At 62.7% G+C, this 53,223-nt stretch carries 49 protein-coding genes, 1 tRNA gene and 2 pseudogenes; 33 read left to right on the forward strand and 19 right to left on the reverse strand.

Features of this window, described 5'->3' with window-relative positions; all coding sequences use genetic code 11:
- Positions 1 to 338 precede the first annotated feature (338 nt).
- The gene (locus HMPREF2635_RS08690; RefSeq protein WP_004601215.1) at positions 339 to 728 is read right to left on the reverse strand and encodes a heavy metal-responsive transcriptional regulator; all 390 of its coding nucleotides are present in this window, start codon (positions 726 to 728) and stop codon (positions 339 to 341) included.
- 108 nt (positions 729 to 836) lie between these two features.
- Between HMPREF2635_RS08690 and merA the strand changes: the two genes are divergently transcribed.
- From merA to HMPREF2635_RS08705, 3 genes and pseudogenes are all read left to right on the forward strand, one after another.
- Entirely contained in the window at positions 837 to 2,261 is a 1,425-nt protein-coding gene (merA, locus tag HMPREF2635_RS08695) for a mercury(II) reductase (RefSeq protein WP_046648249.1), read from the forward strand.
- 228 nt (positions 2,262 to 2,489) lie between these two features.
- Positions 2,490 to 2,972 (forward strand): TlpA family protein disulfide reductase, encoded by a 483-nt coding sequence (locus HMPREF2635_RS08700; protein ID WP_083311901.1) that lies wholly within the window; start codon positions 2,490 to 2,492, stop codon positions 2,970 to 2,972.
- Positions 2,969 to 3,922: pseudogene (locus HMPREF2635_RS08705) on the forward strand (cytochrome c biogenesis CcdA family protein); the annotation flags it as partial. The gene HMPREF2635_RS08700 and the pseudogene HMPREF2635_RS08705, both read left to right, overlap by 4 nt.
- A 249-nt stretch (positions 3,923 to 4,171) precedes the next feature.
- Here HMPREF2635_RS08705 and HMPREF2635_RS08710 read toward each other — a convergent pair.
- The 3 genes from HMPREF2635_RS08710 to HMPREF2635_RS08720 form a co-directional block, all read right to left on the reverse strand.
- The gene (locus tag HMPREF2635_RS08710) at positions 4,172 to 5,458 is read right to left on the reverse strand and encodes an MFS transporter (protein ID WP_046648253.1); all 1,287 of its coding nucleotides are present in this window, start codon (positions 5,456 to 5,458) and stop codon (positions 4,172 to 4,174) included.
- A 46-nt stretch (positions 5,459 to 5,504) separates the two neighbouring features.
- Complete coding sequence (locus tag HMPREF2635_RS08715; protein WP_070821597.1) at positions 5,505 to 6,857, reverse strand: dicarboxylate/amino acid:cation symporter; 1,353 nt, start codon at positions 6,855 to 6,857, stop codon at positions 5,505 to 5,507.
- A 117-nt stretch (positions 6,858 to 6,974) separates the two neighbouring features.
- Positions 6,975 to 8,045 carry a lipoate--protein ligase family protein gene (locus HMPREF2635_RS08720; RefSeq protein ID WP_046648256.1) on the reverse strand — a complete coding sequence of 357 codons (1,071 nt, stop codon included), beginning with the start codon at positions 8,043 to 8,045 and terminating at the stop codon, positions 6,975 to 6,977.
- A 470-nt stretch (positions 8,046 to 8,515) separates the two neighbouring features.
- Here HMPREF2635_RS08720 and HMPREF2635_RS08725 point away from each other — a divergent pair, with 470 nt between their 5' ends.
- The 4 genes from HMPREF2635_RS08725 (at position 8,516) to nrfD (ending at position 14,892) form a co-directional block, all read left to right on the forward strand.
- Positions 8,516 to 9,349, forward strand: a complete 834-nt coding sequence (locus HMPREF2635_RS08725) for a PRC and DUF2382 domain-containing protein (protein WP_046648257.1) — start codon at positions 8,516 to 8,518, stop codon at positions 9,347 to 9,349.
- A 123-nt stretch (positions 9,350 to 9,472) separates the two neighbouring features.
- The gene (fdnG, locus tag HMPREF2635_RS08735; RefSeq protein WP_246824871.1) at positions 9,473 to 12,748 is read left to right on the forward strand and encodes a formate dehydrogenase-N subunit alpha; all 3,276 of its coding nucleotides are present in this window, start codon (positions 9,473 to 9,475) and stop codon (positions 12,746 to 12,748) included.
- 9 nt (positions 12,749 to 12,757) lie between these two features.
- Positions 12,758 to 13,801 carry a 4Fe-4S dicluster domain-containing protein gene (locus tag HMPREF2635_RS08740; RefSeq protein WP_070821599.1) on the forward strand — a complete coding sequence of 348 codons (1,044 nt, stop codon included), beginning with the start codon at positions 12,758 to 12,760 and terminating at the stop codon, positions 13,799 to 13,801.
- Positions 13,798 to 14,892: an NrfD/PsrC family molybdoenzyme membrane anchor subunit gene (gene nrfD, locus HMPREF2635_RS08745; RefSeq protein ID WP_070821600.1), complete on the forward strand. Its 1,095-nt coding sequence runs from the start codon at positions 13,798 to 13,800 to the stop codon at positions 14,890 to 14,892. Before HMPREF2635_RS08740 ends, nrfD begins: the two co-directional genes overlap by 4 nt.
- On the opposite strand, the gene selD is transcribed toward nrfD, so the two are convergent.
- Entirely contained in the window at positions 14,882 to 15,859 is a 978-nt protein-coding gene (gene selD, locus HMPREF2635_RS08750; protein WP_070516789.1) for a selenide, water dikinase SelD, read from the reverse strand. The two genes, nrfD and selD, sit on opposite strands and share 11 nt — an antisense overlap.
- A 35-nt stretch (positions 15,860 to 15,894) precedes the next feature.
- Here selD and HMPREF2635_RS08755 point away from each other — a divergent pair.
- From HMPREF2635_RS08755 to HMPREF2635_RS08770, 5 genes are all read left to right on the forward strand, one after another.
- A tRNA-Sec gene (locus HMPREF2635_RS08755) sits at positions 15,895 to 15,989 on the forward strand.
- Between the two features lie 24 nt (positions 15,990 to 16,013).
- Positions 16,014 to 17,297, forward strand: coding sequence for an L-seryl-tRNA(Sec) selenium transferase (selA, locus tag HMPREF2635_RS08760; RefSeq protein ID WP_070821601.1), 1,284 nt, complete (start codon positions 16,014 to 16,016; stop codon positions 17,295 to 17,297).
- A complete protein-coding gene (gene selB / locus HMPREF2635_RS08765; RefSeq protein WP_070821602.1) occupies positions 17,298 to 19,088 on the forward strand; it encodes a selenocysteine-specific translation elongation factor in 1,791 nt (596 codons plus the stop codon).
- Between the two features lie 245 nt (positions 19,089 to 19,333).
- Positions 19,334 to 19,552, forward strand: a complete 219-nt coding sequence (locus HMPREF2635_RS13045) for a type II toxin-antitoxin system RelE/ParE family toxin (RefSeq protein WP_246819861.1) — start codon at positions 19,334 to 19,336, stop codon at positions 19,550 to 19,552.
- Between the two features lie 8 nt (positions 19,553 to 19,560).
- Positions 19,561 to 19,860: a HigA family addiction module antitoxin gene (locus tag HMPREF2635_RS08770; RefSeq protein WP_070821603.1), complete on the forward strand. Its 300-nt coding sequence runs from the start codon at positions 19,561 to 19,563 to the stop codon at positions 19,858 to 19,860.
- 97 nt (positions 19,861 to 19,957) lie between these two features.
- On the opposite strand, the gene HMPREF2635_RS08775 is transcribed toward HMPREF2635_RS08770, so the two are convergent.
- Entirely contained in the window at positions 19,958 to 20,806 is an 849-nt protein-coding gene (locus HMPREF2635_RS08775) for a hypothetical protein (RefSeq protein WP_246824872.1), read from the reverse strand.
- Between the two features lie 79 nt (positions 20,807 to 20,885).
- On the opposite strand from HMPREF2635_RS08775, the pseudogene zupT reads away from it, so the two are divergent.
- Positions 20,886 to 21,682: pseudogene (gene zupT / locus HMPREF2635_RS08780) on the forward strand (zinc transporter ZupT).
- A 3-nt stretch (positions 21,683 to 21,685) separates the two neighbouring features.
- Here the strand turns inward: zupT and HMPREF2635_RS08785 are convergent.
- The 3 genes from HMPREF2635_RS08785 to HMPREF2635_RS08795 are packed head-to-tail and all read right to left on the reverse strand — an operon-like array spanning position 21,686 to position 23,904.
- Complete coding sequence (locus HMPREF2635_RS08785; protein ID WP_070821604.1) at positions 21,686 to 22,606, reverse strand: DUF808 domain-containing protein; 921 nt, start codon at positions 22,604 to 22,606, stop codon at positions 21,686 to 21,688.
- A 42-nt stretch (positions 22,607 to 22,648) separates the two neighbouring features.
- A complete protein-coding gene (locus tag HMPREF2635_RS08790; protein WP_070821605.1) occupies positions 22,649 to 23,185 on the reverse strand; it encodes a ribonuclease FAU-1 family protein in 537 nt (178 codons plus the stop codon).
- Entirely contained in the window at positions 23,185 to 23,904 is a 720-nt protein-coding gene (locus tag HMPREF2635_RS08795) for an Rv1157c family protein (RefSeq protein ID WP_070821606.1), read from the reverse strand. Before HMPREF2635_RS08795 ends, HMPREF2635_RS08790 begins: the two co-directional genes overlap by 1 nt.
- Before the next feature lie 281 nt (positions 23,905 to 24,185).
- Between HMPREF2635_RS08795 and typA the strand changes: the two genes are divergently transcribed.
- The 8 genes from typA to HMPREF2635_RS08835 all read left to right on the forward strand — a co-directional run bounded on the left by typA (position 24,186) and on the right by HMPREF2635_RS08835 (position 31,955).
- Positions 24,186 to 26,096: a translational GTPase TypA gene (gene typA / locus HMPREF2635_RS08800; RefSeq protein WP_046648270.1), complete on the forward strand. Its 1,911-nt coding sequence runs from the start codon at positions 24,186 to 24,188 to the stop codon at positions 26,094 to 26,096.
- A gap of 68 nt (positions 26,097 to 26,164) precedes the next feature.
- Complete coding sequence (locus tag HMPREF2635_RS08805; RefSeq protein ID WP_070821607.1) at positions 26,165 to 27,766, forward strand: ABC transporter family substrate-binding protein; 1,602 nt, start codon at positions 26,165 to 26,167, stop codon at positions 27,764 to 27,766.
- Positions 27,759 to 28,625, forward strand: a complete 867-nt coding sequence (locus tag HMPREF2635_RS08810) for a PIG-L family deacetylase (protein ID WP_070821608.1) — start codon at positions 27,759 to 27,761, stop codon at positions 28,623 to 28,625. Before HMPREF2635_RS08805 ends, HMPREF2635_RS08810 begins: the two co-directional genes overlap by 8 nt.
- On the forward strand, positions 28,622 to 29,014 hold the full coding sequence (locus HMPREF2635_RS08815; protein ID WP_049154368.1) for a hypothetical protein: 393 nt from the start codon (positions 28,622 to 28,624) through the stop codon (positions 29,012 to 29,014). The genes HMPREF2635_RS08810 and HMPREF2635_RS08815 overlap by 4 nt, the downstream gene beginning before the upstream one ends.
- A gap of 50 nt (positions 29,015 to 29,064) precedes the next feature.
- Positions 29,065 to 29,388, forward strand: coding sequence for a ferredoxin (fdxA, locus tag HMPREF2635_RS08820; protein ID WP_005327491.1), 324 nt, complete (start codon positions 29,065 to 29,067; stop codon positions 29,386 to 29,388).
- Positions 29,389 to 29,391: 3 nt separating this feature from the next.
- Entirely contained in the window at positions 29,392 to 30,477 is a 1,086-nt protein-coding gene (gene dapC / locus HMPREF2635_RS08825; RefSeq protein WP_070821609.1) for a succinyldiaminopimelate transaminase, read from the forward strand.
- Positions 30,478 to 31,284 carry a pseudouridine synthase gene (locus HMPREF2635_RS08830; protein ID WP_070821610.1) on the forward strand — a complete coding sequence of 269 codons (807 nt, stop codon included), beginning with the start codon at positions 30,478 to 30,480 and terminating at the stop codon, positions 31,282 to 31,284.
- 107 nt (positions 31,285 to 31,391) lie between these two features.
- Entirely contained in the window at positions 31,392 to 31,955 is a 564-nt protein-coding gene (locus HMPREF2635_RS08835) for a GtrA family protein (protein WP_049154373.1), read from the forward strand.
- Positions 31,956 to 32,378: 423 nt separating this feature from the next.
- Here HMPREF2635_RS08835 and HMPREF2635_RS08840 read toward each other — a convergent pair whose 3' ends face one another.
- The 6 genes from HMPREF2635_RS08840 to HMPREF2635_RS08865 form a co-directional block, all read right to left on the reverse strand.
- Positions 32,379 to 32,858 carry a SoxR reducing system RseC family protein gene (locus HMPREF2635_RS08840; RefSeq protein ID WP_232745310.1) on the reverse strand — a complete coding sequence of 160 codons (480 nt, stop codon included), beginning with the start codon at positions 32,856 to 32,858 and terminating at the stop codon, positions 32,379 to 32,381.
- Positions 32,842 to 33,051 carry a helix-turn-helix transcriptional regulator gene (locus HMPREF2635_RS13540; protein ID WP_046648286.1) on the reverse strand — a complete coding sequence of 70 codons (210 nt, stop codon included), beginning with the start codon at positions 33,049 to 33,051 and terminating at the stop codon, positions 32,842 to 32,844. Before HMPREF2635_RS13540 ends, HMPREF2635_RS08840 begins: the two co-directional genes overlap by 17 nt.
- A 54-nt stretch (positions 33,052 to 33,105) precedes the next feature.
- Entirely contained in the window at positions 33,106 to 33,966 is an 861-nt protein-coding gene (locus HMPREF2635_RS08850) for a DUF559 domain-containing protein (protein ID WP_070516808.1), read from the reverse strand.
- 458 nt (positions 33,967 to 34,424) lie between these two features.
- Positions 34,425 to 35,846 carry an amino acid permease gene (locus HMPREF2635_RS08855; RefSeq protein ID WP_210385910.1) on the reverse strand — a complete coding sequence of 474 codons (1,422 nt, stop codon included), beginning with the start codon at positions 35,844 to 35,846 and terminating at the stop codon, positions 34,425 to 34,427.
- A gap of 96 nt (positions 35,847 to 35,942) precedes the next feature.
- On the reverse strand, positions 35,943 to 36,914 hold the full coding sequence (dapD, locus tag HMPREF2635_RS08860) for a 2,3,4,5-tetrahydropyridine-2,6-dicarboxylate N-succinyltransferase (protein ID WP_070821612.1): 972 nt from the start codon (positions 36,912 to 36,914) through the stop codon (positions 35,943 to 35,945).
- 18 nt (positions 36,915 to 36,932) lie between these two features.
- Positions 36,933 to 38,291, reverse strand: coding sequence for an amino acid permease (locus tag HMPREF2635_RS08865; RefSeq protein ID WP_070821613.1), 1,359 nt, complete (start codon positions 38,289 to 38,291; stop codon positions 36,933 to 36,935).
- A 91-nt stretch (positions 38,292 to 38,382) separates the two neighbouring features.
- Here HMPREF2635_RS08865 and dapE point away from each other — a divergent pair, with 91 nt between their 5' ends.
- The 7 genes from dapE to HMPREF2635_RS08900 are packed head-to-tail and all read left to right on the forward strand — an operon-like array spanning position 38,383 to position 43,286.
- Positions 38,383 to 39,471, forward strand: a complete 1,089-nt coding sequence (gene dapE / locus HMPREF2635_RS08870) for a succinyl-diaminopimelate desuccinylase (RefSeq protein ID WP_070821614.1) — start codon at positions 38,383 to 38,385, stop codon at positions 39,469 to 39,471.
- A 7-nt stretch (positions 39,472 to 39,478) separates the two neighbouring features.
- Positions 39,479 to 40,249 (forward strand): LOG family protein, encoded by a 771-nt coding sequence (locus tag HMPREF2635_RS08875; RefSeq protein ID WP_070509630.1) that lies wholly within the window; start codon positions 39,479 to 39,481, stop codon positions 40,247 to 40,249.
- Between the two features lie 26 nt (positions 40,250 to 40,275).
- Positions 40,276 to 41,088: a dihydropteroate synthase gene (folP, locus tag HMPREF2635_RS08880; RefSeq protein ID WP_210401604.1), complete on the forward strand. Its 813-nt coding sequence runs from the start codon at positions 40,276 to 40,278 to the stop codon at positions 41,086 to 41,088.
- Between the two features lie 3 nt (positions 41,089 to 41,091).
- Entirely contained in the window at positions 41,092 to 41,829 is a 738-nt protein-coding gene (locus HMPREF2635_RS08885; protein WP_070821616.1) for a glucosyl-3-phosphoglycerate synthase, read from the forward strand.
- Positions 41,830 to 41,832: 3 nt separating this feature from the next.
- Entirely contained in the window at positions 41,833 to 42,186 is a 354-nt protein-coding gene (locus tag HMPREF2635_RS08890) for a DivIVA domain-containing protein (protein ID WP_049154387.1), read from the forward strand.
- 35 nt (positions 42,187 to 42,221) lie between these two features.
- Positions 42,222 to 42,389, forward strand: coding sequence for a DUF3117 domain-containing protein (locus HMPREF2635_RS08895; RefSeq protein WP_010187237.1), 168 nt, complete (start codon positions 42,222 to 42,224; stop codon positions 42,387 to 42,389).
- A gap of 9 nt (positions 42,390 to 42,398) precedes the next feature.
- Positions 42,399 to 43,286, forward strand: coding sequence for a methyltransferase domain-containing protein (locus tag HMPREF2635_RS08900; protein WP_046648297.1), 888 nt, complete (start codon positions 42,399 to 42,401; stop codon positions 43,284 to 43,286).
- A 414-nt stretch (positions 43,287 to 43,700) separates the two neighbouring features.
- On the opposite strand, the gene HMPREF2635_RS08905 is transcribed toward HMPREF2635_RS08900, so the two are convergent.
- Positions 43,701 to 45,158, reverse strand: a complete 1,458-nt coding sequence (locus tag HMPREF2635_RS08905) for a GH32 C-terminal domain-containing protein (protein WP_070821617.1) — start codon at positions 45,156 to 45,158, stop codon at positions 43,701 to 43,703.
- Positions 45,159 to 45,169: 11 nt separating this feature from the next.
- A complete protein-coding gene (gene glgA, locus HMPREF2635_RS08910; protein ID WP_070821618.1) occupies positions 45,170 to 46,324 on the reverse strand; it encodes a glycogen synthase in 1,155 nt (384 codons plus the stop codon).
- A 188-nt stretch (positions 46,325 to 46,512) separates the two neighbouring features.
- Between glgA and glgC the strand changes: the two genes are divergently transcribed.
- On the forward strand, positions 46,513 to 47,730 hold the full coding sequence (gene glgC / locus HMPREF2635_RS08915) for a glucose-1-phosphate adenylyltransferase (RefSeq protein WP_046648300.1): 1,218 nt from the start codon (positions 46,513 to 46,515) through the stop codon (positions 47,728 to 47,730).
- 492 nt (positions 47,731 to 48,222) lie between these two features.
- On the opposite strand, the gene HMPREF2635_RS08920 is transcribed toward glgC, so the two are convergent.
- A complete protein-coding gene (locus HMPREF2635_RS08920) occupies positions 48,223 to 48,870 on the reverse strand; it encodes an O-methyltransferase (RefSeq protein ID WP_046648301.1) in 648 nt (215 codons plus the stop codon).
- Positions 48,871 to 49,033: 163 nt separating this feature from the next.
- On the opposite strand from HMPREF2635_RS08920, the gene sigE reads away from it, so the two are divergent.
- The 3 genes from sigE (at position 49,034) to HMPREF2635_RS08935 (ending at position 50,872) form a co-directional block, all read left to right on the forward strand.
- A complete protein-coding gene (gene sigE, locus HMPREF2635_RS08925) occupies positions 49,034 to 49,699 on the forward strand; it encodes an RNA polymerase sigma factor SigE (protein ID WP_046648302.1) in 666 nt (221 codons plus the stop codon).
- An 83-nt stretch (positions 49,700 to 49,782) separates the two neighbouring features.
- A complete protein-coding gene (locus tag HMPREF2635_RS08930; protein WP_049154393.1) occupies positions 49,783 to 50,232 on the forward strand; it encodes an anti-sigma factor family protein in 450 nt (149 codons plus the stop codon).
- 67 nt (positions 50,233 to 50,299) lie between these two features.
- Complete coding sequence (locus tag HMPREF2635_RS08935) at positions 50,300 to 50,872, forward strand: twin-arginine translocase TatA/TatE family subunit (protein WP_070700806.1); 573 nt, start codon at positions 50,300 to 50,302, stop codon at positions 50,870 to 50,872.
- Between the two features lie 7 nt (positions 50,873 to 50,879).
- Here the strand turns inward: HMPREF2635_RS08935 and HMPREF2635_RS08940 are convergent, their stop codons facing one another.
- A complete protein-coding gene (locus HMPREF2635_RS08940; protein WP_210401603.1) occupies positions 50,880 to 52,019 on the reverse strand; it encodes an Mrp/NBP35 family ATP-binding protein in 1,140 nt (379 codons plus the stop codon).
- A gap of 159 nt (positions 52,020 to 52,178) precedes the next feature.
- Between HMPREF2635_RS08940 and HMPREF2635_RS08945 the strand changes: the two genes are divergently transcribed.
- Entirely contained in the window at positions 52,179 to 52,955 is a 777-nt protein-coding gene (locus HMPREF2635_RS08945; protein WP_070821620.1) for a hypothetical protein, read from the forward strand.
- Positions 52,956 to 53,223: the final 268 nt, after the last annotated feature.

The raw sequence follows: 53,223 nt of genomic DNA on the forward strand, positions 1-53,223 counted from the left end.
AAGGCGGGCCAACCCACCCGAAGAACCTGGTTTTCGCCTGTCGATCATGGTGGTGATGGTGCACAGAATTATGAACGCAAGGGCCCACCAACTACCTGCTCGCGAAGACTGTTCTTGTCCACCGGGAACTGTCTTATTTCCGTCTTCCCGTAGGGGACTATTTTTACTTTGGCTCAAAATGCACCAAAGGTATTATCCTCAACCGCCAAAATGTTACTTCCAGGTAAGAAATAGTCCCTATTTATAGATAGCTCCTGGCGGTTAATCCTGTCATCCTGGCTCTCGTCGAGCTGCAACTCTCGCATAGCGTGGTTGCTAAGGAGGTGTGCCCAATTGGATTACAAGTACCTACACACTTGATCGGTGCTGCACGTTTCAGGGTCCGGGTGTGCGGCGTCCTGTCTGAGGTCCGCGATAGTGTCGCGCAGCACGGAGAGCTGCGCGATCTGCTGCTCGATCTCAGCGAGGCGCACGTCAAGCAGGTCGCGCACGTGCTCGCAGGGCGCCTGGCCGCCGTCGCGGATGTCGAGGATCTGGCGGATCTGGGCGAGGGTCAGCCCGGCGGCCTGGCCCCGGTGGATGAACCCGACCCGACCCACGGCATCCTCGGCGTAGTCCCGATAGCCGGAGGCCAATCGCTCGGCCGGAGGGAGCAGCCCCGACTCCTCGTAGAACCGCAGGGTCTTGGTCGTGGTTCCGGTTGCTTCCGCAAGCTGTCCGATCCTCATGTTCGCCGATTCCCCTTCCAATGGCCACCACACTTGACCTTCCATTGTACTGGAAGGTTCACAATGGTTCCATAGGAACTTTTGAACCACAGGGAAGAGACATCTGGAATGACAAACGAAAAGTTCGATCTGGCGATTATTGGTTCCGGCGGCGGAGCGTTTGCGGCCGCGATCCGGGCCACCGGACTGGGCAAGCGCGTCGTGATGGTGGAGCGCGGCACCGTGGGCGGGACATGCGTGAACACGGGCTGCGTCCCGTCGAAGGCGCTCCTGGCTGCCGCGGAGGCCCGCCACGTGGCGTTGGATTCGGCCCGCTTCCCTGGGGTGGCGGCCTCGGCGGGCCCGGTGGACATGCCGGCCCTGATTCAGGGCAAGGCCGCGCTGGTTGAAAGCATGCGCACGGAGAAGTACGTCGATCTGGCCGCGGACTACGGGTGGACGATGATCTCGGGGGACGCGTCGTTCACCGGAACCCAGGACGCACCGCTGCTCCGGGTGATCTCCCCGGATGGTGCAGTGAGAACGATCGAGGCCGGGCACTACCTCGTGGCCACTGGCTCCGCACCCTACGTGCCGCCCGTTCCCGGACTGGCCGAGGCCGGGTACCTGACCTCGACGACGGCGATGGAACTGGACGAGGTGCCCGAATCAATGCTGATCCTGGGCGGAGGCTATGTTGCCCTGGAGATGGCACAGCTTTTCTCCCGGCTGGGCTCCCGGGTGACCATGCTGGTCCGTTCCCGGTTGGCCTCGCAGGAGGAACCGGAGGCATCCAAGGCGTTGGCGGGGGTGTTCGCCGACGAGGGGATCCGGGTGGTCCGGCGGGCCATGGCCGACTCCGTGGCCTCCGGCCCGGACGGGGTCTCGGTGACGGCAAACGTGGCCGGGGGCGAGGAGGTGTTCCGCGCTTCCCGCATCCTCGTGGCACTGGGCCGCCGCCCGGTGACCGAGGGACTGGACCTTGACGCCGTCGGGGTGAAGACCGGCGCATCCGGCGAGATCGTGGTCGATTCCCGCCTGGCCACGTCCAACCCGCGGGTTTGGGCCGCCGGGGACGCGACCGGCCATCGGGAGTTCGTTTACGTCGCAGCGGCCCACGGCGCCTTGGCCGTGGACAATGCGTTCACCGATGCCCTGGCCGAGGTCGACTACCGGCACCTGCCCCGGGTCACCTTCACCAGTCCCGCCATCGGGGCGGTCGGGATGACGGAAAAGGAAGCTGTCGCCGCCGGGATCAGCTGCGAGTGCCGGGTCCTCCCCCTGGAGTACGTGCCGCGAGCCGTGGTCAACCGCGACACCCGCGGCTTCATCAAGGTTGTCGCGGACCGCGACACCGGACGGATCCTGGGCCTCTCCGCGGTGGCCAAGGACGCCGGGGAAATCGCCGCCGCCGGCGTCTACATCCTCGAAGCGGGCATGACCACCGCGCAGGTCGCCGCCGCCTGGAGCCCCTACCTGACGATGGCCGAGGGCATCAGGATCGCCGCCAAGGCCTTCACCACCGACGTCTCCGAGCTCTCCTGCTGCGCCTGAGCTCCAAGCCCCCACTACCGAAGCAAAGGAATGCCCTGACCGCCACCGACCAGGCCCTCACCTATCTGTTGTCCCCGAGCACCACCGCACCGACCACGGTACCGCCTGAGTCCCCATCCCCATTCCTGGAAGGAACCACCAGACACTATGACATACCCGAGATCCCGCCGTTCTCTGTCCGTTCCCCGGCCCAGGCACCTCGCCTCCGCCCTGTTTCTGGCAGCGGTCATGGCACTGACAACCGCCTGCGCCAGCTCACCGAGCGGCCCGTCGGCCGCGCCAGGCGGTTCGTCGCCCGACGCGGCCGGTGCCGTTGCTGTTACGGTCTCCGACATTGACGGCACTACCCGGACCATCCCGGACGGTAAGCCCGCAGCACTGTTCTTCTTCTCTGCCGGATGCGGTGAGTGTGCGGAAGGGGCCGATTCCCTGAACAAGGCCTCCACGGCCCTGGGAAGCTCGGCCGACTACCTCCTGGTGGACGTGGACCCCCGAGAACCGAAGGAGACCATCAACGGATTCCGCGATTACATCAAGGCCCCTGAGCTCCCTGCCGTCATCGACACCGAGGCCACACTGACCACCCGGTACAAGGTCACCTCCATAAGCACCCTGGTGGTGGTCGACGCGAAGGGCGACGTTACCTTCCGGGCCACCGACCCGTCTGCGGAAAAGATCCAAGAAGAACTCACCAAGGCCGGTGCCCAATGACAGCCCTGCTTGCCCTGGCCTTCGCCGCTGGAATGATTGCCCCGGTCAATCCCTGCGGTTTCGCCCTCCTGCCCGCCTGGATAGCCCAGACCATCGGGGACGCCCGGACGCGCCCGCTCGCGCTGCGTCTGGCCCACGGGCTCCGGGCCGGACTCGCGCTCAGCCTCGGCTTCGCTGGGACCCTGGCAGCCTTCGGACTGATCGTCAGCGCGGGCGCCAGGACCCTGATCAGCGCAGCGCCCTGGCTGGGAATGGCCACCGGGGTGATCCTTCTCCTGCTGGGCCTGGCCATGCTCACCGGACTCACACCACGGCTCCGTCTGCCGGCCTGGGCCACGAAACCCCGCACACAAGAAGCCGCAGGGGCAGGTCACAAAACCGGGCGCATGGTGGCCTTCGGGATCGGATACGCCGCAGCATCCCTCGGCTGCACCCTCGGGGTGCTCCTGGCCGTGATCGCCCAAGCCCAGGCCGTCGCCAGCTACGCCGGGCTGCTCGCGGTCTTCGCCGCCTACGCCGCAGGCTCGGCCACTGTCCTGATGCTCGTTTCGGCAGGCACGGCCATCGCCGGGGCCGCCCTCGGGCGAAGAATCACCGGCCTGGCCAAGCACAGCAACCGCATCGCCGCCTTCATCCTCACCATAACCGGCGCCTACCTCAGCTGGTATTGGTATCCCGCCGCCACCGGCGGAACCGCACAGGCCAACAGCCTCGCCGTATGGTCAGCCGCCGCCAGCGCCTGGATCAGCGACAACAGCACCCTGATCGCAGCCCTCGCCGCAGCCGTGGTGCTCGCATCGGCATTGGCCGCCCTCAACCGGCGCAGGAGACTGCGCATCAGACAGGGAACGCCGCCCACAGGCGAGGGCCCCGGGCAAAGCGGGGAACCCGACTGCTGCACACCAACTCCGGACAATAACTCGACCGAGGACCGGCCAGGCACGATCCCGTGGCTGGCCGAGGACTCCCAAAAAGCAAGGGGGAGAGGGAACCTTGCCCATCTTCTGGCAAACGAGGCGCCCGCCTATCAGGACAGGTTGGTACAGCGGCATCAGGCCGGAAGTCAATTCGTGCGGCCCTGCTCGTCGTCTGAAACGACAATTCGGATCGCTAGCGGTCGGACGATTGACGCTGCCTGAAGCTCAAGTGTGGGTCGTTGATGGAAGTTACTACCAGGAGGGGGAGAGTGAGGCGGTGGGTTAGATCTCTTTTAGCCGATTCCGCTTGGAGGCGAAGAGAACGCCTCCGCCGGTGATAATCGCAGCGGCAACAAGGTAATACGCCGGGGCGAGTTGGTTGTCTGTTTTGTCAATAAGCCAGGTGGCGATCATGGGCGCTGTGCCGCCGAAGACAGCGTTAGCTGTGTTGAAGGTGAGTGCAAAGCCGGAAAGGCGAACATGGGTGGGGAACTGTTCGGAGAGGAAGGAGGGGAGGACGCCGTCGTTAAGCGCAAGCACGCCGCCCAGGCACACCTGGATGATGATGACCAGGAGAATCCCAGCGCCGTCTAGGAGCATGAAGGCAGGGACGATGAAGAGGCCCATGAAAAGTGCAGCACACAGCATGGTGGTGCGGCGTCCCAGGCGGTCCGAAAGCAGGCCGGTGAGAAGTGCGAAGCCGACATAGAACACGGAAGCGACGGAGGACGCTATGAAGGCAGGTGTCTCCGCCATGCCCAGCTCCTGGGAGAGGTAAGTGGGTAGATAGGTCAGGATGACGTAGAAGCCAATGGCGTTGAGAACCGCGCCCGAAAAGGCGATGGCCAGGGCCTTGGGGTATTTGATGACCTCGCGAAGAGGGGATTCTTCCGTGTCATCTTGATTCTCAAAGCGGGAAGACTCGTCGGCGTTGCGGCGAATCCACAGGCCATAAAGGCCCAGAGGTAGTGCGATGAGGAAGGGGACGCGCCAACCCCAAGAAATGAGAGCATCGTCGTCTAGTACGCCGGTGAGTAGTGCCGCGATGAGAGAACCCAGCAGCAGGCCTGATGCCGTGGCGGAAGGCACGATTGCGGCGTAGATACCCCGCTTATGCGTCGGAGCGATTTCCGCCAGGTGCGTGGCTGCGCCGGCATACTCGCCCGCTGCGGAGAAACCTTGGACCATACGCGAAAGCAGAAGCAGCAGAGTGGCGGCGAATCCGATGGTTTCATAGCTGGGCAGGAAGCCGATCACGGCTGTTGCCAGCGACATCATCGTGATCGATACCGTCAGGGTTTGAATTCGTCCATGTTTGTCACCAAAGTGTCCCCACACAATTCCCCCGAGCGGGCGGACGAGGAAGGAGAGTGCAAAGAGCGCGAATGTCATGATGAGCGCGCGGCGCCCTTCCATCTCCGGGAAGAAGACCCGGGAGATAATGGCCGACATATAAATGTAGGCCGCATAGTCGAACCATTCGATGAAGGTTCCTATGAAGGACGCCTTGATAGCGCTGCGGTGTTGTGTGGAATCGGGGTCTGGTGGTGCTTGGGTTGACGTGGACATAGCTTCCACCGTACAGAAACTATGTGTGTCCCACGTCACTTACTTTCTAAGCGTTCACGCTTTCCCGGTCGTTCTCGTCAGCGTTCATGATGTCATTGACGCCGCCTTCGGCAGCATCCCAGGTTGCCTGATCTTGGATGCCGGCGCGCTTGGCGACGATGGTGGCACACAGCGCCTGGCCGGTGACATTGACGGCGGTGCGGCCCATATCAATGATGGGTTCGATGGCAAGCAAGAGTCCGACGCCTGCCAGCGGGAGGCCCAGCGTGGAGAGGGTAAGCGTCAACATGACGGTGGCACCTGTCGTGCCTGCAGTAGCTGCGGAACCAATGACGGAAACGAAGATGATGAGGAGGTACTGGGTTGGGGAAAGGTCAATTCCGTAGAACTGAGCGATGAAGATGGCGGCGATGGCCGGGTAGACGGAAGCGCAGCCGTCCATCTTCGTGGTAGCGCCTAGCGGGATGGCGAAGGAGGCGTATTCGCGAGGCACGCCCATGGCCCTCTCCGTAAAGCGCTGAGTCACCGGCATAACGCCCATCGAGGAACGGGTGACGAAGCCGAGGGAGAAGACTGGCCATACGCGCTTGTAGAAGCCAATGACTGGAATTCGGTTGAAAGCCAGAACAGCAGGGTAGACCACGGCAATGACAAGGGCGAGTCCGACATACATCGCGAGGACGAACTTGCCCAAGGAGCTGAGCGCATCCCAGCCATAGGTGGCCACGGCTTTACCGATGAGGGCGGCGGTGCCAATCGGGGCGAGGCGGATGATCCACCACAGGACCACCTGGATGACCTTGAGGAAGGACTCGGTAAAGCGCAGGAAAGGATCGGCTGCCTTGCCGGCCTTGACCGCGGCGATGCCCAGGGCCAAGGAAATGACAAGGAGTTGAAGGGCGCCGAAGCTGAGGGAGACTTCGCCGTCGCTTAGCGAGGCCTTGAGTCCAAAGAAGTTGGAGGGGACGAGCTGCTGGAGGAAGGCGGTCCAGGAGCCAACGTTGGAAGGATCGGCGGCGGTGGAGGCGTCGACAGTCGTGCCTACGCCTGGCTTCATCACGAGGGCGACGAGAATGCCAGCCAAGACGGAGAAGAAGGCCGTGATGGCGAACCAAATAAGGGTGGAGATTGCCAGCGAGGCAGCGTTAGCCACCTTGCGCAGGTTAGCAACCGAGGTGACGACGGCCGCGAAGATGAGCGGCGGGACCATCACCTTGAGCAATTGGACGTACGCGCCGCCAACGCCGGACAGGGTATCGGAGAGCCACTCGGACTCCATGCCGGAGGCGATGAAGCCGAGGATCAGGCCGATGATGAGGCCGGCGATGACCTGGGCACCAAAGCCGGTGGCCCAAGAGGGCAGCGTGCGCGAGGATGCACGGGAGGAAGTGTCGGACACGAGATTTTCCTTCTAGACAGTGTTGTATAGAAATGGACCAAATGGTTCGGTAGATTTATACCGATCGGTTCACTAGAACTTATAACACCGTACGCTGCCCAGAAATTCCCCTGCAAATTATGGGATGCGCTTAGTCCACTCTTCGTTGAGGAATTTGGTGTCGACGAGGCGCCGGGCGGCGGCTAGGGAGTCGTCGGAAAGCTCAGCGTCGACGGCGCCGTAGCGGGTGGCGAACTCGCGTGCCATGGTGTCGATGATTTCCTCGCGGGGCACGCCGGTCTGGCGGCGCAGCGGGTCCACACGTTTCTTTGCGCTGGCCAGGCCCTTGGAGGAGACCTTGACCTTGCCGATGCGCAAGACTTCCATCATCTTGTCCGCATCGATGTCATAGCTCATCGTGGTGTGGTGGAGCACCGCACCTTTGCGGCGCTTTTGCGCGGCACCGCCAATCTTTCCGCCGTCCGAGGTGATGTCATTAATCGGCACGTACCAGGCGTTGACGCCAAGCTTGCCAAGTGCCGCGAGTACCCATTGGTCCAGGTACTCGTAGCTGGCCTCGTAGGAATAGCCGGCCACGAGCGAGTCCGGGGCGTACAGGGAATAGGTCACGCAGTTGCCGCCCTCCATGAACATCGCACCGCCACCGGAGATTCGGCGTATTGGAATGATGCCGTGCTTGTCGACGCCCTCCTGGTCCAACTCGTTGGCATAGGACTGGTAGGAACCGAAGACGACGGCGCGGTCCTCCCATTCCCAGAAGCGGAGCGTGGGCCCGCGCTTTCCTTCCGCGACTTCGTTGAGGAGGACTTCATCGAGGGCAACGTTTACTGGGGTAGGCAGAACTCCTGGGCGCAGAATCTCCCAGCTGTGGTCGGTGAAATCGGTGCCGCCTGACAGCGCGCGCTTGACCGTGACAGCTAGGTGGTGGGTGTCGAATCCGTGGAGAGCTACGGGTGAATCGATTCGCGCAAGCGCGGCATCGAGGCGGGATTGGATGTCCTCGGTGCTTGTGGCAGTAGTGATGCCGACCAGCGCTGGGGCTAGTGCCTCGTAGGCCTCTTCCGGTTCGAGGAAGAAATCGCCAGAGACCTTGGCTGCGGTAACGGTGCTGTCGGCGTCAATATCGAGATCGACGACGAGTAGTTTGCCGCCGGGGACTTTGAGCTCGAAGTGTTCAGTTTGGTTCATGGTGTTCAGGGTACTCAGGTATGGCGGTGTGACGATTGGGGGAGTAGACCATTTAATGAACTCGGAAACTGGGGCGGGGGTAGCTAACGTCTCTTGGCTGTGCCTTTGGGAATCGTAAGGGGTTGCGTAGAGAGTCGCTGTTGGGCGCTATGTTGCGGGCGCAAGTTAGCGCCTTAATGTTTCGTTCTAGGATATGGGGCGGGAGTGCAGAGTGGGGACTGGTGGGCGTTTGAGGTGCTCAAATAGTCTGTAATCTAATCGTTATAGCTAATATGACCTGCGGCTACGCGCGATTTTGACAAAAGAAGGGGATGCGGCGGTGGCGCATTGTAGTTTCGTCCGTATGGTGGGTGTCAATGCAAACGAAATAGCAAATCGTCCCCCAATCCCCTGGGATTTATGGGGGTAGAGATGAAAGCTATCGTTTGCCATCGAGATATAGACCAAATGTAGAAAGGTTTAGAGAAACAATGGGTAAGAACATCAAGGATCTGTTTAACGCAACCGCATACGACAAGGCCGGCGAGAAGCTGGGCTCCGTCAAGGAGGTCTTCGTCGACGAGCAGTCCGGTCAGCCGACTTTCGTTGAGGTCAACCACGGTCTGTTCGGTATGAGCTCCAGCTTGGTTCCGCTCCGTGGTCACGATTTCACCGGTGATGAGCTCAAGCTGGCTTTCTCTAAGGACCGCATCGAGAACGCGCCGGATTTTGACTCCGATAAGCCGCTGACTCCTGAGGCGCAGGCGGACATCTTCAAGCACTACGACCTCGAGAACGCACAGGACGTAACCACCTACCGTGACGAGCGTGATGAGCGCGCTGGCGTTGCCGGTGCTGGCGTAGCTGGCGCTGGTGTTGCCGGTGCTGGTGCAGGTGCACACGCTAAGGATGAGACTGCTGCTACCAGCAGCAACCTCACCAACAATGAGGGCGAGGTTATCCGCTCCGAGGAGCGCTTGGACGTCAACAAGGAGCGCGTGGCCACCGGCGAGGCGCGCCTGCGCAAGTACGTCGTGACCGATACCGAGACCGTCGAGGTTCCGGTTGAGCGCGAAGAGGTTCGCGTCGAGCGCACCCCGATTTCCGAGGCTGACGCTGCCAACTACACCGGCACCATCGGTGATAACGGCGCGGAGGAAGCTTCCGTCACCCTGCACGAAGAGCGCGTGAATGTAGAGAAGAAGACCGTCCCGGTGGAGAAGGTTAACCTTTCCAAGGAGACCATCAAGGACACCGAGACCCACACCGAGGATCTGCGCAAGGAGCAAATCGATACCGACGGCATCACCGAGACCCGCAAGTAATCTCGGTTAAGGGCTAAGAGGCTGGAGCTGCAAAGCTCCAGCTTTTCGCGTTTTGGGTTTGTTCAGTATTTTCTGGTCTTGAACAGGGTGGAAAACGCAAGGCCAAGCCAGTAGGTTTGAATCATGTCACGTTTTAGCCCACTGAATTGGCCCGTTGTGCGCCAAATCCGGAACAAGGATGCCTTCGGCCGCGACGTGTCCACGCAGTCGGCTAAGAGTGAAGACCTGCGCGGACGCACCGTTGACGCGGACCGCGTCGTCCAGTCGGTCTGCCCCTACTGCGCAGTGGGTTGTTCTCAGCGCGTTTATGTCAAGGATGACCGCGTCATCCAAATCGAGGGCGACCCAGATTCCCCGATTTCCCGCGGCCGCCTGTGTCCCAAGGGCTCTGCTTCTGAGCAGCTTATTAATTCCTCGACACGCATCACCACGATCAAGTACCGAGCGCCCTATGCCACCGAATGGCAGGAGCTCGACGAAGAAACCGCGATGGATATGATCGCGGACCGTTTCGTGGAGGCGCGCGCGAGGCACTGGGAGGACGTCGATAAGCACGGGCGTCGTCTCAACCGCACCATGGGCATTGCGGGCCTGGGTGGTGCGACGCTAGATAATGAGGAGAACTACCTCATTAAGAAACTGTTTACCGCCACCGGCGCGATCCAGGTGGAAAACCAGGCGCGCATATGACACTCCGCCACTGTTCCTAGTCTAGGAACGTCGTTTGGCCGCGGCGGCGCAACCCAACCGCTGCAGGATATGGCGAATGCGGACTGCATCGTCATCGAGGGTTCTAATATGGCGGAATGCCACCCCGTGGGATTCCAATGGGTCGTGGAAGCCAAGAAGCGTGGTGCGCGCATTATCCACGTGGATCCGCGCTACACACGTACGTCTGCCTTTGCGAACCGCCACATCGGCATTCGCGGAGGCACGGACGTGGTGCTGCTCGGCGCGATTATCAAGTACGTGCTGGATAATGACCTGTATTTCCACGATTACGTGGTGAATTACACGAACGCGGCGTCGATCATCTCGCCGGATTTCCAGGACACCGAGGATTTGGAGGGCTTGTTCTCCGGGTACGACGCGGAGAAAGGCAAGTACGTCACGGACTCGTGGCAGTACGTGCAAAAGCCTGAGGGCTCCTCGTGGAACGTGGAGAAGGACCTGACGCTGGAGGATCCGAACACGGTCTTCCAGATTCTCAAGCGCCACTACTCGCGCTACACCCCGGAGATGGTGGAGGAGACCTGTGGCATTTCGCCGGAGGACTTCTACTACTTGGCGGACTCGATTGCGCAGAACTCCACCCCGGAGCGCACCACGTGCTTCGCCTACGCGCTGGGCTTTACACAGCACACCCTGGGCGCACAGTTCATCCGTACCGCGGCGATCCTGCAGCTGCTCATGGGCAACGTGGGACGACCTGGCTCGGGGATCATGGCTTTGCGCGGGCACGCCTCGATTCAGGGATCGACCGATATTCCGACCCTCTTTAACTCGCTGCCGGGCTACCTGCCCATGCCGCACGCGGATCAGGAGACCTGGGAAGATTACCTGGATTCCTTCCGGCAGGAAGACCAGAAGGGTTTCTGGCAGCTGGGTGAGAACTACGCGGTCTCGCTCATGAAGTCCTACTGGGGCGACGCCGCAACCAAGGAAAATAACTGGGGTTTTGACCTCATGCCGCGCCTGTCCGGTGCGCACTCGACGTATGAGACCTTGTTGGCCATGCTGCGCAAGGAGGTGGAAGGCTACTTTGTCTTTGGCCAGAACCCGGCGGTGGCGCAGTCCAACGGCGGCATGCAGCGCCGCGGACTGGCCTCGCTGAAGTGGCTGGTTGTCCGCGATTTCCAGGAGATTGAAACGGCAAGTTTCTGGAAGGATTCGCCGGAAGTCAAGAACGGCGAGCTCAAGACCGAGGAGATTGCCACCGAGGTCTTCCTCATGCCTGCGGCAACGCACGTGGAGAAGTCCGGAACTTTTACCCAGACTCAGCGCATGGTGCAGTGGCGCTTCCAGGCGACTCCGCCGCCGGGCCAGGCCCGCAGTGAGGCCTGGTTCTTCTACCAGCTGGGCAAGAAGATTCGGGCGCGCCTCGCGGATTCAACTGATCCGCGCGATCTGCCGATCAAGTCTGTCACCTGGGACTACACCGAGGATGAGCACGGCGATCCAAGCTCGGATGAGATTCTGCGTGAGATCAACGGCTACTACCTTGATGGGCCTAAGAAGGGCCAGCTTTTGCCGGCCTTTACGGAGATGCGGGCCGACGGTTCCACCTCCGGCGGCTGCTGGATCTACACCGGCGTGTACAAGGACGGTATCAACCATGCCGCGAAGAAGGTTCCGGGTTCGGAGCAGAATGAAGTAGCACTCGACTGGGGTTGGGTCTGGCCGGCCAACCGCCGCATTCTGTATAACCGCGCCTCCGCCAAGCCGGATGGCACTCCGTGGTCGGAGCGCAAGAAGTACATTTGGTGGGACGAGGACCAGGGCAAGTGGGTCGGCGATGATGTCCCGGACTTCCCGGTGACCAAGCGCCCGGACTACGTCGCGCCTGTCGACGCCGTCGGCCCCGACGCCCTGGACGGTGATGATCCCTTCATTATGCAGCCGGATGGCTTGGGTTGGCTGTTCGCGCCGAAGGGGCTGTCCGACGGACCGCTGCCGACTCACTACGAGCCGCAAGAATCACCGGTGCACAACGCGCTGTACAAGCAGCAGCAGTCACCGACGCGCCTGACTATCAAACGCGCGGACAACCTTTCCCGCCCCGAGCCAGGGGAGCGGGGCGAGGACGTGTTCCCGTTTGTCTTCTCCACCTACCGTCTGACGGAGATGTACACCTCGGGCGCGATGTCACGCCGCCTGCCTTACTTGGCGGAGTTGCAGCCGGGGCTCTTCTGCGAGGTGGACAAGGAACTGGCCGCCAAGCGTGGATTGGTCAACGGCGAGTGGGCCACCATCGTGTCCCCGCGCGGCGTCATCGAGGCTCAGGTTTTGGTGACGGACCGCATGGAGATGCTCACCATCAATGGTGAGGACTTCCACCAGATCGGCTTGCCGTATCACTACGGAGAATCGGAGACCACCGAGGTGGCCGGCGATGGCGCCAACGACTTGTTGGGCCTGACCCTAGAGCCGAACGTGTTCATCCAGAACTCCAAGGTGGGGGCATGCGATATCCAGCCGGGCCGCCGTCCGCGTGGCGAAGCACGCGTCAAGCTGTTGCGCGAATACCAAGAGCGGGCGCACCTCACTGTAGATTCGGGTAACCGGATCCTCGATGTCTCAGACGCTTTCAGCACGGAAGAGAACACTGCTTCTGCAGAAAACACTGGTGATGATTCCACAGCTGGCAACGAAGCAGACTATGAAGGCAAAGAAAGCTAAGGAGGACTAATGGCTAATCTTTTCACCGAAAAGGCTGATCGGCATGGCTATGGGTCCTATCAGCGCATGGCGTTCTTTACCGATACCTCGGTATGTATCGGCTGCAAGGCCTGCGAGGTGGCGTGCAAGGAATGGAATCGCAACCCGGTGGAGGGTTATGCGGTCACCGGTAATTCCTATGACAACACCGGTGGGCTAGGCGCGAATACGTGGCGCCACGTGGCTTTCATCGAGCAAAACAACGAGCGTATTGAGCAGGCACGCGAGGACGGGCGCAAACTTGTCTCGCTGGGCCTGCCCACGGTGTCCGCACCGAGCGTCACCCCAGATACCGATGATTTTCGCTGGCTCATGTCCTCCGACGTGTGCAAGCACTGCACCAATGCTGGATGCTTGGACGTGTGCCCGACGGGCGCGCTCTTTCGCTCCGAGTTCGGCACCGTCGTGGTGCAGGACGACGTGTGCAATGGCTGTGGTACGTGCGTGGCCGGTTGCCCCTTCGGCGTCATTGAGCGCCGCGATGACGGCGGCGTGACGCTGAAGGCGGACAAGACCGCCACCGTGGATTATGAGGTCCCTGACCACGCGGGTGTGAACGTGCTGGCAAAGCTGAAGCAGCTGAAACCCCAAGGGCCTGACCATATTCCGGGGCAGGCGATGCCGATCAAGAATTTGGGCGTGGCTCAGAAGTGCACCATGTGTTATGACCGCCTCAAGATCGGCGAGCAGCCCGCGTGCGCTAAGACGTGTCCGACGGATTCCATCCAGTTTGGCCCTTACGAGGAGATGCTCGCTGCCGCGAAGGAGCGCGTCCGCGTCCTGCACGAGCAGGGGCTGACCGAGGCTCGTCTCTATGGCGCCAATTCCCAGGATGGGGTCGGTGGAACGGGTTCTATTTTCCTGTTGCTCGATTCCCCAGAGGTCTACGGGCTGCCGCCGGATCCGCGCGTGCCCACGGCGGATTTGCCGCAGATGTACAAGACCGCAGTGAAAGCTATCGGAGGAATGGCGCTGGCCGTGGCCGGGGCATTCATGTTGGGAGGCCGCAAGTGAGCGAGTTCGATGAGTACCGCCCGCCGCAGGAGCCTAGGCGCAGGCGAGACGGCGGCAAGAAGCGCCAGCGTGGACGAGTCGGCGCTGGGGCACAGGATGGTTCCAAAGAAGAGCGTATGGCGGAGGACTTCGAGTTCTCCTCGTATTACGGCAAGCCCGTAGTCAAGGCCCCGCCGTGGGAGTGGCCCATCGGCGGCTATCTCTTCCTCGGCGGCGTGGCCGGCGGTTCTGCGATGTTGGCCGCCGGTGCCCAGGCCACTGGGAACGCACCGCTGAAGCGCTCGACGCGGATGACGGCTTTCTCCGCGGCGTCGGTAGGCTCGGTCTTTTTGGTGCTCGACCTCGGCCGCCCAGAGCGCCTGCTCAACATGTTCCGCGTCTTCAAGGTGACCTCGCCGATGTCCATCGGCTCGTGGATCCTGGGCAGCTTCGCTTCCGCCGCGGCCCTGCCGGCGGTCGAGGAAGCGGACGAACTGGTCGGCGGTGTGCTGCCGAAGTCGCTTCGCCGCCTCCTCGATAAGGCGGCGGGTCCAGCAGGCGCTGTCGCCGGCGTGCTTGGTGGCCCGCTGGCGGGCTACACGGCGGTGCTGTTGGCCAACACGTCAAACCCGACGTGGAATGACGCGAAGAAGCATCTGCCTTATGTGTTCGTGTCCTCGGCTTCGGCTGCGGCGTCGGGTGCCGCCATGGTCTTTACCCCGGTGGAGAATGCTGGCGCGGCACGAGTACTCGGTATCACTGCCGCGGCGACCGATCTGGCCGCGACCCGTGTCATGGAAGCGAACATGGAGCCAGAGCCTCTGCGCCCGCTGCACGAAGGCACACCCGGGAAACTCATGAAGGCCTCCGAGGCGCTCATTGCCGCGGGCGGGGTGGGAACCGCAATCGCGTCGGTCACAAAGTCGCGCGCGGTGTCGGTGGTCTCCGGCCTGGCGCTTCTGGCGGGTTCTGCCTGCACTCGTTTCGGCGTGCTCAATGCGGGGTTGGAGGCGGTGAAAGATCCGTCGACAAGCATCGGCCCGCAGAAGCGCCGTGCTGAGGCCCGCCGCCAGACAGAAGGCCTCACGCACTCGACGGTGACTAGCGGATAGTAATGCGCGCCTCACCCGTCACGGTGCGCCCAATGACCGGATAGCCAGGAACCTCGCCGATGACCAGCAGGCCACCCGAGGTTTGGGCATCGGCGAGGAAGATCAAGTCCTCTTCGCTCAAGTCTGAGTCGAGGTGGGGGCGGACCCAATCCAGGTTGCGGCGCGAGCCGCCCGGGATGAAGCCCTCCGACAGGGCCTCCATGGCGCCGTCCACCGCAGGAACAGCGGAAAAATCCAGCTCCGCACCAATACCGGAGGCGCGGCACATCTTGTAGAGGTGGCCCAGAAGCCCGAAGCCAGTGACGTCCGTGGCCGCGCGCACGCCCGCGGCTACGGCGGCCGCGGCAGCGTCGCGGTTGAGCGTGGTCATGGAATCCACCGCGGCCTGGGAGACTTCACCGGTGGCCTTGTGCTTGTTATTGAGGATGCCCACACCGATTGGTTTGGTCAGCGTGATGGGCAGGCCCGCCTCGGCGGCGTCGTTGCGCATAATCTTGTCGGGGTGGACGATGCCCGTGGCAGCCAAACCATACGTGGGCTCCGGGGCAGTGATGGAGTGTCCACCAGTAATGGATATCCCCGCCTCGCTGGCCACATCCATGCCACCGCGCAGGACTTCGCGCAATACATCAAGACCGAGCTTCTCGCGCGGCCAGCCCACGAGGTTGATGGCGGTGATGGGAGTGCCGCCCATGGCGTAGACGTCGGAAAGCGCATTGGCTGCCGCCACCCGGCCCCAGTCATAGGGGTCGTTGATCATCGGGGTGAAGAAGTCCGCGGTGGAGATGACCGCGAGGCCGTTTGGGATGCGCACGGCGGCGGCATCGTCGCCGTCGTCAAGCCCGACCAGCACGTTGGGGTCCGCGGTGCCCACGAGGCCCGCGACGGCCGATTCGAGCTCTCCCGGAGGAATCTTGCAGGCGCAGCCGCCACCGGCGGCAAAGGAGGTAAGTGTGATGTCAGACATGGGGGCCATTCTAGCCGCGTGTATGGTGAGCAGACGGAGGCGTACGTGTCCTGGTGGGCGCCCCGGTCTTCAAAACCGGTGAGGCCGAGTATCTCGGTCTGGCAGGTTCGATTCCTGTCCGTCTCCGCCATTAGCGCAGCTAGGAGGAACTTTGATGACTGACCCCCGCCGCTTCATCCCGAAGATGGATGAAATCCTCCAGTACCCAGCGGTGCAGGACGCCCACCAGCGCTTGGCCCCGCACTCGGTCCGGGCGACCATCGATGCCGTGCTTGCCGACGCCCGCTCCGGCTCCCTCGACCCCACCCGCATTCAAGAGGAGCTGGCCGACAGGCTGGAAGTAGCACAGCCCTATTCCTTGCGCCGCGTCATTAACGCCACGGGCGTGATCATCCACACGAACCTGGGCCGCGCCCCTTTGCCGCCGGCAGCGGTGGATGCGCTCGTGGCAGCAGCTGGCTATACGGACGTTGAGATGGATTTAGACAGCGGCCTGCGCTCACGGGATAGGGGCCGTGGCGCGGTCGACGCTGTCTTGGCTGCCTGCCCCGGCGCGGAGGATGCACTGGTGGTCAACAATGGGGCATCCGCGCTGTTGCTGGCGACCGCCGCCTTGGCCCCGGACAAGGAGGTCATCATTTCCCGCGGCGAACTTATTGAGATTGGTGCGGGCTTCCGTCTGCCGGAGCTCATCGAGTCCACGGCCACACGGCTGCGGGAGGTGGGCGCGACGAACCGCACCCACGTGGCGGACTACGAGCGGGCGCTCGGGGAGAACACCGGGGCGATTCTCAAGGTGCATCCCTCGAACTTCTTGATCAGTGGGTTTACGTCTTCTGTGTCGGTTGCAGCCCTGCGCAGACTCACAGATCTGCCGCTCATCGTGGATATCGGCTCAGGGTTGCTCGCACCCGATGAGGTGCTTCCTGAGGAACCCTCCGCCAGCGAGGCTCTTCGGGATGGCGCGGACGTAGTGCTCTTCTCGGGGGATAAGCTCCTCGGCGGACCGCAAGCCGGCGTGCTTGTGGGAAAGAAGGAAGCGATCGCCGCGTGTAAGAAACATCCGCTGGCGAGGGCGGTGCGCATCGACAAGCTGCGGCTTAACGCGCTCGAGGCCTCCCTTGCCACTCCCTCCAACGCCGTGCAGGATGCGCTGCACACTGACGCTAAACGTCATCGCGAGCGTACCGAGAAGGTCGCCGCGGCGGTGGGCGGCGAGGTTGTCGAGCATGCCGGGCGTGTGGGCGGCGGCGGGGCGCCCGAGGTACCGCTGCCGGGCTGGGCTGTGGCGTTGCCAGAGGAGCTGGCGCGTCCACTGCGGTTGGGCGAGCCTCCTGTGGTGGCACGCGTGAACCAGGGACGCTGCCTGGTGGATGTGCGCTGCGTGCCGGAGGCGCAGGACGCGGAGCTTATTGCTGCGATTCAGGCGGTGATGTAGGTGTACGTTGTGGCGACCGCCGGGCATGTGGATCACGGAAAGTCGAGCCTGGTGAAGGCGCTGACGGGAATGGAGCCGGATCGTTGGGAGGAAGAGAAGCGGCGCGGCCTAACCATTGACTTGGGCTTCGTGTGGATGAAGCTGGACTCCGGCGCTGACGTAGCTTTTGTCGATGTGCCGGGGCACGAGAAGTTCCTGGGCAACATGCTGGCCGGGGTGGGGCCCGCGCCGGTGGTGCTCTTTGTCGTGGCGGCCGATGAAGGGTGGCAAGCGCAGTCCACCGACCACCGGGATGCCCTGCGCGCCGTGGGAATCGAACACGGCGCGGTGGCGCTGACCCGCGCGGATAAGGCAGACGCTGCCCGCCGCGCTGAGGTCACCGCGCAGGTCAAGGCAGAGCTGGCGGGAACAGCGCTTGCCGACGCTCCCGTGGTCGAAGTCTCCGCAAAGACCGGCGAGGGCGTCGAAAAGCTTCGCGCCGAGTTAGACCAGGTGCTCGCCGCTATGCCCGCGCCGGATTGCCAAGCACGCGTGCGGTTGTGGGTCGATCGCGCCTTCAGCGTGAAGGGTGCTGGCACCGTGGTGACGGGAACGCTGGCGGCGGGGACTGTCTCGGTGGGGGATGAGATGGAGCTTGGCGGGCAACTCGTGACGGTGCGCGGAGTGCACAGTGAAAACACGTCGGTGGACAGCGCTGGTCCGGTTACGCGTGTAGCGCTCAACCTCCGTGGGGTGGCCGCCGACCAGGTTCATCGCGGGGATGCACTGTTGAGCCCCGAGCGGTGGCGGGTGCTTGATACCGTGGATATTCGCCGCACTTTTGGGACCGCGATGACCGAGCTTCCCCAGAACCTCGTGGTGCACATTGGCACGGCGGGGGTCGGTGCCCGTCTGCGGCCTTTAGGCGGTGAATTCGCGCGGTTGACACTGGAAAGCCCGCTACCTCTCACGCTGCTCGATAGATTCGTGGTGCGCAGCCCCGGCGGGCGGCACGTGGCGGCGGGCTTCGAAGTCGTGGACATGCACCCGGCTGAGCTGCGCAGACGTGGTGATGCGAAGAAGCGCGCAGCTGAGCTAGAAGTTTTAGAACCGGCGAACCCGTCCGAGTGGCTCAAGCGCTGCGGCTACGCTGCATATGAAGACCTCGTGCGCGATGGCTTTTCGGTAGAGGAAAAGCCGGCAGGAGTCATCGAACTCACTCAGTGGTGGATTGCCGCCCGCCAGGTAACCGCATGGAAGAATGCCCTCGTTGAGGCTGTGGGAGCACATGCTGCGGCGAACCCGCTGTCCCCGGGACTGACGAAAGCGGCGGCCATGGACGCGCTGAACGTGTCGGAGCCGTCCCTGCTGGGACTGGCGGTAGCAGCCGCCAAGCTCGAATCGGTCGATGGCGTGCTGCGCGTGCCCGGACAGACCGTCGACCTTGGACCTGCGGAGAGGGCCGTGGCTGAGCTTGAGCAACGCCTGCGCGCTGAGCCTTTCGCCGCCCCGGAGGCTGCGGACCTCAAGGAATTGGGACTGGGCCCCAGGGAGCTCGCTGCGGCCGAGCGCGCCGGGCGCGTGCTCCGGCTGGACAAAGGCGTTGTGCTTTTGCCTTCCGCTCGGCGCGAGGCACTCAGCGTGGTTGCGCAGTTGGAACAGCCCTTCACCCTCTCGGAGGCGCGACAGGCTCTGGGAACGACGCGCCGGGTTGCTATTCCGCTCTTAGAGCACCTCGATGCCACCGGCGCGACCCGTTTGGTGGACGGAAAGCGCTTTGCATTCAGTGAAGAGGCAAAGGAACCACAATAAAGGCACCATTTGGGCGCGGTATTCGAAGAAATCCCAGGTCGTAACATTAGTTACGGCGCATAAGGTTCCAGTTAAAAGGTGCCTTTGGGGGCCATTGAGAAAACTGGAAGGGTGCAAGTGTCTTCAATGGCTTAACGGTGACCGTCATTGACGGTCACCGTTATGTTTTGTAGGGTGAACCCATGATTCAGTCTTTCGGTAACCGTGATACCGAGCTTGTCTGATTACGCGAAGCGTCGCCGCGGATTGATCCGAGAATCCACAAAACTGCTAATAGAAAACTCCATCAGCTCGATGCTGCTGTTTCACTGAACTCCTTACGAGTTCCACCGGGTAACCGCCTCGAAGCGTTGAAAGGTGACCGGAAAGGAACATTCAGTATCCGGGTCAATCAGCAGTGGAGGATTACCTTCCGCTGGACCGAGGCCGGCCCAGCGGACGTTGTTATCGAGGACTATCACTAAGGACAGTTATGAGTACCAAGCTTTATCCGCCGATTCACCCCGGCGAAGTGCTTAATGAAGATTTCATCGAGGCTTTTGGGATTGCACAACACAAACTGGCTGTAGAAATTGGCGTTCCGCCGCGGAGGATTAATGAGATTGTCCACGGCAAGCGTGGAATCACTGCAGATACCGCTCTTCGGCTAGGAAAGTACTTCGGAATCGAACCGCAGTATTGGCTTAACCTGCAAAGCCGTTATGAATTGGAGGTGGCTGAGGATGCCGTCGCTGATGAAATCGATGGCATCCGGCCGCTCGGTGCGGCTTAAAATCAGGGGGAAAGGAACCACAGTAAAGGCACCGTTTGCGGGCGGGTTTCGGAGAAAGCCCAGGTCAATGAATTAGCGCAAGTGCATAAGGTGCCAGTTAAAAGGTGTCTTTAGGGGACGTGAAGGTACGTGAGCCGGTGGGCAGCGGTGAGGCGAGGGGATCCGCAGGCGTGGTGAACTCCCAGTCGGCATCAGGGTCGAGTGCCGGGGGGATGGCGGGCTTCTCCGGGTCGAGCGGCAACGGCGGGACCGCGGGTGCGAAGAGCTCAGCAGCGTCTGCGGGGTCGAGGGGAAGGTCCACGGCGATGCGCCCTCCAGCCGCATAAGCGCGGGCAGCGAGGGAAGCCCCGGACTGGGAAGCAGCTGCGAACGCGGCGGCCAGCGCCGGGGCATCGGAGAGCTCCGCGCACGGTCCGAGGACGAGGTTGTCGTGGGTGGCGAGGACGGTGTCGTCGAGAAGCGCGAGCGTCACGAAGAACTGCTTGGTGCCCATCTCGCGCAGCTGATGCGCGGTGAGCTCTCCCTCCACGACGCGAACGAGGGCGCCGTGGCCCCCGCTGAGCAGGGCGGTGCCCGCCGGTTGATTGTTTGCGGGAATCATCCACGGGTCGAGGCCCAGAGCAACGGCAACTTCTATCTCGCCGTCAACGATCTCGACGGTGGCATGTGTTGCTGGAGTCATCGCCGCCGTGCGCAGACGGTTGAGAGCGGGATACTCGGCGGACTCCTCGCCATCGAGCGCGCCTAGAAAACCAAAATCCGAGCGCACACGCCAGCCTCCCGTTGTGGGCTCGGGGAGCAAGGACACGTCGACGAGCGCAGGCTGCTGCGCCAACCCCGGGATGCTCAGTGCGGTGGAAAAGTTGACGTGCTCAAGAATCGCGACGTGCTCGACACCAAAATAAGACGGAGCCAGCGGATACAGCACCATGGTTGCGACAGTCACCTCAAGAGTCAGATGGGATACGATGGACTCCTTCCAAGCTTACGCAGAGGCCGGGTTAGACACGCTATAGTTTCCCACTATGGACTTAGCCACCATCGCGTTCGCTTTCAGCCTTGTGCTGCTGTCGGGCTTGTCGACGTCCATCGGAGGCGCCCTCGCCGTAGGCAAGAGAGAACCTGGCCCGAAGTTCATGGCCGCTGCCCTGGGCCTGTCCGCAGGTGTGATGCTCTACGTCTCCTTCATGGAAATCCTGCCGGAGGCCCTGAAGAAGCTAGAAAGCACCCTCGGGGACGAAGCGCGCGCCACCTGGACGATGATGGCGGCATTCTTCGCGGGTATTGCGATCATTGCCATCATTGACCGCCTTGTGCCCGAGGAGATTAACCCGCACGAGCCGGCCACCACCGAGGAGGACGCGCGGCGCAAACGGCTGATGAAGACCGGCATGTTCACCGCCTTCGCGCTGGCTATCCACAACTTCCCGGAAGGCTTTGCCACGTTTCTCTCAGGCCTCGAAGCCCCGGAGATCGCCATCCCCGTCGCCGTGGCTATCGCCATCCACAACATCCCCGAGGGCATTGCGGTCGCAGTGCCCCTGCGCAGCGCGACGGGCTCGCGGAAGAGGGCCTTCTGGTGGGCCACGCTATCTGGCTTGGCCGAGCCCTCGGCGCTCTCATTGGCTTCGCGCTGCTGATGCCATTTATCGGCCCGATGACGTTCGGCATCAGCTTTGCCGTCATCGCCGGCATCATGGTGTTCATCTCCTTGGATGAGCTTCTGCCCACGGCAGAGGAGACCGGCGAACACCACTGCGCCATCTACGGGCTGATAGCCGGTATGGCGGTGATGGCGGTTTCACTCGCGCTGTTTATTTAGAGGTTATTTCACGCGCTCGGCGGTGGCCTTGACCGCCATGACAATGCTGACGATGACGGCGCCCAGAATAAAGCCGCACAGCATGGACAAGCCGGTGTCCGCCAACCAGGCGAGGGCGCCGTTGTTGATGCTCTCTGTCACGTGGTGGATAAAGCCATATGGCTGCTCGGCGCCGAATTCACTCAGGCCCTTGACCACGATGTGGCCGCCGACCCACAGCATGGCGGCGGTGCCGATAATGCCGATGATCTTGAGCACGATAGGCATTCCCTTGACCAATGCGGTACCCAGGGCAGAGTCACCATCGTGACGCTTGAGCAGGGCGACGCCGATGTCATCCATCTTGACTAGAAGCCCGACGGCGCCATAGACACCCAAAGTGAGAAGCACGCCGACGGTGACCAGGGCACCGAGGCGCAGCCAGAAGGGCTGATCAATGACCTCGTTGAGGGAGATCACCATGATTTCGGCCGACAGGATGAGGTCGGTGGTGATAGCGGATTTCACCAGGGAGTCCTCGGCATCGGGGCCCTTTTCTTCCACGGTCTTTTCGTCCTTCTCACCGCGGTGAAGGACAGCATGGAAGATCTTCTCCGCCCCCTCGAAGCACAGGTACGTACCTCCGCACATGAGGATAGGGGTGAGCGCCCACGGCGCGATCCAGGACAGGATGAGCGCGATGGGAAGGATGATGACCAGCTTGTTGATGAGCGAGCCCTTGGTGATGCGCCAAATCATGGGCAGCTCACGCTGCGGCTTGACGCCCTGGACATATTGAGGCGTGACAGCGGCGTCATCGACGACGACTCCCGCTGCTTTCGCCGAGGTTTTGCCGGCCAACGCTGCCACGTCGTCGACGCTGGAGGCAGCGGAGCGGGCGATCAGGGCGACGTCGTCAAGCAGGGCAAAGAGGCCACCGGCCATGACTCACATCCTTTAAGGTAGGGGAGAAGTACTCACCCTAGGTTACTCGGCAGGAACGAGCTCCACATCTTCTGCCCAGGTAAGGTCCATGCCTAGCGTGCGCAGCCAATTCATGGCGTTATCGCCGTAGCGCGTGATGCCTTCAACGGCGGTCAGGGTACGCTCCATGGCGCGCTCGGCCTCCTCGGCACTGATGAGGCCCTTGGAGGTGGCGGCGGCCAGCTCGTCGATATCGAGTACATCGACCGGCTCGCCGGAGGTGGAGACCAAGTCGACGTAGAGATCGCGGGTGGTCCACACGTCCCCGTCAACGTCGATGTCGGCGATGTCGATGTAGAAGTCTTGGTGCACATCCATGCCCTCGCGGAAGTGGAAGATGTTGGCGCGCAGACCGAGTTCCGGCAGCAGCCAAGACTCGAGGTAGCCGAAGCGCGGGTGGTTAGCGCCGCGGGCCATGTAGAGGCCAAAGTCAGTGACCCGGTAGGTGTCTACCTCGCGCTGGAAACCTTTCGGGTCGACGTTGATGTTGTCGGTGGTATTAAAGGTTTCTTGCTTGACTGGGTGCAGGTCAGTGCTCATTAGTTCACCTCGAGGTAAGCCGCGGTAGGTGGGAAGGAACACGAGGATTCTGCAGTGTTGACCGCACCGGAGAGGACCGCCACGACGGTGCCCTTGCCAGTCGTTGCGCGGCCCGAGACAGTGGTTGGTCCATCGGTGTTGATGCCGTTGTTGAACAGGGGAGTGGTGCCAAACTGGAAGGTGTCCAGGTTGAACCACTGGACGCGCATGTCGCCCTGCTCTTCAGCGGCGGTCGGGGTACCCAGCGCGGTGAAGAGGAAGACTGCTTCGCCTTCACCTGCACCTGGGGCCGGCATATCAGTCGGGCCAGGCACGGCGATGGCGGAACCCACCGAGTCGCCCTGCCCGCCGATGCACTGCGCGGAGACCGTGGGCCAGTAGAACTGGCGGAAGCCGGGGTTATTTCCCTCCGGCATGGCAACGCCGCCCTCGCCGCCTTCACCAGCAGTGAAGTTGAGCGCGGTGAGGATGGCGCTGCGGGCCTCCTGCGGGATCCATGGCTGTGCGGCGAAAGCACGAACGCGCTCCTGCGTTTCCGGGGTGGGACGGCCGAGGCTGTCCAGCGGGTTGCTGCTCTGGGAGACGTTCACCAGCGAGGAGAGATCAGGGGCGCCGGCATGCGCGGGCGTGATGCTGAGCAGGCCCATCATCAGGGCAGCAGTGATTCCGGCTACGCCGCGACGGGCGGAACCGGTGGAGTGCTGTTCAGAAAAGGCCATGGAGAATCCTTGCGTGTGGGTGGGGGAAGTGACGTCACAGAAACTACACAGTGATCACATCAGTCACAATAGTATCTGCTGTCACAATATTCACTTTTTCGGCGTAGTCAACTCTTTTTAGAGCCCTACTGTGCGGTATGTCGGTGCTTGATACCAATCTGTTACATCCCGCAGCGCTCTGCGGGATGATGCGCGCGATGCTGCACATCAAAGGGCTAGAGAGTATATTTAAGGGCCGTTCACATCGCTAACGCACCATGCTTTGAAGGAGCACCCCACACGTGAGTAATACTGAATTCCGTAACGTAGCCATCGTCGCGCACGTTGACCACGGTAAAACCACCCTTGTCAACGGCATGCTGGAGCAGTCCGGCGCTTTCGGCGACCATGGCGAACACTCGGATCGCGTCATGGACTCCAACGATCAGGAGCGCGAGCGCGGCATCACCATTCTGGCGAAGAACACCGCCATCCACCGCAAGGGCCTGGGCAAGGACGGCGGGGATCTCATCATCAACGTCATCGATACCCCAGGTCACGCTGACTTCGGCGGCGAGGTCGAGCGCGGTATCTCCATGGTGGACGGCGTTGTGCTGCTTGTCGACGCCTCCGAAGGCCCCCTCCCGCAGACCCGCTTCGTGCTCACCAAGGCGCTGGAGGCGAAGCTGCCGGTCATCATTTGCGTGAATAAGACCGACCGCCCCGACGCCCGCATCGACGAGGTCGTCACCGAGGCCCAGGACCTGCTGCTGGAAATCGCCGCCGGCCTCGAGGACGAGGAGGCAGCCGCTGCCGCCGAGGAGCTGCTGGGCCTGCCGGTCCTCTACACCTCCGGCCGCGAGGGCAAGGCTTCCACTGAGAACCCAGGCAATGGCAACGTTCCGAACGCCGATGATCTGCAGGCGCTTTTCGACGTTATTTATGACGTCCTCCCCGAGCCCTCCGCCAAGGTCGACGCCCCTCTGCAGGCACACGTGACCAACCTGGACTCCGATGACTTCCTTGGTCGTATCGCCCTGCTGCGTATCTACTCGGGCACCCTCAAGAAGGGCCAGCAGGTGGCCTGGATGCACTACGACGAGGAAGGGGAGATGCACACCAAGACCGTCAAGGTGGCGGAGCTCCTGCGTACCGTCGGCTTCCAGCGCCAGCCGGATACCGAGGCCATCGCCGGTGACATCGTGGCCATCTCCGGTATCTCCGACATCATGATCGGTGACACCATCGCGGACGTGGAGAACCCGCAGCCGCTGCCGCGCATCAAGGTCGACGAGCCGGCCATCTCCATGACCATTGGCGTGAACACCTCCCCGATGGCAGGCCAGGGCGGCGGCGATAAGCTCACCGCCCGCTTGGTCAAGGCCCGCCTGGACCAGGAGCTCATCGGTAACGTCTCCATCAAGGTGCTGCCGACCGAGCGCCCCGACGCTTGGGAAGTCCAGGGCCGCGGCGAGATGGCACTGTCCGTGCTCATCGAGAACATGCGCCGCGAGGGCTTCGAGTTGACCGTCGGTAAGCCGCAGGTAGTCACCCAGGTCATCGACGGAAAGACGATGGAGCCGTACGAGATGCTCACCATCGATTCCCCCTCCGAGCACCAAGGCGCTATTACCCAGCTGCTGGCCACCCGCAAGGGGCAGATGCAGTCCATGGACGTGCGTGAGGGCGACTGGGTCCGCATGGTCTTCCGCGTTCCCGCCCGCGGTCTCATCGGTTTCCGCACCCAGTTCATGACGGAGACCCGCGGTGCTGGCATCGCCAACTCCATCTCCGATGGCCTCGACGTCTGGGCCGGCGACATCAAGGCCCGTCCGACCGGATCCCTGGTGGCCGACCGTTCCGGACAGATCACCGCCTACGCCCTCCAGCAGTTGGCGGACCGCGGTGACTTCTTCGTGGAGCCGGGCATGGAGGCCTACGAGGGCATGGTTGTCGGCGCCAATAACCGTGATGAGGATATGGATATCAACATCACCAAGGAAAAGAAGCTGACCAACATGCGTTCCGCCACCGCGGATGCCACCGTCACCCTCGCCAAGGCACGGACCCTGTCCCTGGAAGAGGCGCTGGAGTTCTGTGGCACCGACGAGTGCGTCGAGGTCGGCCCGAACGTTCTGCGCGTGCGCAAGGTCGAGCTGTCCGCCACCGACCGCAAGCGCGCGGCCGCCCGCGCCAAGCAGCTCAACAAGTAGTTCGCTCAGCGTCGCCTCGGGCAACTACAGTGGTAGGGAAAGTTTTCGGAATGTAAAGGTTGTGTGGAGTGGACCGTTTCCTGCCTCGGCTCGGCGTTATCCTCGCAGCCGCCCTGCTGACGGCCTGCCAGGCTAACCCTGGCCCGCCGCCGGTGGTGGACGAGGATGATCGCAGCGCCACTCCAACGAATTCCAGCACGACGGCCCCGCCGCCTGAGGCAGCGCCCGAAGAGGACCTTCTGCCGAAGCGCAGCACCGTGTCCATCGGGGTCGACCCGCTGCGCGGCGGGCTCAATCCGCACCTGGTGGCAAATAACTCCGAGCTGGTTAATCAGATTGCGGAGCTGGTTCTGCCCTCTGCGTTCCACGGCACCGAGATGGACACGGATGTCCTGGAATCTGCCGAGGAGATCGAAGCCCCCGAAGGCGTTGCGATGCGTGTGCGCTATACCATCGCCGCTCCAGCTCAATGGTCTGATGGCACGCCGATCAGTGGTTCCGACTTTTACTATTTGTGGTCCCAGATAACTCGCACCCCGGGGGCTAAGAATGTTTCTGGCTATCGGGCTATCTCGGCCTTGCGGACCTCCGGCAACGGGCGGGTGGTGACCGTGGACTTCAGCCACCGCGTCGAAGACTGGCACAAACTCTTTGCCCATCTGATGCCCTCCCACCTTCTAGAAGACAGGGATTTCGCTTCAGTGCTGGCCGACGGGATCCCCGCCTCCGCTGGGCGCTACCTCGTGGAAAGCATGGACCGCGGGCGAGGAATCATCACTCTCAACCGCAACGACCGTTTCTGGGGAGAGGATCCCGCGAATATTGACGTCATCCAGCTGCGCGCTGTTCGCGATACCGCGCAGGCGGTGAATATGCTGCGCTCGCGCCAGATCGGTTTTGCTGATTTCACCCCGCAACAGACCACCCTGGAGAACTTGAGCCTGCTCAGCAATGTCAATACCGGTGTGGTGACACGGCAACGCCAGCTCCGCTTGGAAATGTCTGCCGCGGAGGGCGCTCTCAATGAGCAGCCCCAGCGCCGTGCGTTAGCCTCGCTTCTGGATACCGACCAGATAGCCCGCTTGGCCACCGGCCGCGCCTCGGAGCTGGAGCCTGGGCACAACCCCTTTGACAGCAACGCGGAGCTTGCCCCGCTGCGTGAGCGTGCGGGACGCAAACCCGTGCGCATCGGCGTGGATCCCCAGAACCCTACTGCTTTGGCCGCAGCCACCACCATCGTGGACGTATTGCAGGCCAAGGCCATCGACGCGGAGGTCGTCACCGAACGCCTGACCACCATTACCTCCGACCTGCTTCCGGCGGGCAAGGTGGATGCCGTGGTGGCGTGGGATGAGAACGGTAGCGATGCGATGAGCTTGGCCAATTACTTCGTGTGCGCTACGCCGACGCGCCCAGCGGCAACGCTGTCGGGTTTCTGCCCAGACAACTCCGCGGAGACCGCCCTTGGCATCCTCTCCGGTGAGCTGGATTCCGAGGCCGCCGAAGAACGGGTGGAGCAGCTCAATAAGGAAGAAGTACTCTTCGTCCCGCTGCTCAATGAGGTGCGAGTCCACGCTTTGGGCAAGGGTATTGTTGGCCCCGGACAAAGCATTAAGGACTGGGATTCCGGTCTGATTAGCGCACCGCAGTGGAGGAAAGACGATGATTAAGGATCTCGCGGGCTACCGCGTCGTGGCTGTTCACGCTCACCCGGATGATGAGGTGCTCTTTACCGGCGGCACGCTGGCGGATTTGTCCGCACGCGGCGCGCAGGTCACCGTGATTACCGCGACGCTGGGGGAGGAAGGCGAGATCATCGGCGAGCCTTATCAAGGCCTCGCGGAAACCGGTCAGCTGGGAGGCTTCCGTGCTTGGGAGCTCAAGCACGCGCTCGACGCTTTAGGAGTCGAGGGCATCCAGCTGGGCGGGTTCGGGCACTTCCGTGATTCCGGGATGGAAGGCTCGCCCGCTCACGAGAATCCGCGGGCCCTGGTGAACCGCGTGGACGAGGCCACAGAGTTGTTACGCGGCCACCTTGCTGTGCTGCGACCACACGCGGTGCTGACTTATGGGCCGGACGGCGGCTACGGGCACCCCGACCACATCGCAGTGCACAAGGCCGTGCACGCGGCTGCCACGCCTGAGCAGCGCATCTGGTGGGCCGTCTTTGAGCGCGCCGCGCACTACCGCGGCCTCGATGCTGTTACCCCTCCGGAGGGCTGGAGCCTGCCCGATAAGGAGTACCTGGATAACTTCACCAATGCTGGCTGCGATGTGGCCTACGAGCTCACTGACGCGGCTCTCAGCGCCAAGCGCGCAGCGATGCTGGCCCACGCCACGCAGATCTGGCTTGCCGACGGCTCCCTCACTACCGTCAACCCTCACGCCGCCCAGGCGGGCTTGAAGGATCCCGCGGAGGTTCCCGCTGCCTATGCCTTGTCCAACCTGCTCACCATGCCGCTGCTGCGCCACGAGTTCTACCAGCTGGGCCAAGGTGAGCTGCAGGATTCATTGCTGGGGGAGAAATGAGCGAGCGCGCAATCCGCACCGACTTCTCCCGCGGCGAGCAAGTAGGGGGCCTAGTGTGGCTCGTCTTAGGCGCACTCTGCTCGCTGACCTTAGAGGTGGTCTATCTCACCGCCCGCGTGCCATGGTTCGACGGGGCCAGCGTGGCCTTTCCGATCACCATCCTCATCGCCTTCTGGTTCAACGGGGTGCTGACCCGCACAGCGCGGCTGTGGAGTGAGAATCCCTACATCGCGGGCTTGCCCGGTTTAGCTTGGGTGGCGGGTTTCCTCGCGTTCATGCTGGGTGCCGCTATCGGGGACGGTAGCTTGCTGGCCAATAATATTCTCAGCCTGCTGCTGTTCGCCGCGGGAATCGCGGGTAGCGTTTGGCCATTTTTCGCCTCGGAGTAGCATACTGTTAGTCGTAGAAAACCCGTGACACACAGGAGTTTAAACACCTTATGACTTACACCATCGCGCAGCCTTGCGTCGACGTGATGGACCGCGGCTGCGTTGAAGAGTGCCCGGTCGACTGCATCTACGAGGGCAAGCGCATGCTCTACATCCACCCGGACGAGTGCGTGGACTGCGGCGCCTGTGAGCCGGCTTGCCCGGTGGAGGCCATCTTCTACGAGGATGATGTCCCGGATGAGTGGCTGGACTACAACGATGCTAACGCCGCCTTCTTTGATGATCTCGGCTCCCCGGGCGGCGCAGCTGCGCTCGGCCCGCAGGACTTTGATGTCCCGATGATCGCTGCACTCCCGCCTCAGAACCAGGAGTAATAGATGAGCCGCACGCCGCTGGGAGACACGCTCCCGGATTTTCCGTGGAACTCGCTTGCTGACGCCAAGAAGAAAGCACAGGCGCACCCGGACGGGATCGTTGACCTATCGGTGGGCAATCCCGTCGATCCGGTGGCCCCAGGCGTGCAGTTAGCGCTGTCCGCAGCGGCCGAGGCCCCCGGCTACCCGCAGACACAGGGCACCCCGGAGCTGCGCGAGGCCATTGCGAAGGCGCTGCAGCGCCGCTACAACATGAACGTGGACGCGGTGCTGCCGGTCATCGGCACCAAGGAGGCTATCGCCTGGCTGCCTACCTTGTTGGGCATGTGCGGCGAGACCGTGGCTTTCCCGACGGTGGCTTATCCCACCTATGAAGTCGGTGCGCTTCTGGCCGGTGCCAAGCCTTTGCGCGCCGATGAGGATTTCCAGGATGCGTCACTGGTGTTCATCAACTCGCCGTCGAATCCGACGGGCCGGGTGTTGGGCGTCGAGAAGCTGCGTGAGATCGTTGCCTGGGCGCGCGCGAACAATGCCATCGTGGCCTCGGACGAGTGCTACATGGGCCTGGGCTGGGATGATGAGAACCCGCCGGTGTCCATCCTGGATCCGCGCGTGACCGATGGCGACAACACCGGTCTCATCGCCATGCATTCGCTGTCGAAGAGCGCGAACATGGCTTCTTACCGTGCCGGTTTCTTCGCGGGCGATGCCCAGCTCATCGCGGAGCTGCTGGAGCTGCGCAAGCACGCAGGGCTCATCGTTCCAGGCCCCATCCAGGCGGCCATGGTCGCCGCGCTTGACGACGACCCCTCCGAAGCCCTCCAGCGCCAACGCTACGCCGCGCGCCGTGTGGATCTCATGCGGGCGCTGACCGGCGCGGGCTTTCGGATCGAGCACTCCGAGGCCGGGCTCTACTTGTGGGCAACCCGCGGTGAGAACTGCCGCGAGACCGTCGACTGGCTGGCCGAGCGTGGCATCCTCGTTGCCCCCGGTGATTTCTACGGCCCAGCGGGCGAGCAGTTCGTGCGCATCGGTCTGAACGGCACCGATGAGCGCATTGCAGCGGCCGTCGCGCGCTTGGCTGAGTAGATGGCCTTTCGCCCGCCGGCACGGGAGGGGATTAGCCCGCGTAAGGTGATGCTCGCGGGCATCGTGCCCGCCACTCCTACCTATTGGGCAGGTGAGGCGGGCGATTCCGCGTTTTCGCCCGGTACTCGCTTAGAGTCCGGCACTGTGCTTCCCGGCCCAACGCTGGCCTGGTATCACCCTTCGGTGCCTTCCGAAGAGCCTATTCCGTTTGATTACCGCGTGGTGTTTGAAGACGGGGACCTGATAGTCGCGGACAAGCCGCACTTTCTGCCCACGACGTCGAACGGGCGCATCGTGCGCGAGACCCTCCAAACCCGCCTGCGCGTGGACTACGGGGAGGACTCTATTGTGCCGCTGCACCGGCTGGACCGGTTGACGTCGGGGTTGGTGCTGTGCTCGCGTAATCCGCGCACGCGCGCTGCGTACCAGCAGCTTTTTCAGGAGCGCGCGGTGGTGAAGCGCTACCGTGCTCGGGTGGCCGCGCCCTTCTCCTTCGACGGTACGGTGCGGCTGGGCATGCGGCGGGTGCGGGGTGAGCGCCAGGTCCGCGTGGATCCTATCGGCACGCCTACGGTGACTCGGGTGCGCGCTCGGGGAGCGATGGCCGATGTCTGGCCGCTGACCGGCCATACCCACCAGATTCGCGTGGTGCTCAACCACCTGGGCCATCCGATTGTGGGGGATGATACCTATCCGGTGGATCGCGGGTTGTCCCTCTACGATTTTTCCACGCCCCTGCGGCTTACTCACGTCGCTTTGAGCTTTAAGGATCCGCTTTCTGGTGAGAAGCGTGAGTTTCAGCTGTGAGATTCGGCGCTCTTGCGGCGCGCGTTTTAGTTTGCGCTTCGCGAGGGACTAGACTCGTACGAAGTTTTATTCATCATAATTGAGCATTTTGTACGAAGGGCGTGTCCATGGCGGATCTGAGCTTTGCTCGCTTTGCCTCGAATCTTGGCCAGTTCATTAAGTTCGGTCTGGTCGGCGGTTCGGGCACGTTGGTCAACATTGCGACCTCGATTGTGGCTGCAAAGTGCGGTTTGGCGTGGTTTGGTGCCACGCCGCATGACGCGATGTTCAACCTGTTCGGCACGCAGTTCCACGTGCGTTGGTTCATGCTCTTTTCCACCATTGCCTTCCTTGTGGCTAACACCTGGAACTACCAGCTCAACCGCATGTGGACGTTCAAGTCCGTCAACAAAGTGTCCTGGCTACGCGGCTTTTTCCCATTCCTCATTACGGGCATCGGTGCATACTTGGTGACCCTCGCGGTGCAGTACCTGCTGATGAATCCGACCTCGCCGCTGCAGCTGCCTCCCCATATCTTCGATGACTCCACCGGTTTCCGCACGATGTATTACTGGGCCAACGCCATTTCCATCGTGGTGGCGATGCCGATTAACTTCATCTTCAATAAGCTGTGGACGTTCCGCTCGAAGCCAAAGACGCCGATCTTGGTTCACGAGACCGAACCGGCTTAATACCAGCCCTTTGCCCCGCCTCGCCCCGCACCCTTCGCGCTCACCAGCGTAAGGCTGCGGGGCCTTTGTGTCGCGGCGGTGAGCGGGAAGGGAGGCGTCGGCACGCACCGCTTCCTTCGCGCTCACTGGAGACACGGCGTGGAAGCGCTCCATCGTGCTGGTGAGCGCTTAGGGACGAAAATCGGAAACCCGCCCTTTGCGCTCACCGGCATCTAATAGATTCGCTAGTTCCCGTTTACAGTGAGCGGGAAGGGGCGGCGGCAGCGGTTTAGCGGGGCAGGGCAAGGCTGCATTCTTTGCGGGGGCCGGCAGTATCGGCTTGAACTACCCTTGGCGCTCACCGGCGCCTGCAAAATAGAGGAACCCGCCGTCCGCGGTGAGCGCGAAGGGCGGGATGGATGGGGATTGGCCGGGCAGTGCGGTCTAGTCGTCGAGCTCGGAGTCGAGGCGGGCCTGGTCGCGTTGATGCTGGCGGCGGCGAAGGAATGGCGTGAAGATGATGGCGGCGGTCACGCCAGCCCCAGCGCCAAGCAAGTAGGAGGTGGAGTCCGGTGCGTAAGCGTTGTGGGCAATTCCAACGAACATCACAATGAGCGGGATGAGGTAGACGGTCATCGCAGGCCAAATGCGGCCAACAGGCGGGGTGGCGACGCGCTTGCGCAGCCACGCCGTGCCGAAGAGATTGCCGATGATAGACGGTGCGATGGCGAGGAAGCACAGCATGCTCATCTGACCAGGAAGGACCCAGGCGAGGATGGCTGCGGCGACGAGCTCGAGGAAGCGGGTCGGGGTAGCGCTGATGGTGTTGGCCTTGTAGAAAGTCTCGCGCTCGAATTCGTCGCGAGAGGCGCGGTCGATCTCGCGGAGCGTGTAGTTGGCCAGGGCGTTAATCATGTTGTTCATCTCCAAAGACTTCTTCGATGGTTTTTCCTAGTTCGCGGCAGATGTCTAGCGCTAGGTAGACGGAGGGGGAGTAGTTGCCGCGTTCGATATTGGCGATTGTCTGGCGGGAAACGCCGGCCCGTTCAGCAAGGTCGGCTTGAGACATCTCGAGCCAGCGTCGCCATTTGCGAACCATGTTCTGATGCTCGGCCATCTGGCCTCCTTTACGGTGTGTAACTCTTACATGACTAAGTGTAAAGAAAACTTGTCACGATGGCAATGTTTGCATGCATAAGTGCCAAGTCCAATAAGGCTGGGTCGCCGCAGAAGGGAGCTTGGGATTTCGCCCTTTGAGCAGCTCAAGAGTCGCTTTGATAAGCAAGAAGGCGTCGTTGAGGTGGTAGCGGATATCGTCGGCAGTAAAGCGCAAAACCGTATACCCATGGGCTACGGCCGCGTTCTGCTTCGAGCGGTCCGCTTGAAACGCCCGATCATTTTTGTGGTACTCCCAGCCGTCGACCTCGATGATGAGCTTGCCAATCTTCAGGTCAAAGCGGTACCCCGCAATGAGCGCGTTGTGCTCAGGAAAGATCCCGTCCGCGCTAAGCCTTCGGCTGAGCTGGCGCTCCGGTACGCTATCGGCCCCAATCGGTGTGCGGCGGATAGTCTCTTTCAAACGCCGGGGAACCCGACGCATCCTTCGCCGGTCATCTTCGAGGCGGGCGGGCCCTGTTTTGCCGCGGTAGTACTCTTCCAGCAGCTGCCCGCACGCCGCGGCTATACGACGGGCTGCCCACAGCACCTGAACAACAGGCAGGCCGTTCACCTTGGCAGTAGCCGACAGGCGTGAATGCGTCACGCGAAAATTTTTGCCCTTAAGCGTGCGCGGGCCCTCGGCTTCCAGCGGAAACGTCAGCTTCCTCCCCAGGTGAATCTCCTGCGCGGTCTTGCCCGTGAAATGTATTCGACTGAGCCCGTGTGCCAGAGCCCGCGCCACGGCAAGCGGCGACCACTCGTCGCTATAAATCCCGCGGTGCACGCGAAAGAGCGTCCCCGCGCGAAGCTTCCGCCTGATTGCCTCCTTGCTCAAGCCTTGCTCGCGAAGCTCTGCGGTCGTCCATGCCTTCATGAAGCTCAAGGTATGCAGTGCTTCACGACGCGTCGATGGTCAATTCCCCGCCTGTGGATAACTTGGCCCTGCGGCGTCGATTTTGCGCTAAAAAGCTGTCGCGTCCGCAATTTTTGCACCTCTTGCCCGCCCCGAAACTCCCTTCGCGCCCACGGGCAGCCTTGAAAAGGCGACACCCCGGTCGCCGGTGAGCGCGAAGGGTGGTCAGTGATAGGCGTGGCGGGAAAGCGGCCCGTTTGGTTCCGCCTTCCCCTTTGCGCTCACGGAGCACGTGCCTGGTGCTCTTCAGCTCATCGATGGTGAGCGCGAAGGGAGTGATTGAGTGGGTAAGCTCCTGCGCCTGACCCTTGGCGGCCACCAAGAGCGGACAAACGGTACAACGCTGGTCGGCCGGTGAGCGCGAAAGGTGGGGCGGCGATGGAAACGAGGGGGTTGGGCGGCGAGATGGCGAGGGGCGGCTAGCGGGCCTCGAGCTCGTCAGCTGTCGGTAGGGGCAGGCGCGAGGTCGGGGCGATGCCGCGGGCCTTCGCGTTGATGACGCCGGCGATGGCTAGCACAGCGAACATGGCGGCGGCGGAGAAGAGTTGGATGCGGGCGGAGGCGTCGGTAAGCATGAGCACCGCAATGGCTGCAAAGAGCGCCAGGGCTAACCACGTGAGGTAGGGGTAGGTCCACATGCGCACCGGCAGCGGGTGGATGGCCTCGAGCTGTGGGCGCAGTCGCAACTGGCTCACCGCGATGAAGACCCACACGATGAGCAGCGAGGCGCCAGCGGCGTTGAGCATGAAGGACAGCAGCCACCCGTTATCTGCATAGTTGAGAACAACCATCACCGCGGAAAGAATGACAGACAGCGCGATGGCCGCCGTCGGGACGCCGCGATGGTCGGTGTCGGCGAAGAGCTTGGGGGCTTCACCGCGGCTAGCCAGCGAGTGCATCATGCGGGAGGAAGCGTAGATCTGCGCGTTAAAAGCAGAGAGCAGTGCGAGAACGATGACCACTTCCATGATGGCAGCAGCACCTGGAATTCCCGCGCGGTCCAAGACCATGGTGAAGGGCGACTCGGCAGCAGACTTCGCGGAGCCGAGCGAGGAATAGGGCAGGAGGAAGGTGATGACGAGGACAGAACCCAGGTAGAACACCGAAATGCGCGTAATGGTGGTGCGCACTGCGTTGACGAGGGACTTCTCGGGGTCCTCGGATTCCGCCGCGGCGATGGCGACGACCTCGATGCCGCCGAAGGCGAAGGCCACGGCAAGCAAGCCGGCGGCGACGCCTCCGAGGCCGTTGGGCATGAAGCCGTCTTCGAGGAAGACAGACGTGCCGATGAAGGTGTGGCCGGGGAGAAGGCCGAAGATGAGCAGCGCGCCGATAACGAGGAAAGCAATAATGACGGCGACCTTGATGAAGGCGAACCAGTACTCAAACTCACCAAACAAGCGCACTCGCAGCAGGTTGATGGTGCCGAAGAGAGCCACGCAGATGGCTGCGGGGATCCAGGGCGGGCAGTTAAACCACGCGCCGATGAATCCGGCCGCGCCGGTGATTTCCGCGCCCAGAACCGCGACGGTGGCGAGCCAATAAATCCAGCCCTGTGTAAATCCTGCCCAGCGGCCGATACCGTGCTCCGCGTATTCGGAAAAAGAGCCTGAAGCAGGGATAACCGTGCCCATCTCACCGAGCATCTGCATGACCAGGATGGCAAGGAATCCAGCGATGAGGTAAGCCAAGAGGACCGCGGGGCCGGCAGCAGAAATGCCAACGCCGGTGCCTAAGAAAAGGCCAGCGCCAATGGTGGAACCCAGCCCCATCATGGTCAGGTGGCGGACCTTCAAGCCGCTGCCGAGTGAGCGAGGAGAGGAATCGTTTTGAGCAGTCATCTTTAGCATTCTAGGCAGCCGCTCGCGGTAAGTGGGCATAAAGGGCCCGGGATCAAGAAAAGCCCCCGCAAGAACGGGGGCCTCAAGCAACAGCGTTTAGTTCTTGTGCAGGTCCTCGTTGAGGGCCACGGCCTCAGACTTCCACTCCACGGCCTCGACGGCGCCGGTCACGGAGTTGCGGCGCAGCAGCACGCCGGAAACACCAGAGAGCTTGGAGCCCTTGATGGTGTCGCCCTCAGACAGGCCCAGGGCCTCCGCGATCTTGCCAAAGACGGCAATCTTGGTGCCGGCGGTGACGTAGAGGCCGGCTTCGACGACGGAGTCGTCGCCAAGCGAAATGCCCACGCCGGAGTTCGCGCCGAGCAGGCAGCGCTCACCGATGGAGATGACCTCCTTGCCGCCGCCGGAGAGGGTGCCCATGATGGAGGCGCCGCCGCCGATATCGGAGCCATCGCCCACGACAACACCCGCGGAAATACGGCCCTCGACCATGGAGGCGCCCAGGGTGCCGGCGTTGAAGTTAACGAAGCCCTCGTGCATCACGGTCGTGCCCTCAGCGAGGTGGGCGCCCAGGCGAACGCGGTCGGCGTCACCGATGCGCACGCCGGACGGGACAACGTAGTCCACCATGCGCGGGAACTTATCGACGGAGTAGACCACGACCGGGCCGCGGGAGGCGAGGCGGCCGCGGACCATTTGGAAATCGGCAACCGCGCAGGGGCCGTAGTTAGTCCACACCACGTTGGCCAGCTTGCCGAAGATCCCGTCTACGTTCAGGCCGTGAGGCTTGACTGCGCGGTGGGAGAGCAGGTGCAGGCGCAGGTAAGCGTCGTAGGTGTCGGCGGGAGCCTCGTCCAGATCCTTGATGGAGGTCTCCACCGCGATGCGGGCAACGCCGCGCTCCTCGTCGGGGCCCACCAGGTCAGCGAACTGCTGCGGAACCTCCTCCAGGCGCTCGGTGCCGCTGGCTTCTACAGAGATATCGGTGTGAACTGCGGGGAACCAGACGTCCAGGACGGTGCCGTCATGGGTAATGGTTGCCAGGCCGCGTGCGGATGCTGAAGTCATAGGCTCACACCCTAGCAGCTACGCGTCCGCTCCGCGCCTTTTGTTACCCGGGAGTAGGTGGAAGATCACAACCAGGGCCACGGTCAGGATGAGGACGGCGAGGACTTGGTTGCGGGCGGAGGCGTCGAAAAGCATGAGAATCGTAAGACCCACCAGTGCTAGGGCAGTCAGCCACGGCAGCCAGGGGAAGCCCGGCACGCGCAGCGTCGTGAGCTCGCCGTTGGCCTTCATCTGAGGGTGCAGTTTGATGTAGGAGGCCACGATGAAACACCAGATGACCAGCAGGCATCCGCCCACCGCGTTGAAGAGGAAGGCCAGAAGCCCCGGCGGGTTCCAGTACTGCAGAACCACCGACGCGAAGGCGAAGATGATGGAGAGCACCACCGCAAAAATGGGCGAACCGGAGGTGTTCGTCCGAAGGAAGACGTGGTGCGCGCTGTGGTCCTTGGCCATGTCGTAGACCAAGCGGGAGGTGGCGTAGATCTGCGCGTTGAAGGCGGACAGCAGCGCCAGGGCAATGATCGCCTCCATGAATCCGGCCGCGAAGGGGATTTTCGCGGCGGCGAGGACCAGCGTGAAGGGCGAGTCCGCGGCAACGTCGGCGTCCTGGATGGAGCTGAACGGCAAGGCCATGGTGATAACCAGGATGGAGCCGATGTAGAAGACCATGATGCGCACGATGATGGCGCGCACGGCAGTAGCGACGTTGTGGGCCGGGTCCTCGGATTCCGCCGCGGCGATGGTGACCAGTTCGATGCCGCCGAAAGCGAAAGCCACGGCGAGCAAACCGGCAGCAAAGCCAGGGCCGCCGTTGGGCAGGAAATTCTCCGTAAAGTTGTGTCCCGCCACCGAGAGGTCCATGCCGGGCAGGATGCCCAGCGCCATGAGCACACCGACGCCGAGGAAGACGACGATCGTGGCTACCTTGATGATGGCGAACCAGAATTCGAATTCGCCGAAACCGCCCACAGCGGCAAAGTTGACGATGGCGAAAAAGACCACGGCCACCAACGCCGGAATCCAGGGGTCGACCCCGAACCAGTTGGAGATGATGGCCGCAGCCCCAGTAATCTCCGCGCCCATCACCATGACCAGCATGAACCAGTAGATCCAGCCCAGCGTGAACCGCGCCCACGGCCCGAAAGCCTGTCCCGCATAAGTGGAGAAAGCACCCAACGAAGGCCGCGCGGCGGCCATCTCGCCGAGCATCCACATCACCAAGGCGATGAGCACACCGGCCACCGCATAGGAGATGAGAACGGAGGTACCGGAAACCTGGATGCCCAGGCCGACGCCCAGGAAGAGGCCCGCGCCCACCGCAGAGCCGAGGCCCATCATGGTGAGGTGGCGGGTTTTGAGTTGAGTGGCCGCAGCCATAGGGAAATCACCTTCAACGCTGTTGATTGTTTGCAACGGGAAGTACTTTACGCAATGCACTAAGCAACCGGGGGCGCTAGCATGGCGGGTTGTGACTTTAAATCTCTTCTCCGATCCCATCGAGCTGACCAAGGCGCTGGTGGATATCCCTAGCCCTTCGCACCACGAGCAAGCGATCGCTGATGCCGTCGAGGAAGCCCTGCGCGGTCTGGACCAGAACACAGTAGAGGTGGAACGCTACGGCAACACCGTCTGCGCCCGGACGAATCGGGGCTTCGAAAGCCGCGTGGTCCTCGCCGGCCACATCGATACCGTGCCCTTGGCCGATAACGTCCCCCACACCATGTCGGAGGACGGCGCCACCATGTATGGCTGCGGCACCGTGGACATGAAGTCCGGCATGGCGGTCTACCTTAACGCCTTTGCGCAGCTGTACAACTCCGATGAGCTCAAGCACGACCTCACGGTCATCGCCTATGAGGGCGAGGAGGTCGCCACCGAATTCAACGGCCTGGGCCACCTGCAGAAAGATCACCCGGAGTGGCTGCAGGGGGACCTAGCGCTGCTGGGCGAGCCCTCCGGCGCCATGATCGAGGCCGGCTGCCAAGGCACCATCCGCGTGCGCGTTACCGCCCACGGCACTCGCGCGCACTCGGCCCGCGCCTGGCTGGGCTCCAACGCGGCGCACACCTTGGCGCCGGTGATGCTCAACGTGGCCAACTACCAGCCGCGCGACGTCGAGATTGACGGCTGCACCTACAAGGAAGGCCTCAACATCGTTCACCTCGAATCCGGCGTGGCCACCAATACCATTCCGGATGAGGCCTGGATGTTCGTCAACTTCCGCTTCGCTCCCGACCGCAATTCCGAAGAGGCGCTGGCGCATCTGCTGGAGGTCCTCGGCGAACACGAAAACATCACCGTGGAGGTCGATGACATCGCTGAGGCCGCCCTGCCCGGTTTGGGGCAGCCGGCGGCGCGCGCGCTTGTCGACGCCGTCGGCGGCAACGTCCGCGCCAAGTACGGGTGGACCGACGTGGCCCGTTTCTCCGAGATGGGTACCCCAGCCGTTAACTTCGGCCCCGGCGATCCGGGATTTGCTCACAAGAAGGACGAGCAGGTGCCCATCACCCAGATCACCGAAGTCTCGACCGCACTCTTGAATTACCTGAAGGGATAACACCACCATGACTCCTGAGCAACTGCGCACCCTGCGCGGACCTCTCCTAGTGCGCACCGCCGGAGAGCAGTCCTCCACCTTTGATCAGCGCCTGCTGCAGTCTGGTGCGGATCACGAGTGGCAGCACGCCGATCCCTGGCGCGTCCTGCGCATCCAGGGCGAGTTCGTGGACGGCTTCGACGCCCTGGCCAAGCTGCCCAAGGCCGTCACCGTCTTCGGCTCTGCCCGCACCCCGGAGGATGACCCGAATTACCAGCTGGGCGTGGCCTTGGGCCGCCGCCTCGTAGAAGCCAAATATGCCGTCATCACCGGCGGCGGCCCCGGCATCATGGAGGCTGCCAACCGCGGCGCGCACGAGGCCGGCGGGCTGTCTGTGGGCCTCGGCATTGAGCTGCCGCACGAGCAGGGCCTGAACCCCTACGTGGATCTGGGCTTGAACTTCCGCTACTTCTTCGCCCGCAAGACCATGTTCCTCAAGTACTCCCAGGCCTTCATCTGCCTGCCCGGCGGCATGGGCACCATGGATGAGTTCTTCGAGGTCATGTGCATGGTCCAAACCGGCAAGGTGACCAACTATCCCATCGTGCTCATGGGCACCGACTACTGGGCCGGCCTGGTGGAGTGGATGAAGAAGACCCTGGCCGAGGGTGGGTTCATCAACCCCGAGGACCTCGATCTCTTCCTCGTCACCGACGATATCGACGAAGCCGTCGCCCACATCCTGGCCGCGCACAAGGTCATGTCGGACAAGCGCCTGCGGGAGCAAGAAGACAAGTGACCTCTGCCCCCAACCTCGCGCGGGTCATGGCGATTGTGAACCGCACGCCGGACTCCTTCTACGACAAGGGCGCCACCTTCGAGCTCGACCCCGCAATCCAGCGTGCTGAGCAGGCGCTTGACGACGGCGCCTCCATCATCGACATCGGCGGCGTCAAGGCCGGCCCGGGTGAGCACGTCGACGCGGCCGAGGAAATCGAGCGCGTCGTGCCGACTATCGCGGAGCTGCACCGTCGCCGCCCGGAGGCGCTGATCTCCGTGGACACGTGGCGCGCCGAGGTCGCAGAGGAAGCTATCGCCGCGGGCGCCGGGCTGGTCAACGACACGTGGGCCGGCTGGGATCCAGAGCTCATCGAGGTGGCTGGCCACCACAAGGTGGGTTACGTGTGCTCGCACACCGGCGGCGTGACCCCGCGCACCCGCCCGCATCGTGTGCATTTCGACGACGTGGTCGCCGACGTCATCGCCGAGACTGCGCGACTGGCGGAGCGCGCCGCCGACCTCGGCTGCCCGGAGGAGCTGACGTTCATCGACCCCACGCACGACTTTGGCAAAAACACCTTCCACGGTCTGGAACTGTTGCGGCGCATCGATGAGATTGTGGCAACGGGCTGGCCGGTGCTCATGGCCTTGTCGAATAAGGACTTTGTGGGCGAGACCCTCGACCGAGCCGTCGACCAGCGCGTCGCGGGCACCCTGGCAGCGACGGCTTGGTCGGCAGCGCGCGGCGTGGCGGCGTTTCGGGTGCATGAGGTGGGCCCGACGCTCGATGTCATCCGCATGACCGCTGCCATTCAGGGGCACATGGCGCCGCTCGCGACGACGCGGGGGCTGGCCTAAGGCATGTTTCCGAGCATTTCTGTGGTCATCCCTGCGCTGAATGAGGAGCGCACCGTCGCGCACGTCGTGCGCGCCTGTCTGGCGGATGAGCCTTTAGAGGTCATCGTCATCGACGCCGATTCCACCGACGAGACCGCCGCCCGGGCCGCCGCGGCCGGGGCGCGGGTGTGCAACTGGCGCGAGGTGCTGGACGAGGAACCGCGTCCGGGAAAGGGCGAGTCCCTGTGGCGCGGGGTGGCCGCGGCCCGTGGTGAGGTGGTCGTGTTCATCGACGCGGATTTGGAATCTGCTGCGCCCGGCATGGTTACCGCGCTGACCGAGCCTTTCGTGGATCCCCACGTGCAGCTGGTCAAGGCGCGCTATGCGCGCAGCCTGAACGGCCAGCCCACCGGTGGCGGGCGAGTTACGGAGCTGAGCGCCAAGCCGCTGCTGCGCATGTTCTTCCCCGAGCTCGCGCACATCGATCAACCTCTGGGCGGGGAGTACGCGATTCGCCGCGAGACAGCCCTGGGCCTGCCTTTTGTGGCGGGCTACGGGGTGGAGGCGGGGTTGCTGATAGACGTCGCCAAGCGCTATGGCCCCCACGCCATCGCCGAGGTGGACCTGGGCACCCGCGCCCACCGCAACCGCCCGCTCGAGGAGCTAGCCCCGATGGCCGATGTTGTCGCGCGCACCATCCTCTCCCGCGCGGGCGTGGTTGGCCCCGTTGCCCAACGTCCGCCGCTGCTGGGTAAGATTTAGCGCATGATGTCCTGGATTCTTCTTATCGTTGTCCTTATTGCCCTCGTCATCATTGGCACATGGGCGTGGGGAACCATCGTGGGTCGGGGGACCGTGATGGAGGCTCCCGATACGGCCGTGGATACCAACGAGGAGAATCTCCGCGCCCTTGAGGAGGGGCGCTTCGACGACCTGCGTTTCGACGTCGTGACACGCGGCTACCGCCAGGACCAAGTGGACGCCCTGCTGGCCGCCGTGGAGCGTCGCCTGGGCGCTGAGTCGGTGGCTTCTGACGGTTCTGCAGATGATTCTGCGGAACCTTCCGCCGCGGGTGAGGCAACGAGCCTGCCGCTGTCGGCCGAAAAAGAGCTAGACTAGAAGGACGTTCTAAAAATAGTCGAAGGAGACTCAATATGGCAGCGATGAAGCCCCGTACCACTGGTGGAGAGATGGAAGCGGTAGAGGAGTCCCGCAAGATCGTGATGCGCATTCCTTCTGACGGGGGTGGGCGCATTGTCATTGAGCTCAGTAAAGAAGAAGCAGCGGAGCTGGGTTCACTCCTCGTAGCAGTTTCTAGCTAGTCTAGGAGCATGCTTTCACATATCGTCGATATTCTGGCCGATCCCGCCGATGGCAGCGCCCTGCAGGGCGCGGATGATTTTTCTCGCCTCGTGTCGGAGACCGGCCATTCTTATGACGTGGCCAAGCAGGGCTACGTCACGCTGGCAGCCGGCGCGGGCCTGAAACATCAGGGCGACGATGCCGCGATGGTTACCGCCCGCGAGACCTACCTGGCCATGGGGCACTTCGCGCCCTTCGTGGAGGCAGTGACCGGCGCGGTCCAGGACTCTTTGGAAACCCAGGATGCGGCTGAGCACGCGGCTGGCCTGGATGTGGACACCGCCCCCGCGCTCCTTGAGGTGGGCGCGGGCACGGGTTACTACCTTGCCCACACTCTCGATTCGATTGAGGGCGCTCGTGGCGTGGGCCTGGATATCTCTACGCATGCGGCCAAGCACCTGGCCAAGTCGCACGAGCGCGTCGGTGCTGTGGTCGCGGATGTGTGGGAGCGTCTGCCGCTGAAGGATGATTCGATTCACGCCATCTCGGTCGTCTTCGCCCCGCGCAACCCGGCGGAATTCCAGCGCGTGCTCGCCCCCGGCGGGGAGGTTATTGTGCTGACTCCGCAGGCTGGCCACCTCGATGAGCTGCGGGAGCCTTTGGGCATCCTCGGCGTCGAGGAAGGAAAGGTGGAACGCCTTTACGCGCAGGCGGAAGGTTTCCTTGAGCAGGCGGCCGACCCGGTCGATATTTCCTTCCCCATCGTCCTCGACAAGGCATCCATCGCTGCGCAGGTGGGAATGAGCCCTTCTGCGCGCCACATCAGCCCGGAAGAGCTGGCCGAGCGTATGGCCTCTCTGCCGCAAACCCTGACCGTGACGGCGCACGCTCGTCTGGACCGTCTGCGCTCTGCTTAATAGGCGGCTTTATTCTCGGCCGCATGCTGGTTGCATTTCTGGCCTAAACGCTTCAAAGCTGCAGCTGTGGCCCATCCTCAGCATTTCATGGCTACATCCCCGGTCCGGCCTTGACGCCGCGCGGCTACCAAAACTTCCCTTCGCGCTCACCGGCAGTGCACGCGACGGTTGTCTGAAGCCCACGGTGAGCGCGAAGGGCGGAGTGAGGCCCGGCCTGGCTGAGTGACGCGCGTCAGCTGCGTGGTCCCGCTGGCGCTCGAGGGCATCCTCGCTAATCTCCCTTCGCGCTCACCGGCAGCGCCCGCGGCGGCTGTTTGGGGTCCACGGTGAGCGCGAAGGGTAGGGGAGCGCATTAAAAAGAGGACCGAGTCATCCCGGTCCTCCTTCTTATGGTTCAGCACACGCGCGATGCGATTAGGAGCGCTTGGTGCCCTTTCGGCTCCACGACTGCTCAATGACAGCCTCGCCCTCCGTGCTGACCTCGATGGCGGAGCACCCGCCCTCGAAGTAGACACGAGAGCTCATGGCCACCAATCCGCCGTCGACGAAGACCTCAACGCTGGCGCCGTCTTGGATGACGGTGAGAGTGTCCGAATCGCCCTCAGCCAGCTGGGTCACCGCAGGAGCAGAGTCCTTGAAGTAGTGATCAAAGGCCTTCGACATGGAGCGATCCAGGCTGATCTCGGAGCCGGTGTGGCGGATGACAGCGGCGGCATCACCGTTACTGTCCTTCAGCGTGACGGTCACGGCGGAGCCTTCCGGAACCTCCAAAACACCAGTCCAGGATTGGGCATAGTCGGAGAGTTTCACCGCATCCGGCAGACCCTCCGGTGGGGTCTGGTACAGCACACCGCCCTGCAGCGTGACCGCACGCGGCAGCGACAGGCTATTAGCCCAGCCCTCCGCCTCCCAGGATGGGTGCTTGGTGGCGTCGTCACCGCGACCGTTGCCGTTAAGCAGACCGAGGATGACCGCGCGGTCGTAGCGGCGCTCCTGCGGAATCGTTCCGGTCGTGGTGTTGGTGTTGCGCGGGCGGGAGAAATCGTGGCCAAAGTCCACGCGCTGGAAACCCTTCGCCACGGTGAACACTGTGCCATCAAGGCGGCCCACAATATAGCCGGAAACATCGCGGCCCTCGCGCTCTAAGGTCACGAAGAGCACATCGTAGATTTCCCTATCGACCTCGTCGCGCAGGCGCACCAAGCGCGGCGAGACCACTGGCGGGATGGGGGAGGTAGCCGGAACTTCGCCCTCTTCGAAACCAGGGTCGCCATCGAAACTCAACGGTCCAAGGAGCGTCCAGGATTCGCCGTCGGGGCTATCCAGGATCACCGGCACCGGCGCGTCAGAGTGCCCGGTCAGCGCAAGCATGAGCCAGCCATCGTGGCCTTCCTCGCGGTCCTCCTTGGCCCAATCTGGGACCACGGAGGGAGAGCGGAAGCGGTCGTGATTGGTGCTGGCGCCGACAGCTTCGCCGAAGCGGACGACATCTGGGTCGAGCGCCGTAGGGTCATCGGAGACGACGCACTCATCGGCGTAGTCGGTGTAGCGCGCTAGGCGCACGCTCGTACCCACCGAGGTCACCGAGGTGAAATACAAGTTGAGCGCGTCCTTGCCCTCCGCGACGGAGCCAGCACGCAGCGACAGCTCTCCGCCTACGGGGGCGAGGACGTCGTCGCAGTCCAGCCACTCAAAAGCTGTTTCTTCGGACGTGGAATGGCCCCAGCGTGCGGGCTGGTCAGCCGCGGTCCGGTATTGGTGGAACAGGTGCCACGTGTTACCGTCGCGGACGATTCCCGCGGGGGCGTCGAGCAACCCGGTATCGGGAACGAAATGAAGTTCTGGGCGATGAGGCGGTTCGTTAAGAGTCACGGCAGTCCTTCCTACATCAACGAACGGTAAATGTCCACGGTCTGCTGCGCGATGGTAGCCCACGAGAAGTCATCAATCGCGCGCTGGCGACCGGCGCTGCCATAGCGCTGCGTCAGTTCCTTGTCCGCTGCCACTCGATTCACGGCGGCGGCGAGATCAGCCTCAAAGGTGGCTTCATCAGCGGCATCGTAATTGACCAAAACGCCGGTCTCACCATCCACGACGACCTCTGGGATGCCACCCACATTGGAGGCTACGACCGCGGTGCCGCAAGCCATGGCTTCGAGGTTAACAATGCCCAGCGGCTCATAGATCGACGGGCAGACGAACACATCGGCACCGGAATAGACTTGCTTAATCTCCTCGCGGGACAGCATGTCCTTAACCCAGAACACACCATCGCGCTTGGAGCGCAACTCCTCCACGAGGGCTTCGGTCTCCGCCGCAATCTCCGGCGTATCCGGCGCGCCCGCACACAGCACGAGCTGGATATCCTCGTCAAAGCTCTGGGCCGCCTTGAGCAGGTGCTTCACGCCCTTCTGTCGGGTAATCCGGCCCACGAAGGCAACGACGGGACGCTGCTTGTCGACGCCCAACTTATCCAGCACCGCCGACTCACCCGGCTGCCACACCTGCGTATCGATGCCATTGAGGACCACATGCACCTTATCGGCGTCGATACGGGGGTAGGCATCCAAGATGGAATCTTTCATGCCGGCAGATACGGCGATGACGGCGTCGGCGTATTCCATCGCGTTCTTCTCCGACCAAGAGGAGACCTCATAACCGCCGCCCAGCTGCTCGCGCTTCCACGGGCGGTGCGGCTCGAGGGAGTGCGCGGTAACCACGTGGGGGATACCGTACAACCGGCTGGCGAGGTGCCCACCAAGGCCCGTGTACCACGTGTGCGAGTGAGCCACATCGATGTCGGAGGCGGCGTTGGCCATGCGTAGACCCGTAGACAGTGTCTGCAGCGCAGCGTTGGCATCCTTCAATGCGGGGTCAACGCCATGGACAAAAACGTCTTTCTCGTCGCGCTCAGACCCCATGCAGTGGACGGAGACATCGATGATCTCGCGCATGAAACGGGTGAGCTCTGCAACATGGACGCCAGCTCCGCCGTAAATCTCCGGCGGATACTCCTTAGAAAAAATTCCGGCTCTCATACTCGCCAGAATACGGACATTCCGCAGCGCGCGCTAAACCTTCCTACCGCGCGCCACGAGCGCGGCGCGCAGCGGCGTTGGGACGCAAACACGAAGGAAGCACGCAAGCTGAGTGAGGGAGGTTAAAGGGGGTAAAAACACGCAAACTTCTACTGCACGATGCGGAAAATGTCTATAAGTTGGGTGGTGTGAGAAGCCTTCCTAATGTCCTTGCCATTGTCCTTGCCGGCGGCGAGGGAAAGCGCCTCTTTCCGCTGACGGAAGACCGCGCTAAGCCCGCCGTTCCTTTCGGCGGCTCCTACCGCCTGATCGACTTCGTGCTGTCCAACCTCGTTAACGCCGGATACCTCAAGATTGCGGTGCTAACCCAGTACAAGTCCCACTCTTTGGACCGCCACATTTCCCAGGCGTGGAACCTGTCTGGCCCGACTCCGCAGTACATCGCCTCCGTACCCGCCCAGCAGCGCCGCGGTAAGCGTTGGTACAACGGTTCGGCCGATGCCATTTTGCAGTCGCTAAACCTGATCTACGACGAGAAGCCGGATTACGTCATCGTCTTTGGCGCCGACCACGTCTACCGCATGGACCCGGCCCAGATGGTGGAGGAGCACATCGCGACGGGACTGGACTGCTCGGTGGCGGGCATCCGCGTTCCGCGTTCGGAGGCTTCGGCCTTTGGCTGCATCCAGGCGGATGGGATGGGCACGATTACGGAGTTCGTCGAGAAGCCTGCCAATCCTCCGGCAACCCCGGATGACCCGAACATGACCTACGCCTCCATGGGCAACTACGTCTTCACCACGCAGGCGCTTATCGACGCTTTGCTGGAAGACGAAAAGAATGAGGACTCCGCGCATGACATGGGCGGCAACATCATTCCTTATTTCGTGAAGCGCGAGCAGGCACACGTCTACGACTTCATGGCCAATGAGGTGCCCGGCTCCACGGAGCGTGACCATGGCTATTGGCGCGATGTCGGTACCATCGACTCCTTCTATGAGGCACACATGGACATGATTTCGGTGCACCCCATTTTCAACCTGTACAACCGTTCGTGGCCGATTCACTCCACGGATGACTCGAACTTCCCGCCGGCGAAGTTCGTGCAGAACGGTATCGCGCAGTCCTCGATGGTGGCTCCGGGCTGCATTGTCTCCGGCGGTACGGTGCGCAACTCTGTGCTCTCCTCGGACGTGCACGTGGCCGATGGCGCGACGGTGGAAGGCTCCGTCATCCTGCCGGGCGTGCGCATTGGACGCGGCGCGGTGGTCCGCCACGCCATCCTGGACAAGAACGTGGTGGTCAGCGATGGTGCGATCATCGGCGTGGACCGCGAGCGCGATGAGGAGCGCTTCAAGGTTTCCGAAGGCGGCGTGGTCGTCGTGGGTAAGAACGTAAAGGTCTAAGCCGCGAGACAGCACAGTAGTTTAAGCGGGCGTGCGGGTGGATTGAAGTCCACTCCACGCCCGCTTTTCGTGGCTTTGATGTCGCCGACGAGTTCCGGGCTGCTTCAGGAGCCTGCGTAACAACACTCCCAGCAACAGCACACTCTGCAACAACACGCGCGGCACAACCACACCCTGCAACATCACGCGCGGCACAACCACACCCTGCACCAACACACCCGTGCAACACCACAATCCTGCACCAACACACCCTTCGCGCTCACCGAAAGTGCGCGGCCCGCCTCGTGAAGCCCCATGGTGAGCGCGAAGGGCGGGGGTGGGAACGGAGAAGGAGTAAAAAGTCGGCGCAAAAAGGCCACCGGCGACACATGTCGGGGTTTAGCTCGGAGACGTATCAGTGGCTAAACCAACGGTGTCCTAAATGACGAAAGTCTCCGAGCCGATCGAAAAACAGGCGATGGTTTTGGCAGATCGGGCAGTTTCAGAAGGCGGCTACAGCTTGGTAATGAGCGTCAGGCCCGCGCCGTAGGGCAGGCGCGTCACGGCCGCGCCCTCGAGGGAGCGGGCAACCTCGTCGGCCTCGCGGGCAGCGGCGGTGTCGCGGTCGGTGCGGGAGGGGTCGGCCACGGTGCCGTCGAGAAGCGCATTGGCCAGCACCAAAGTGCCGTGCTGGTGCAGCAGCGGCCAGGCGGCCTTGAGCAGCGCAGGCATATCGAGCGCTGGGACCTCGGCGTAGATCACCTGGTAGGTGTCATTGGCCAGGCGGCCCATGATGTCGAGGGGGCGCGAGGGTAAGAAACGGCCGCGGCTGGGGGAGTAGCCGGCCTCGCGGAAGGTTCGCTTGGCGCTGGCCTGGTGCTCTGCCTCCGGATCGATGCAGGTGAGGATTCCGTTCTCCGGCATGCCGGCAAGCAGATAGAGGCCCACGACGGATGCTGCGGGAGTAATCGCCACCGCCTGCGGCCGCGAGGTAGTGCCGGATGAAACCGCCGCGAGCGTGGTGAGCAACTGGCCGGTTGCCTCATCCGGTGCTGGCAGGCCATACTCCTCCGCGTGGGCGCGGGCGCCGGCGAGAACCTCGGAGACCTCGCTGGTGGATTCGATGTAGGTTCGCATTGCGTCATAAGCCGTAGTAGTCACAAAAGAAAACCATAGTGAAATCGCCACAGCTGCGTGCCGAGAATCGCCCGCAACTCTCCTCAGCTGTGACGCAAGAAGCCCATGTAAGCGGTGTGACGGATTCACAGGTTGCTCACAGGGCCGTGGCTGGAGTTTCGCCGCGCACTATAGAAAGATATTCGGCATGACCACACAGCAGCGCGAGTTTGAGCCCGCTCACCGTTCCACCGATTCCTCCGCCACTGGCAGCCATGATGCCAGCGCTGAAACTGAGAAGTTGACCGGAACCGCTGCGTTCGACGCCGGCCAGGCCGATATGCCTTCCTGGGGTGAACTCGTGGCCGAGCACGCCGATGATGTCTATCGCTTGGCTTACCGCCTCTCCGGCAACCAGCACGATGCTGAAGACCTCACCCAAGAGACCTTTATGCGCGTCTTCCGTTCTTTGGATAAGTACCAAGCGGGAACCTTTGGGGGCTGGCTGCACCGCATCACCACCAACCTCTTCTTGGATATGGTCCGCCACCGCTCCAAGATCCGCATGGAGGCCCTGCCGGAGGATTATGAGCGCGTCCCCGGAACCGACATGACCCCGGAGCAGGCCTATTCGGTAGCTAACCTGGATCCGGCGCTGCAGTCCGCGCTCGATAACCTCGCACCGGATTTCCGCGTGGCCGTGGTTCTCTGTGATGTCGTGGGCATGAGCTACGACGAAATCGCCGAAACCCTCGGCGTCAAGATGGGCACCGTGCGCTCCCGCATCCACCGCGGCCGCTCCCAGCTGCGTGCCGCTCTGGAGAAGGAAGCCGAGAGCAACGCAGACACCCGCAGCCTGCTGCGTACGCGCTAGACTGGGCAGCGTTTAAGTCTGAGACCGCGAGAATTCTGCCGCCTAGGGCAGAGGAGCGCGCACTGAGGTGAGGTGACGTTGAGGTGAAAGAAGAAGGACATAGCAGCGACGGCCAGTCCCTGAGTCTGTCCGGGTTCTTCACCGAGGCCCAAGCCAAAGTCCGCGATAAGGCAAAGGCCCGCGCTCAGCGGGCAGATACTATCGGCCATTTGGGGCCCGAGGCGGTCGTCGCTTTCGTCGACGGCGAGATGCCAGCCAAATATGCCCACCGCGTACGCATCCACCTCGTGCACTGCCCGGAATGCCGGGCAGAAATCCACCACCAGCGCAACGCCGCCGAGTGGGTTCGTGAATGCAGCGTGGAATCCCACGTTAAGGCGCCGGACTCGCTCATGGCAAAGCTCGCTGGCATCGCCCATCAGGGCGTAGGGCCCGGGCCGGATGCGGAAGCGCCTGCGCACCAGCCACGTCAGGATTTCCTGGACAAGGTGGAGATGGTTGTGCGCGCCATCCGGCACAACCAGCGGGGCTAACAAGAGACCGAAGCCTTCCGCGCGCCCGTCGCCCTGTCATCACTAGCGAAGTAGTTAAGATAGTTTCGTGTTTTCCTCAATTGGTTGGGTAGAGATCATTGTCATCGTGCTGCTGGGGCTGGTGATCATCGGCCCTGAGCGCTTGCCCGGCGTGATCATGGACGTCCGCGCGGCTATCTACGCGGCGCGCAAGGCCATTGCGAACGCCAAGGCGGAGCTCAACGGTGAGATGAGCGGTCTCGGCGCGGAGTTCGATGACCTCCGGGTGCCCCTGAGCCAGGCGGCGGAGTGGACGCGCATGGGCCCGCGCGGGGTGATTACCAAGGCGCTTTTCGACGGCGACGATTCCGCCTGGGACGACTTCAACCCGAAGAAGATGGCTGAGGACATCAAGAAGAGCACCAGCCCGTATGAGCATGACGCGGAAATAAACAACCAACCCGCGCATAACCAGCAGGGGCCGGCACAGCCAGCGCCGGAGCAGAACACTGGCCGGCCGACCTTCGATTATTCGCAGGTCTATCCGGACCTTGGCGCCCAGCAGCCGGCGGGGGAGAAGGCGGCTAAAACGACACAGCCCCCGCGCGGCGGAAATGCATCCACCGGCGAGGGCAGCTCCTCCTGGGAGGACGTCACCTAAGGGTTATTTAGCCCTTGCGGGTGACACCCAAGCCAAGCTTCTTGCCCACGAGGGAATCGGAGCGTACGGCAATGGAATCGGCCACCTTGTTGATGGCCTGGGTGGCGGGGGAGTCGGGCGCGGAAATAACGATGGGGGTTCCGGCATCGCCAGCCGCGCGCAGGCTCGGATCCAGCGGGATGCTGGCCAGCAGGGGAACCTCGTGGCCCAGCAGCACGCTGAGGCGCTCGGCCACTACTGTGCCGCCGCCGGAGCCGAAGATATCCATGGTGGAACCATCCGGCATGACCATCGCACCCATGTTCTCAATCACGCCGGCCACGCGCTGGCGCGTTTGCTGCGAGATGGAACCGGCGCGCTCGGCAACCTCGGCCGCGGCCGCCTGCGGGGTGGTCACAATCAGCAGCTCCGCATTGGGGATGAGCTGGGCCACCGACAGTGCAACGTCGCCGGTACCCGGCGGCAGGTCGAGCAGGAGCACGTCCAAGTCACCCCAGAAGACGTCCGCGAGGAATTGCTGGAGGGCGCGGTGGAGCATCGGCCCGCGCCAGACCACCGGCGCATTGCCCTCCACGAACTGGCCAATAGAAATGTGCTTGATGCCGTGGGAGATGGGGGGAAGCAGCATTTCGTCGTCAAGCACTGTGGGGCCCGCCGTGGAACCCAGCAGGCTGGGGACGGAGTGGCCGTAAATATCGGCGTCCACGATGCCCACCTTGAGTCCCTTGTTGACCAAGGCTGCGGCCAGGTTCACCGTGACGGAGGACTTGCCCACGCCGCCCTTGCCGGAGGCCACCGCGAACACGCGGGTGGTGGACTCGGGCTTGGCAAAGGGGATCTCCGGCTCGGCCTGCCCGCCGCGCAGCTTCTGCTTGAGCTCCTTACGTTGCTCGTCGCTCATCGGCGTCATCGAGATGTTGATGTTGCCGACACCGTCGAGTTCCGCCACGGCCGCGCGGGTATTGGACTCGATGGTGCCCTTCATCGGGCAGCCGGCGATGGTGAGATAAAGCTCGATGTCCACGTCCGAACCGTTAACAGTCACGGACTTCACCATGCCGAGTTCGGTAATGGGGCGACCGATTTCTGGGTCATCGACGCGGCTAAGCGCGTCGCGAACGGAAGATTCAGTAATAGCGCTAGTCATAACGCGCATTAGTCTAGTCACGTGCTACCGCGGAGAGCCACACCGCCGTCTGGCCAGCGAGGTGTGTAAGATTCAGCCAGATGCTGCGGCCCAGCGCTGCGGACTGAGGAACTTTAAGAACAGCGACATGTGTGCTGCATGTCCGGTTGAATAGAAAGAATGCGCCTGATTCTGATGCCCCGCCTTATTGCACATTCCCGCACCTTCGCCCGCGTTGTTGGGGTGGCCTTGGTGGGGGTTGCGGGGGCGTCGTTAAGCGCCTGCTCTGGGTATGAACCCAAGCCGGATCCGAACCCAGTGAACTCGGCGCCTATCACCATCATGATTGACCCGACATCCCATGAGCAGCGCGTGCTGGCGGAGATCTACCGCCAGACCCTGCGCGATGAGGGACGCGCGGCTACCGTTTCTCAGAAGCCAAAGCTGGTGCGTCAAGGAGGGGAGCACATCAGCGGGGTCAGCACTAACGGCAACTTCTTCGTGGGCTGCACGGGTGAATTCTTAAGCGTCTACAACCCGGAGGAAGCCCGCGCGATTTCCAAGGACTACGTGGCTGCCAAGGAAGAAGGCACCAAGGACGTGGACTTTTTGGAGCGCACCCACGTCGCGCTCATGGCCTCGCTGCCACCGGAAGTCTCCGTGGTGGAGCCTGCCGGTGCCGAAGGCTGCCCTAATTCAAAGCCGGAGCTTCCACAGAATTACGTCGTGGTCTACCAGGATGGGCTATTCAACCGCGATGAGAAGCTGGAGATAGCCTCCTTCACCAAGTTCCTCACCACGCAGGATCTTGATGAAGTCGTACAGGAAGTGGAAGACTCCGAGGACTTTGAGGCGGCCGTGCGTGCCTGGATGGAGGCCAACCTCATGCAGAACCTCAACGAGGAAGGTGACTCTAACTCTTCCGGCGGCTCGGATTTGGTCCACGAGGAATCCTAGGAGATACAAGCTAGGGGGCGCAGTCCTCGGCGCCTGGGGGAACAACCTAGGACTGTATAAAACGGCGCTGGACACGCCCTGCTTGGCGACGTCTCGCCGCACCGCCCCACTCCCTACGTGTGGAAAACGATCAGTATCTCACAGAGTGGTCGATTCCAGGAAATCTATAGTTCCCTCGCGCTTGTGTACTTATTGTTAAAGATTCCAGGTAAAACCCTGTTTTTCTTGCGGGTTTATGGGCTCTTCCGGTTTCGGGGTGCGTAGCGGG

The sequence above is a fragment of the Corynebacterium sp. HMSC035E02 genome (genome assembly GCF_001836065.1).
In the GTDB taxonomy this organism is placed as follows: Bacteria; Actinomycetota; Actinomycetes; order Mycobacteriales; family Mycobacteriaceae; genus Corynebacterium; species Corynebacterium hiratae.

What these genes read in the sequence shown, in the direction of transcription:
- HMPREF2635_RS08835 (WP_049154373.1), top strand. Translation starts at nt 31,392, where the DNA reads ATGGCGGATCTGAGCTTTGCTCGCTTTGCCTCGAATCTTGGCCAGTTC.
- HMPREF2635_RS08840 (WP_232745310.1), bottom strand. Translation starts at nt 32,858, where the DNA reads ATGAACAACATGATTAACGCCCTGGCCAACTACACGCTCCGCGAGATC.
- HMPREF2635_RS08690 (WP_004601215.1), bottom strand. Translation starts at nt 728, where the DNA reads ATGAGGATCGGACAGCTTGCGGAAGCAACCGGAACCACGACCAAGACC.
- merA (WP_046648249.1), top strand. Translation starts at nt 837, where the DNA reads ATGACAAACGAAAAGTTCGATCTGGCGATTATTGGTTCCGGCGGCGGA.
- HMPREF2635_RS08865 (WP_070821613.1), bottom strand. Translation starts at nt 38,291, where the DNA reads ATGGCTGCGGCCACTCAACTCAAAACCCGCCACCTCACCATGATGGGC.
- glgA (WP_070821618.1), bottom strand. Translation starts at nt 46,324, where the DNA reads ATGAGAGCCGGAATTTTTTCTAAGGAGTATCCGCCGGAGATTTACGGC.
- HMPREF2635_RS08855 (WP_210385910.1), bottom strand. Translation starts at nt 35,846, where the DNA reads ATGACTGCTCAAAACGATTCCTCTCCTCGCTCACTCGGCAGCGGCTTG.
- HMPREF2635_RS08900 (WP_046648297.1), top strand. Translation starts at nt 42,399, where the DNA reads ATGCTTTCACATATCGTCGATATTCTGGCCGATCCCGCCGATGGCAGC.
- HMPREF2635_RS08810 (WP_070821608.1), top strand. Translation starts at nt 27,759, where the DNA reads ATGATTAAGGATCTCGCGGGCTACCGCGTCGTGGCTGTTCACGCTCAC.
- HMPREF2635_RS08710 (WP_046648253.1), bottom strand. Translation starts at nt 5,458, where the DNA reads ATGTCCACGTCAACCCAAGCACCACCAGACCCCGATTCCACACAACAC.
- HMPREF2635_RS08770 (WP_070821603.1), top strand. Translation starts at nt 19,561, where the DNA reads ATGAGTACCAAGCTTTATCCGCCGATTCACCCCGGCGAAGTGCTTAAT.
- HMPREF2635_RS08895 (WP_010187237.1), top strand. Translation starts at nt 42,222, where the DNA reads ATGGCAGCGATGAAGCCCCGTACCACTGGTGGAGAGATGGAAGCGGTA.
- HMPREF2635_RS08795 (WP_070821606.1), bottom strand. Translation starts at nt 23,904, where the DNA reads ATGGCCTTTTCTGAACAGCACTCCACCGGTTCCGCCCGTCGCGGCGTA.
- HMPREF2635_RS08885 (WP_070821616.1), top strand. Translation starts at nt 41,092, where the DNA reads ATGTTTCCGAGCATTTCTGTGGTCATCCCTGCGCTGAATGAGGAGCGC.
- dapC (WP_070821609.1), top strand. Translation starts at nt 29,392, where the DNA reads ATGAGCCGCACGCCGCTGGGAGACACGCTCCCGGATTTTCCGTGGAAC.
- HMPREF2635_RS08875 (WP_070509630.1), top strand. Translation starts at nt 39,479, where the DNA reads ATGACTCCTGAGCAACTGCGCACCCTGCGCGGACCTCTCCTAGTGCGC.
- HMPREF2635_RS08790 (WP_070821605.1), bottom strand. Translation starts at nt 23,185, where the DNA reads ATGAGCACTGACCTGCACCCAGTCAAGCAAGAAACCTTTAATACCACC.
- HMPREF2635_RS13540 (WP_046648286.1), bottom strand. Translation starts at nt 33,051, where the DNA reads ATGGCCGAGCATCAGAACATGGTTCGCAAATGGCGACGCTGGCTCGAG.
- HMPREF2635_RS08785 (WP_070821604.1), bottom strand. Translation starts at nt 22,606, where the DNA reads ATGGCCGGTGGCCTCTTTGCCCTGCTTGACGACGTCGCCCTGATCGCC.
- HMPREF2635_RS08940 (WP_210401603.1), bottom strand. Translation starts at nt 52,019, where the DNA reads ATGACTAGCGCTATTACTGAATCTTCCGTTCGCGACGCGCTTAGCCGC.
- HMPREF2635_RS08720 (WP_046648256.1), bottom strand. Translation starts at nt 8,045, where the DNA reads ATGAACCAAACTGAACACTTCGAGCTCAAAGTCCCCGGCGGCAAACTA.
- selA (WP_070821601.1), top strand. Translation starts at nt 16,014, where the DNA reads ATGACTGACCCCCGCCGCTTCATCCCGAAGATGGATGAAATCCTCCAG.
- HMPREF2635_RS08700 (WP_083311901.1), top strand. Translation starts at nt 2,490, where the DNA reads ATGGCACTGACAACCGCCTGCGCCAGCTCACCGAGCGGCCCGTCGGCC.
- dapD (WP_070821612.1), bottom strand. Translation starts at nt 36,914, where the DNA reads ATGACTTCAGCATCCGCACGCGGCCTGGCAACCATTACCCATGACGGC.
- HMPREF2635_RS08725 (WP_046648257.1), top strand. Translation starts at nt 8,516, where the DNA reads ATGGGTAAGAACATCAAGGATCTGTTTAACGCAACCGCATACGACAAG.
- fdxA (WP_005327491.1), top strand. Translation starts at nt 29,065, where the DNA reads ATGACTTACACCATCGCGCAGCCTTGCGTCGACGTGATGGACCGCGGC.
- HMPREF2635_RS08890 (WP_049154387.1), top strand. Translation starts at nt 41,833, where the DNA reads ATGATGTCCTGGATTCTTCTTATCGTTGTCCTTATTGCCCTCGTCATC.
- HMPREF2635_RS08815 (WP_049154368.1), top strand. Translation starts at nt 28,622, where the DNA reads ATGAGCGAGCGCGCAATCCGCACCGACTTCTCCCGCGGCGAGCAAGTA.
- HMPREF2635_RS08945 (WP_070821620.1), top strand. Translation starts at nt 52,179, where the DNA reads ATGCGCCTGATTCTGATGCCCCGCCTTATTGCACATTCCCGCACCTTC.
- selD (WP_070516789.1), bottom strand. Translation starts at nt 15,859, where the DNA reads ATGTCTGACATCACACTTACCTCCTTTGCCGCCGGTGGCGGCTGCGCC.
- sigE (WP_046648302.1), top strand. Translation starts at nt 49,034, where the DNA reads ATGACCACACAGCAGCGCGAGTTTGAGCCCGCTCACCGTTCCACCGAT.
- HMPREF2635_RS08740 (WP_070821599.1), top strand. Translation starts at nt 12,758, where the DNA reads ATGGCTAATCTTTTCACCGAAAAGGCTGATCGGCATGGCTATGGGTCC.
- folP (WP_210401604.1), top strand. Translation starts at nt 40,276, where the DNA reads ATGGCGATTGTGAACCGCACGCCGGACTCCTTCTACGACAAGGGCGCC.
- HMPREF2635_RS08850 (WP_070516808.1), bottom strand. Translation starts at nt 33,966, where the DNA reads ATGAAGGCATGGACGACCGCAGAGCTTCGCGAGCAAGGCTTGAGCAAG.
- HMPREF2635_RS08830 (WP_070821610.1), top strand. Translation starts at nt 30,478, where the DNA reads ATGGCCTTTCGCCCGCCGGCACGGGAGGGGATTAGCCCGCGTAAGGTG.